The organism is Phenylobacterium sp. Root700 (assembly GCF_001429025.1).
Classification (GTDB): Bacteria; Pseudomonadota; Alphaproteobacteria; order Caulobacterales; family Caulobacteraceae; genus Phenylobacterium.
In genome coordinates this window covers 108,867-162,871 of record NZ_LMHT01000015.1, presented here as the reverse complement: position 1 = coordinate 162,871, position 54,005 = coordinate 108,867, and the positions used below count along the sequence as shown (strand labels likewise).

At 67.6% G+C, this 54,005-nt stretch carries 58 protein-coding genes (2 of these 58 cut by a window edge); 24 read left to right on the top strand and 34 right to left on the bottom strand.

All coding sequences use genetic code 11. The annotated features are described in order from the left end of the window. Both ASE02_RS10370 and ASE02_RS10365 read left to right on the top strand, forming a co-directional pair. Positions 1–217: the final stretch of an inner membrane-spanning protein YciB gene (locus ASE02_RS10370; protein WP_056733849.1), read on the top strand. The gene continues 362 nt to the left of window position 1, outside the view; the window shows 217 of its 579 coding nt (coding positions 363–579); its start codon lies beyond the left edge, outside the window; it ends in the stop codon at positions 215–217. Between the two features lie 50 nt (positions 218–267). Then, entirely contained in the window at positions 268–939 is a 672-nt protein-coding gene (locus ASE02_RS10365) for an aquaporin (protein ID WP_255354037.1), read from the top strand. On the opposite strand, the gene ASE02_RS10360 is transcribed toward ASE02_RS10365, so the two are convergent. Both ASE02_RS10360 and ilvN read right to left on the bottom strand, forming a co-directional pair. Further along, the gene (locus ASE02_RS10360; RefSeq protein WP_235536664.1) at positions 936–1,811 is read right to left on the bottom strand and encodes a hypothetical protein; all 876 of its coding nucleotides are present in this window, start codon (positions 1,809–1,811) and stop codon (positions 936–938) included. The two genes, ASE02_RS10365 and ASE02_RS10360, sit on opposite strands and share 4 nt — an antisense overlap. Positions 1,812–1,822: 11 nt before the next feature. Then, a complete protein-coding gene (ilvN, locus tag ASE02_RS10355; RefSeq protein ID WP_056733845.1) occupies positions 1,823–2,371 on the bottom strand; it encodes an acetolactate synthase small subunit in 549 nt (182 codons plus the stop codon). A 204-nt stretch (positions 2,372–2,575) separates the two neighbouring features. Between ilvN and ASE02_RS10350 the strand changes: the two genes are divergently transcribed. Together ASE02_RS10350 and ASE02_RS10345 are read left to right on the top strand one after the other, a co-directional pair. After that, positions 2,576–2,935, top strand: a complete 360-nt coding sequence (locus ASE02_RS10350; RefSeq protein ID WP_056733843.1) for a nuclear transport factor 2 family protein — start codon at positions 2,576–2,578, stop codon at positions 2,933–2,935. 275 nt (positions 2,936–3,210) lie between these two features. Beyond that, on the top strand, positions 3,211–4,230 hold the full coding sequence (locus ASE02_RS10345; protein WP_056733841.1) for a hypothetical protein: 1,020 nt from the start codon (positions 3,211–3,213) through the stop codon (positions 4,228–4,230). Positions 4,231–4,251: 21 nt separating this feature from the next. Here ASE02_RS10345 and ASE02_RS10340 read toward each other — a convergent pair whose 3' ends face one another. Continuing rightward, positions 4,252–6,048 carry an acetolactate synthase 3 large subunit gene (locus ASE02_RS10340; protein ID WP_056733839.1) on the bottom strand — a complete coding sequence of 599 codons (1,797 nt, stop codon included), beginning with the start codon at positions 6,046–6,048 and terminating at the stop codon, positions 4,252–4,254. A 173-nt stretch (positions 6,049–6,221) separates the two neighbouring features. Further along, positions 6,222–7,151, bottom strand: a complete 930-nt coding sequence (miaA, locus tag ASE02_RS10335; protein WP_056733837.1) for a tRNA (adenosine(37)-N6)-dimethylallyltransferase MiaA — start codon at positions 7,149–7,151, stop codon at positions 6,222–6,224. On the opposite strand from miaA, the gene serB reads away from it, so the two are divergent. Both serB and ASE02_RS10325 read left to right on the top strand, forming a co-directional pair. Then, positions 7,150–8,043 carry a phosphoserine phosphatase SerB gene (gene serB / locus ASE02_RS10330; RefSeq protein ID WP_056734027.1) on the top strand — a complete coding sequence of 298 codons (894 nt, stop codon included), beginning with the start codon at positions 7,150–7,152 and terminating at the stop codon, positions 8,041–8,043. The genes miaA and serB overlap by 2 nt on opposite strands. A gap of 49 nt (positions 8,044–8,092) precedes the next feature. After that, complete coding sequence (locus ASE02_RS10325; RefSeq protein ID WP_056733834.1) at positions 8,093–8,758, top strand: HAD family phosphatase; 666 nt, start codon at positions 8,093–8,095, stop codon at positions 8,756–8,758. Here the strand turns inward: ASE02_RS10325 and ASE02_RS10320 are convergent. The 4 genes from ASE02_RS10320 to hflK all read right to left on the bottom strand — a co-directional run bounded on the left by ASE02_RS10320 (position 8,742) and on the right by hflK (position 12,238). Further along, entirely contained in the window at positions 8,742–9,536 is a 795-nt protein-coding gene (locus ASE02_RS10320; RefSeq protein WP_056733831.1) for a S1C family serine protease, read from the bottom strand. The genes ASE02_RS10325 and ASE02_RS10320 overlap by 17 nt on opposite strands. Positions 9,537–9,612: 76 nt before the next feature. Next, positions 9,613–10,119, bottom strand: a complete 507-nt coding sequence (locus ASE02_RS10315; RefSeq protein WP_056733829.1) for a GNAT family N-acetyltransferase — start codon at positions 10,117–10,119, stop codon at positions 9,613–9,615. 38 nt (positions 10,120–10,157) lie between these two features. Then, positions 10,158–11,048: a protease modulator HflC gene (gene hflC, locus ASE02_RS10310; protein ID WP_056733827.1), complete on the bottom strand. Its 891-nt coding sequence runs from the start codon at positions 11,046–11,048 to the stop codon at positions 10,158–10,160. Beyond that, entirely contained in the window at positions 11,045–12,238 is a 1,194-nt protein-coding gene (hflK, locus tag ASE02_RS10305; protein WP_056733824.1) for an FtsH protease activity modulator HflK, read from the bottom strand. The genes hflC and hflK overlap by 4 nt, the downstream gene beginning before the upstream one ends. Before the next feature lie 123 nt (positions 12,239–12,361). On the opposite strand from hflK, the gene ASE02_RS10300 reads away from it, so the two are divergent. Further along, positions 12,362–13,474, top strand: a complete 1,113-nt coding sequence (locus ASE02_RS10300; protein ID WP_056733822.1) for an Mrp/NBP35 family ATP-binding protein — start codon at positions 12,362–12,364, stop codon at positions 13,472–13,474. 136 nt (positions 13,475–13,610) lie between these two features. On the opposite strand, the gene ASE02_RS10295 is transcribed toward ASE02_RS10300, so the two are convergent. The 6 genes from ASE02_RS10295 to ASE02_RS10270 all read right to left on the bottom strand — a co-directional run bounded on the left by ASE02_RS10295 (position 13,611) and on the right by ASE02_RS10270 (position 20,684). Then, positions 13,611–15,023, bottom strand: a complete 1,413-nt coding sequence (locus ASE02_RS10295; RefSeq protein WP_056733821.1) for an MFS transporter — start codon at positions 15,021–15,023, stop codon at positions 13,611–13,613. 99 nt (positions 15,024–15,122) lie between these two features. Continuing rightward, positions 15,123–16,553, bottom strand: coding sequence for an MFS transporter (locus ASE02_RS10290; RefSeq protein ID WP_056733819.1), 1,431 nt, complete (start codon positions 16,551–16,553; stop codon positions 15,123–15,125). 167 nt (positions 16,554–16,720) lie between these two features. Next, positions 16,721–17,626 carry an SDR family NAD(P)-dependent oxidoreductase gene (locus ASE02_RS10285; protein WP_056733817.1) on the bottom strand — a complete coding sequence of 302 codons (906 nt, stop codon included), beginning with the start codon at positions 17,624–17,626 and terminating at the stop codon, positions 16,721–16,723. A 195-nt stretch (positions 17,627–17,821) separates the two neighbouring features. After that, positions 17,822–18,787 carry an HlyD family secretion protein gene (locus ASE02_RS10280; RefSeq protein WP_056733816.1) on the bottom strand — a complete coding sequence of 322 codons (966 nt, stop codon included), beginning with the start codon at positions 18,785–18,787 and terminating at the stop codon, positions 17,822–17,824. A gap of 2 nt (positions 18,788–18,789) precedes the next feature. Continuing rightward, the gene (locus ASE02_RS10275) at positions 18,790–19,545 is read right to left on the bottom strand and encodes an ABC transporter ATP-binding protein (RefSeq protein ID WP_056733814.1); all 756 of its coding nucleotides are present in this window, start codon (positions 19,543–19,545) and stop codon (positions 18,790–18,792) included. Continuing rightward, positions 19,542–20,684, bottom strand: coding sequence for an ABC transporter permease (locus ASE02_RS10270; protein ID WP_056733811.1), 1,143 nt, complete (start codon positions 20,682–20,684; stop codon positions 19,542–19,544). The genes ASE02_RS10275 and ASE02_RS10270 overlap by 4 nt, the downstream gene beginning before the upstream one ends. Positions 20,685–20,848: 164 nt before the next feature. Here ASE02_RS10270 and ASE02_RS10265 point away from each other — a divergent pair, with 164 nt between their 5' ends. Together ASE02_RS10265 and ASE02_RS10260 are read left to right on the top strand one after the other, a co-directional pair. Further along, on the top strand, positions 20,849–22,921 hold the full coding sequence (locus tag ASE02_RS10265) for a S46 family peptidase (RefSeq protein WP_056733809.1): 2,073 nt from the start codon (positions 20,849–20,851) through the stop codon (positions 22,919–22,921). A gap of 176 nt (positions 22,922–23,097) precedes the next feature. After that, entirely contained in the window at positions 23,098–23,418 is a 321-nt protein-coding gene (locus ASE02_RS10260) for a DUF6665 family protein (RefSeq protein WP_056733807.1), read from the top strand. Here the strand turns inward: ASE02_RS10260 and ASE02_RS10255 are convergent. Further along, positions 23,415–23,897, bottom strand: coding sequence for a MarR family winged helix-turn-helix transcriptional regulator (locus ASE02_RS10255; protein ID WP_056733805.1), 483 nt, complete (start codon positions 23,895–23,897; stop codon positions 23,415–23,417). The genes ASE02_RS10260 and ASE02_RS10255 overlap by 4 nt on opposite strands. Continuing rightward, positions 23,894–24,313, bottom strand: coding sequence for an organic hydroperoxide resistance protein (locus ASE02_RS10250; RefSeq protein WP_056733803.1), 420 nt, complete (start codon positions 24,311–24,313; stop codon positions 23,894–23,896). Before ASE02_RS10250 ends, ASE02_RS10255 begins: the two co-directional genes overlap by 4 nt. A gap of 164 nt (positions 24,314–24,477) precedes the next feature. On the opposite strand from ASE02_RS10250, the gene ASE02_RS10245 reads away from it, so the two are divergent. The 4 genes from ASE02_RS10245 to ASE02_RS10230 are packed head-to-tail and all read left to right on the top strand — an operon-like array spanning position 24,478 to position 28,607. Next, complete coding sequence (locus ASE02_RS10245; RefSeq protein ID WP_056733801.1) at positions 24,478–25,755, top strand: NupC/NupG family nucleoside CNT transporter; 1,278 nt, start codon at positions 24,478–24,480, stop codon at positions 25,753–25,755. A 36-nt stretch (positions 25,756–25,791) separates the two neighbouring features. Next, positions 25,792–26,409: a glutathione S-transferase family protein gene (locus tag ASE02_RS10240; protein ID WP_056733800.1), complete on the top strand. Its 618-nt coding sequence runs from the start codon at positions 25,792–25,794 to the stop codon at positions 26,407–26,409. Then, positions 26,406–26,867, top strand: coding sequence for a hypothetical protein (locus tag ASE02_RS10235; protein ID WP_056733798.1), 462 nt, complete (start codon positions 26,406–26,408; stop codon positions 26,865–26,867). The genes ASE02_RS10240 and ASE02_RS10235 overlap by 4 nt, the downstream gene beginning before the upstream one ends. An 18-nt stretch (positions 26,868–26,885) precedes the next feature. Next, positions 26,886–28,607 carry an amidohydrolase gene (locus ASE02_RS10230; RefSeq protein ID WP_082601989.1) on the top strand — a complete coding sequence of 574 codons (1,722 nt, stop codon included), beginning with the start codon at positions 26,886–26,888 and terminating at the stop codon, positions 28,605–28,607. Here the strand turns inward: ASE02_RS10230 and ASE02_RS10225 are convergent. From ASE02_RS10225 to ASE02_RS10210, 4 genes are read right to left on the bottom strand one after another with little or no spacing between them, the layout of a single operon-like run. Further along, a complete protein-coding gene (locus ASE02_RS10225; RefSeq protein ID WP_056733797.1) occupies positions 28,604–29,602 on the bottom strand; it encodes an LLM class flavin-dependent oxidoreductase in 999 nt (332 codons plus the stop codon). The genes ASE02_RS10230 and ASE02_RS10225 overlap by 4 nt on opposite strands. Beyond that, positions 29,599–30,060, bottom strand: a complete 462-nt coding sequence (locus ASE02_RS10220) for a GNAT family N-acetyltransferase (protein ID WP_056733795.1) — start codon at positions 30,058–30,060, stop codon at positions 29,599–29,601. The genes ASE02_RS10225 and ASE02_RS10220 overlap by 4 nt, the downstream gene beginning before the upstream one ends. After that, positions 30,061–30,309, bottom strand: coding sequence for a hypothetical protein (locus tag ASE02_RS10215; RefSeq protein ID WP_056733793.1), 249 nt, complete (start codon positions 30,307–30,309; stop codon positions 30,061–30,063). It abuts the gene before it with no gap. Then, complete coding sequence (locus ASE02_RS10210; protein WP_056733792.1) at positions 30,306–30,773, bottom strand: PaaI family thioesterase; 468 nt, start codon at positions 30,771–30,773, stop codon at positions 30,306–30,308. The genes ASE02_RS10215 and ASE02_RS10210 overlap by 4 nt, the downstream gene beginning before the upstream one ends. A 182-nt stretch (positions 30,774–30,955) precedes the next feature. On the opposite strand from ASE02_RS10210, the gene pcaF reads away from it, so the two are divergent. The 7 genes from pcaF to ASE02_RS10175 all read left to right on the top strand — a co-directional run bounded on the left by pcaF (position 30,956) and on the right by ASE02_RS10175 (position 36,952). Further along, on the top strand, positions 30,956–32,164 hold the full coding sequence (pcaF, locus tag ASE02_RS10205) for a 3-oxoadipyl-CoA thiolase (protein WP_056733790.1): 1,209 nt from the start codon (positions 30,956–30,958) through the stop codon (positions 32,162–32,164). 1 nt (position 32,165) lies between these two features. After that, a complete protein-coding gene (locus ASE02_RS10200; RefSeq protein ID WP_056733789.1) occupies positions 32,166–32,723 on the top strand; it encodes a hypothetical protein in 558 nt (185 codons plus the stop codon). A 15-nt stretch (positions 32,724–32,738) separates the two neighbouring features. Further along, the gene (locus ASE02_RS10195; protein WP_056733788.1) at positions 32,739–33,887 is read left to right on the top strand and encodes an acyl-CoA dehydrogenase family protein; all 1,149 of its coding nucleotides are present in this window, start codon (positions 32,739–32,741) and stop codon (positions 33,885–33,887) included. Further along, entirely contained in the window at positions 33,887–34,168 is a 282-nt protein-coding gene (locus tag ASE02_RS10190) for a DUF3253 domain-containing protein (RefSeq protein ID WP_056733786.1), read from the top strand. Before ASE02_RS10195 ends, ASE02_RS10190 begins: the two co-directional genes overlap by 1 nt. 23 nt (positions 34,169–34,191) lie before the next feature. Next, the gene (locus ASE02_RS10185) at positions 34,192–34,779 is read left to right on the top strand and encodes a uracil-DNA glycosylase family protein (protein WP_056733784.1); all 588 of its coding nucleotides are present in this window, start codon (positions 34,192–34,194) and stop codon (positions 34,777–34,779) included. Next, entirely contained in the window at positions 34,776–35,813 is a 1,038-nt protein-coding gene (locus ASE02_RS10180) for an alpha/beta hydrolase (protein ID WP_082601988.1), read from the top strand. The genes ASE02_RS10185 and ASE02_RS10180 overlap by 4 nt, the downstream gene beginning before the upstream one ends. Before the next feature lie 62 nt (positions 35,814–35,875). Continuing rightward, entirely contained in the window at positions 35,876–36,952 is a 1,077-nt protein-coding gene (locus ASE02_RS10175; RefSeq protein WP_056733781.1) for a Glu/Leu/Phe/Val dehydrogenase dimerization domain-containing protein, read from the top strand. 67 nt (positions 36,953–37,019) lie between these two features. On the opposite strand, the gene ASE02_RS10170 is transcribed toward ASE02_RS10175, so the two are convergent. Both ASE02_RS10170 and ASE02_RS10165 read right to left on the bottom strand, forming a co-directional pair. Next, positions 37,020–37,484 carry a carboxymuconolactone decarboxylase family protein gene (locus tag ASE02_RS10170; RefSeq protein WP_056733779.1) on the bottom strand — a complete coding sequence of 155 codons (465 nt, stop codon included), beginning with the start codon at positions 37,482–37,484 and terminating at the stop codon, positions 37,020–37,022. Between the two features lie 82 nt (positions 37,485–37,566). Then, positions 37,567–37,782 (bottom strand): hypothetical protein, encoded by a 216-nt coding sequence (locus ASE02_RS10165; protein WP_056733777.1) that lies wholly within the window; start codon positions 37,780–37,782, stop codon positions 37,567–37,569. 109 nt (positions 37,783–37,891) lie between these two features. Here ASE02_RS10165 and ASE02_RS10160 point away from each other — a divergent pair, with 109 nt between their 5' ends. Continuing rightward, positions 37,892–39,181, top strand: coding sequence for a lanthionine synthetase LanC family protein (locus ASE02_RS10160; RefSeq protein ID WP_056733776.1), 1,290 nt, complete (start codon positions 37,892–37,894; stop codon positions 39,179–39,181). On the opposite strand, the gene ASE02_RS10155 is transcribed toward ASE02_RS10160, so the two are convergent. From ASE02_RS10155 to ASE02_RS10145, 3 genes are all read right to left on the bottom strand, one after another. Continuing rightward, positions 39,178–40,512 (bottom strand): MFS transporter, encoded by a 1,335-nt coding sequence (locus ASE02_RS10155; RefSeq protein ID WP_235536663.1) that lies wholly within the window; start codon positions 40,510–40,512, stop codon positions 39,178–39,180. The genes ASE02_RS10160 and ASE02_RS10155 overlap by 4 nt on opposite strands. Positions 40,513–40,697: 185 nt before the next feature. Then, entirely contained in the window at positions 40,698–42,965 is a 2,268-nt protein-coding gene (locus ASE02_RS10150) for a xanthine dehydrogenase family protein molybdopterin-binding subunit (protein WP_056733774.1), read from the bottom strand. Continuing rightward, positions 42,962–43,432, bottom strand: coding sequence for a (2Fe-2S)-binding protein (locus ASE02_RS10145; protein WP_056733771.1), 471 nt, complete (start codon positions 43,430–43,432; stop codon positions 42,962–42,964). The genes ASE02_RS10150 and ASE02_RS10145 overlap by 4 nt, the downstream gene beginning before the upstream one ends. A gap of 182 nt (positions 43,433–43,614) precedes the next feature. On the opposite strand from ASE02_RS10145, the gene ASE02_RS10140 reads away from it, so the two are divergent. Further along, entirely contained in the window at positions 43,615–44,097 is a 483-nt protein-coding gene (locus ASE02_RS10140; protein ID WP_056733769.1) for an SRPBCC family protein, read from the top strand. Positions 44,098–44,100: 3 nt separating this feature from the next. Here ASE02_RS10140 and ASE02_RS10135 read toward each other — a convergent pair whose 3' ends face one another. Then, a complete protein-coding gene (locus ASE02_RS10135; protein WP_156406005.1) occupies positions 44,101–44,559 on the bottom strand; it encodes a hypothetical protein in 459 nt (152 codons plus the stop codon). Between the two features lie 4 nt (positions 44,560–44,563). Further along, on the bottom strand, positions 44,564–45,295 hold the full coding sequence (locus tag ASE02_RS10130) for a hypothetical protein (RefSeq protein ID WP_056733765.1): 732 nt from the start codon (positions 45,293–45,295) through the stop codon (positions 44,564–44,566). A 112-nt stretch (positions 45,296–45,407) separates the two neighbouring features. Between ASE02_RS10130 and ASE02_RS10125 the strand changes: the two genes are divergently transcribed. Further along, positions 45,408–45,914 (top strand): DUF1993 family protein, encoded by a 507-nt coding sequence (locus ASE02_RS10125; protein WP_056733763.1) that lies wholly within the window; start codon positions 45,408–45,410, stop codon positions 45,912–45,914. Between the two features lie 165 nt (positions 45,915–46,079). Here ASE02_RS10125 and ASE02_RS10120 read toward each other — a convergent pair whose 3' ends face one another. The 5 genes from ASE02_RS10120 to ASE02_RS10100 all read right to left on the bottom strand — a co-directional run bounded on the left by ASE02_RS10120 (position 46,080) and on the right by ASE02_RS10100 (position 52,290). After that, a complete protein-coding gene (locus tag ASE02_RS10120; RefSeq protein WP_056733761.1) occupies positions 46,080–46,742 on the bottom strand; it encodes a TetR/AcrR family transcriptional regulator in 663 nt (220 codons plus the stop codon). 54 nt (positions 46,743–46,796) lie between these two features. Further along, positions 46,797–47,972, bottom strand: a complete 1,176-nt coding sequence (locus ASE02_RS10115) for a VWA domain-containing protein (protein ID WP_056733759.1) — start codon at positions 47,970–47,972, stop codon at positions 46,797–46,799. A gap of 108 nt (positions 47,973–48,080) precedes the next feature. After that, positions 48,081–48,437, bottom strand: coding sequence for a MerC domain-containing protein (locus ASE02_RS10110; protein ID WP_056733757.1), 357 nt, complete (start codon positions 48,435–48,437; stop codon positions 48,081–48,083). A 103-nt stretch (positions 48,438–48,540) separates the two neighbouring features. Continuing rightward, the gene (locus ASE02_RS10105) at positions 48,541–49,836 is read right to left on the bottom strand and encodes a hypothetical protein (RefSeq protein WP_056733756.1); all 1,296 of its coding nucleotides are present in this window, start codon (positions 49,834–49,836) and stop codon (positions 48,541–48,543) included. A gap of 30 nt (positions 49,837–49,866) precedes the next feature. After that, positions 49,867–52,290, bottom strand: a complete 2,424-nt coding sequence (locus ASE02_RS10100) for a TonB-dependent receptor (protein WP_200957655.1) — start codon at positions 52,288–52,290, stop codon at positions 49,867–49,869. A gap of 193 nt (positions 52,291–52,483) precedes the next feature. Between ASE02_RS10100 and ASE02_RS21975 the strand changes: the two genes are divergently transcribed. After that, on the top strand, positions 52,484–53,038 hold the full coding sequence (locus ASE02_RS21975; RefSeq protein WP_056733753.1) for a TetR/AcrR family transcriptional regulator: 555 nt from the start codon (positions 52,484–52,486) through the stop codon (positions 53,036–53,038). Here the strand turns inward: ASE02_RS21975 and ASE02_RS10090 are convergent. Further along, positions 53,035–53,529: a recombinase family protein gene (locus tag ASE02_RS10090; protein WP_056733752.1), complete on the bottom strand. Its 495-nt coding sequence runs from the start codon at positions 53,527–53,529 to the stop codon at positions 53,035–53,037. The two genes, ASE02_RS21975 and ASE02_RS10090, sit on opposite strands and share 4 nt — an antisense overlap. A 149-nt stretch (positions 53,530–53,678) precedes the next feature. Beyond that, a protein-coding gene (locus tag ASE02_RS10085) for a GNAT family N-acetyltransferase (protein WP_156406003.1) crosses the window boundary here: on the bottom strand, positions 53,679–54,005 show its 3' portion. It continues 213 nt past the right edge of the window; only the last 327 of its 540 coding nucleotides appear in the window; its start codon lies beyond the right edge, outside the window; it ends in the stop codon at positions 53,679–53,681.

Here is a 54,005-nt window from a genome sequence, read left to right as displayed (position 1 = left end):
CGTGGCCGCCGGCTATGTGTGGGCCGGGCTGATGTTCGTCAGCGCCGCGCTCAACCTGATCCTGGCCTTCAACGCCCAGCCGATGACCGTGGTCGCCGTCATGGCGATCTGGGCGCCCGCCTCCAAGATCGTGCTGTTCGCCTTGCAGTACATGACGTTCCGCCAGATCGCCCGGCGCGGAATCATCGCCGCCCAGGCCGAGCAAGCCGCAGCATAATGTTGATGATGAGCGTGCTAGTGGCTCACGCAACCATGAGTTAGCCTCGAATCAAACGGGAGGCTCTCATGCAGAAGTTCGTCGCGGAATTCATCGGTACGCTTACGCTTGTGCTCTTTGGTTGCGGCGCCGCCGTCTTGGGCGCCGACCATGTGGGTCAACTCGGCATCGCCCTGGCCTTCGGGTTCGCGATTGTCGCCATGGCCTACGGGATCGGTTCGATCTCCGGGTGCCACGTCAATCCGGCCGTCAGCCTGGCCGCCTTCATCGCCGGCCGGATGAGCGCCCGCGACATGGTCGTCTACTGGGTCGCCCAGTTCCTCGGTGCTCTGGCGGGGGCGGGCATCCTGGCCTCCATCGCCGGGGTGGCCAGCGGGCTTGGCCATAACGGCTGGGGACCTGGCTATCTCGGTGAGTTCTCGATGCAGGCGGCGCTGATCTTCGAGATCGTGATGACCGCGATCTTCGTCATCGTCATCCTGGGCTCGACCTCGTCGGAGGCTCCGGCCGGCTTCGCGGGCTTGGCCATCGGCATCACCCTGGCGGTGATCCACATCGTCGGCATCCAGGTGACCGGCGTGTCGGTGAACCCGGCGCGGAGCTTTGGCCCCGCGGTCCTGGTGGGCGGCCAAGCGTTGTCGCAGCTCTGGCTGTTCTTCGCCGCTCCCGCCATCGGCGCGGTGATCGGCGGCCTGCTCTATCGCTTCCGCGTCCTGCGCTAGGGCGTCGGGACGACCTCGGGCTCCTCGACCGTCGGCAGCGTGAACGTCGGGGGTTGAGGGCGCGAGTTGGGGGCGGGCTTCAAGCGTCCGCCCTCGGCGATCAAGGCTTCATAGGCGCCCCGCGCTGACGAGAAGTCGGCGCCGGTCGGATAGATCACATCGAAACGCGGCTCGTGGCCCAGCGCCGCGCTGAACGCGGCCTGCAGGACATCGGCCGCCTGGCCGATCTCGGCGCTGTCGCAGGCCCGCCGCACCGAACGTGACCGACCAGGAACCATCAGGGTCAGGTCGTAGGACGTTCCATTGACGCACAAGGCGTCCGCCGCGCCCGAACCGTCGTCGACCCTGACCTCGCGCGGCGCGTCCCAGAGCGGAGATTCGCGCAGCGCCAGGAACTGGGCGGCCGAACCCGCTGGCAATTCGGCGTCGAACCCGACCCGCCTGGCGATGCCGGGTTCGCAGCAGCCGAGCCCGGCCCGGCCCTGGACGAAGGCCTTGCCGTCGCGTCGCACGATCACACGGATCAGGGTCTGGCGGGCGGAGGAGGAGGGGCGGACCGCCACCTCCAGGATCATCTCGCCATTGCGCAGGATCTGGCTTTGCAGCGGCGGCAGCGCCCAGAGGCGGTAGAGCAGGGGATCGTAGCCGTTGTCGATGGCCGCCGGGCGTTCGTTCCGGCCGAGCCTGCGCCCGGCCAAGGGATCGGCGGACTCCGGCGGCCTCGGCCACTGGTCGTCCCACCAGGTCTTGGGATCCGGCGGCGGCCAAGGCCATTCATCGGCGGCGGGCGCGGGGACGGGCGGCGGCGTCTGGGCCAGCGCCGGCGCGGCGAGGCAGAGCAGGCTCAAGATGGTCGCAGCTAAGCGGACCAATCTGGCCCTCCCTACATGGCGTCGGCGCCCCTGGTGATGGAAAGCACGCCGGTTCGGGAGAGTTCCACCAGGCCGAGCGGTCGCATCAGATCCACGAACTTGTCGATCTTGGTCGAGGCGCCGGTCATCTCGAAGACGAAGCTCTCGATGGTGGTGTCGACCACCTTGGCGCGGAAGATGTCGGCGATGCGCAGGGCCTCGACGCGGTCGGCCCCAGTCCCCTTGACCTTCACCAGGGCGAGCTCGCGCTCCAGGCCGTTGGGATCGCGGGTCACGTCCTGGACGTGGCGGGTGGCGACCATCTTCTCGAGCTGGGCTTCGATCTGTTCCAGCACGTGCGGCGCGCCGCGAGTGACGATGGTGACGCGGCTGGTGTGGGCCCGGCGATCGGTCTCGGCGACGGTCAGGCTCTCGATGTTGTAGCCGCGGGCCGCGAACAGCCCGACCAGCCGGTGCAGCACGCCCGGTTCGTTGTCCACCAGGATCGCGAAGGTGGCGAGGTTCTCGACCTCCTCGGTGTGGCTGAGATCGTAGACGGAGGCGGGCTGGGCGTCGGACATGCGTAGCTCTCTAAACGTCGGTCGCTGACGACGTCTCACATGCGTGGGCGGGGGGCAAGTCGCGACTGGATGCAAGCCCTGGCGCAAGCATGGCTGTGGAGAACAAATCATAAACAATTCACTTGCGCGGAACGCTGTTTGGTGGCGGAAATCGCCCGCCGGGCCGCTTGGCCCAGGCTGTCCCAACCCCCGGAGCTGACAGTCATGAGCACGCAAGACATCGCCAACGATCTGGTCGCCCTCTGCAAGGCGGGCAAGTTCGACGAGGCGGGTGAGAAGTACTGGGCCGACGACGTGCTGAGCGTCGAAGCCATGCCCGGCGACATGGCCGAAATGCGCGGCAAGGACGCCGCGCGCGGCAAAGGCGAATGGTGGGCCAACGCCCATGAGGTCCATGCCTCGGAGGTCGAGGGCCCCTACGTGAACGGCGACCAGTTCGTGGTCCGCTTCAAGATGGACCTGACCCAGAAGGAGAGCGGCGCCCGCATTCAGATGGACGAGGTCGGGGTCTACACCATCAAGGACGGCAAGATCGCCGAGGAGCGGTTCTTCTACGGCCAATAGTCAGGGACCCGCCGCGGCGCCGGCGTGGCGCCGCGGCAACAGGGTGGGCGCTGGGTGCGACAATTTGGCGCCCTGTGTCTTGCCATCCCCGCCCGGTTCGTGAGACACGGCCAGCCTTCGCAGAGGAGAGTTCGCCGAGTGACGATCACCAAGACCATAACGAGTTGGGGCCGCGTGTGCGGAACCGCTTGCGCGGGTCTCGGTCGAGATCGCGTCGCGCACTTCATCTAAATCGCGAGATGCTCGGAGAGCCTCGCGCGTCTCTGGGAGTTTCCATGTTTCACCGGGCCTTGAGCGCGGTCCCGGCTTCGGCGCGGGCCGAGCCGACGTCTCTGCTTATCCTCGTCGCGGGCGAATTCGCCCCGCGGGTCGCCAATCTGTGGGCGGCGCCTCACGCCGAGTTCCTGACCGCCGCAGCGGCGCGACGACACCTTCTCTGCCTGGCCTTCTCCTTGGGGAGGGCGGTCGAGGGGCTGGCGGAATCCATCCTGGACCGCCGGCTGCCGGCCGCGGTCGCCGTTGCGGTCGGCGAGGCGCCGGCGGGATTGTCGCGCGCCATCGGCCGGATGGGTGATCTGGCCTGGACCGCCGGGGCCTACCGACAATTGCTCGCCCTGCTGGCCGACCCCAAGGCCGCCAAGGTGCTGCGGCACGCCGAGCTGATCGAACAGGCGACGATCCAGCGGCTGGCGGCGCTGCCGGCGCCGATGTCGGGCGCCATCGGCCTGGCCGCGCAGTTGGATCCCCGTCAGGCCGGTCTGCTGCATGAGGCCTATGAGGCCCTGACACTGCGGTCAGGACGCGCCAACGCCGACGCGATGGCCGAGGTCTGGGGGCGCTTGGAGACCCCGAAGGCCCTGTTCGACGCGGTGCGGAGCGACCTGCGCCCCGAACCGGCGACGCCGCCGCATCTGGGGGCGTTCCGCCTGCGCCCGCTGACCACCAAGGCCGAGTTCAGCGACGCGGCCAAACGCTATCGGAACTGCCTGGTGGATCAGACCGCCCATGCCGCGACGGGGTGGTCGGCCTATTACGAATGGACCGGGGCGCCGGGAGCCGTGGTCGAGATCACCCGCGACCACATCTATGGATGGCGGCTGGAGCAGGCGCGGATCGCCGGCAATGAGCCGGTGCCGGCCGATCTGCGCGAGGAGATCATCTCCGAGCTCTCGCTGATGGGCGTGCATGTGGGGCGCAGCGGCTGGGCGCTGGAGCGGGCGCTCGAAGGGGCCGAGCGGCGCTGGTCGGCGCAAAGCGTGGACGATGTCGTGGCCGAGGCGTTCGGCGCCGAGTGAGACTCGGCGCCGTGCGTGGCGTCAGACCAGCCGCTTGCCGGCGTCGTCGATGATCGTGCCGAGGTCGCGGGTGTCCTCGGCCATGATCATCTCGTTGTGGGCCTTGCCGGACGGGATCATCGGGAAGCAGTTCTCTTCCTTGGTGATCCGGCAATCGAACAGCACCGGTTTGCGCACGTCGATCATCTCGCGGATCTTGTCGTCCAGTTCGTCGGGGGTTTCGGCGCGCAGGCCGACGCCGCCGAACGCCTCGGCCATCTTCACGAAGTCCGGCAGGCTGGACGAATAGGAGTGGCTGTAGCGCTCGCCGTGCAGCAGCTGCTGCCACTGGCGGACCATGCCCATCCACTCGTTGTTCAAGATGAAGATCTTGATCGGCAGGTCGTACTGAATGGCGGTCGACATCTCCTGCATCGTCATCTGCACGGAGGCGTCGCCGGCGATGTCGATGACCAGGGCGTCCGGGTGAGCCATCTGCACGCCGACCGCGGCCGGCAGGCCATAGCCCATAGTGCCGAGGCCGCCCGAGGTCATCCAGTGGTTGGGCTGCTCGAAGTGATAGTACTGCGCGGCCCACATCTGGTGCTGGCCGACCTCGGTGGTGATGAAGGTCTCGCGGTGCTTGGTCAGCTCGTACAGGCGCTCGATGGCGTACTGCGGCTTGATCAGCTTGGTGTCGGGCCGATAGCGGAACGATTGGCGCGCGCGCCAGGCTTCGATCTGCCGCCACCACTCGTCCATCGCCGCCTTGTCGGTGGCCAGGTTCCGCTGCTTCCAGACCGCGATCATGTCCTCCAGCACGCTGCCGGCGTCGCCGACGATGCCGATGTCGGCGCGGACGTTCTTGCTGATCGACGAGGCGTCGATGTCGATGTGGATCTTCTTCGAGCCGGGCGCGAAGGCGTCCAGGCGGCCGGTCACCCGGTCGTCGAACCGCGCGCCGACCGCGATCATCACGTCGCAGTCGTGCATGGCGTTGTTGGCTTCGAAGCTGCCGTGCATGCCCAGCATGCCCAGCCACGCCGGATCAGACGCCGGGAAGGCGCCCAGGCCCATCAGGGTCGAGGTGACCGGCGCGCCGGTCAGCTTGGCGAACTCGCGCAGCAGCTCGGAGGCGCGGGGGCCGGCGTTGATGACGCCGCCGCCGGTGTAGAGGATCGGGCGGCGCGCGCCGGCGATCAGCGCCACGGCCTCGGCGATCTTGGCCGAGTCGCCCTTGGTGCGCGGGTTGTAGTTGTGGGCGTGGACGACTTCCTTGGGGCCCTGATAGGCGCCCTTGGAGAACTGCACGTCCTTGGGAATGTCGATGACCACCGGGCCGGGGCGGCCCGAGGTGGCGATGTGGAACGCCTCGTGGATGATCCGCGGCAGGTCGGCCACGTCCTTGACCAGGTAGTTATGCTTGGTGATCGGCCGGGTGATGCCGATGGTGTCGCATTCCTGGAAGGCGTCGGTGCCGATCAGGTGGGTGGCGACCTGGCCGGTGAAGACGATCATCGGGATCGAGTCCATCAGGGCGTCGACAATGCCGGTGATGGCGTTGGTCGCGCCGGGACCCGAGGTCACCAGGACGACGCCCGGCTTGCCGGTCGAGCGGGCGTAGCCCTCGGCCGCGTGGGTCGCGCCCTGTTCGTGGCGGACCAGCACGTGCTGCAGCCGCGCCTCTTCGAACAAGGCGTCATAGATCGGCAGGACCGCCCCGCCGGGATAGCCGAAAAGCACCTCGACGCCCTGGTCGATAAGGGCGCGGACCACGATCTCGGCGCCGGTCAGGGTCTCGGTCGTGGTGGGGGCTTCGATGGTCTGGTGGGCGGTCATTTCGGGCGGCCTTGGTTTTCGGCAATAAAAAAGGCCCTCAATGGGGCCTGTGGCAAGCGACCTTTAACGGGCTGACGACGAGGTCAGTCCGCGAGAGGTCGCCCAGAGAGTACAAGAAGCTCACGCACGAGCGTTCTCCAAATGAAGTCAGCAACGCTCATGACATGCCCCGATCAGCCCGTCAAGGCGGGGGGCAGAGCAAGAAACTGCCTCCATTGGCTTTCATGGTCGACGGCGTCCAGTCGCGGCCAATCGGTCATCTGTCCCCGCAGCCAGGTCGATTGCCGCTTGGCGTAGCGGCGGGTCTCGCGCTGGGCGGCCTCCAAGGCCTCGGCCAGGGTGGCCTCGCCCTGAAGATAGGCGGCCAGCTCGCGGTAACCGACCGCCTTCATGGCCGGCAAGGCCGGGTCGAGCCCCCGCGCGGCCAAGGCGGAGACCTCGTCCAGCGCCCCCTGATCGACCATGGCTTCAAGCCGGGCGTCGCAGCGGTCGTAGAGCGCCTGGCGGGGCGGCTCTAGGGCCACGGCGGTCCAGCCGCCGGCTGGCAGGGCCGGATCGGTGCGCGCCTGCCAATCGCTGAGCGAGGTTCCGGTGGCGGCATAGACCTCCCAGGCCCGTGACAGCCGCTGGCGGTCGGCGGGCGAGATGCGGCCCTCGGCGGCGGGATCGACTTCAGCCAACCGGTCGCGGAAGGCGGCCTCGCCCATGGCGTCGAAATCGGCGGCGGAGGCCTCGCGGACCTCGGCGGGCGTCTGGGGCACGTCGGCCAGGCCGTGGGTGAGGGCGCGGAAATAGAGGCCGGTGCCGCCGACCACGATCGCCGGGCGTCCGCGCGCCGCGATCTCGTTCAGCACCGCCGTCGCCGCGCGCTGCCAGCGCCCCACCGACCAGCCGTCGGCGGCGTCGACCGTTCCGAACAGGTGATGAGGGACCAGGGCCTCTTCCTGTACCGGCGGGCGGGCGGTCAACAGGCGCAGGTCGGCATAGAGTTGCAGGGCGTCGCCGTTGACGATCTCGGCGCCGATTTCCTGGGCCAGCCGCAGGGCCAGCGCCGACTTGCCGCTTGCCGTCGGCCCGGCGATCAGCCAGATGCGGGGCTCCATGCAGATCGCTCTTACCCTTGTTGGTCCCGATTCAGACGCGGCTCTACAGGCCGTCGCCCTTGTAACGCCAGCGCTCGCAGGCGTGCATGCCCGCGTCAAGGAGCCCCGCACCCTTGGCGACGGCGCCGTCGAACTACTGGTGGAGGCCGAGGCCATCGGCCCGGTCCGCGCCGCGGCCGAAGCCGCGCTGGCCCAGCAACCGATCGATATCTGCGCCCAGCCCTGGAACGGCCGGAAGAAGCGGCTGCTGATCGCCGACATGGACTCCACCATCATTGGCTGTGAGTGCATCGACGAACTGGCCGATTTCGCCGGTGTGAAGGAGCAGGTCTCGGCGATCACCGAGCGCGCGATGCAGGGCGAGTTGGATTTCGAGGAGGCCCTGCGCGAGCGCGTGGCGATGCTCAAGGGCCTGCCGCTGAGCGCGCTTCAGCAGGCCTATGACGAGCGTGTCCGGCTCAATCCCGGCGCGCGGACCTTGGTGCGGACGATGGCGCAGAACGGCGCGCGCTGCGCCCTGGTCTCCGGCGGCTTCACCTTCTTCACCAGCCGGGTGGCCAAGGCCGCCGGCTTCCATCTCGACCGCGCCAACACCCTGCACGACGACGGCCAGGGCCTGACCGGCACGGTTGGAGATCCGATCCTGGGGCGTGAGGCCAAGCTCGCCTCGCTGAAGGAACTGGCGCAGACGGCCGGCATCGAACTGGCGCAGACCCTGGCGGTCGGCGACGGCGCCAACGACCTTGGCATGATCGAGGCGGCCGGCCTGGGCGTAGCCTATCGCGCCAAGCCGATCGTGGCGGCCCAGGCCGACGCCAAGGTGGACCACGCCTCGCTCACCGCGCTGCTGTACTTCCAGGGCTACCGGGCCGCCGAGTTCGTAACCGACTGAAGCTCGGTTTGATTTCCTGTCGCGGGCCAAGGTCGCTAGAGAGCGCGCCATGAGTTTGCCCCGCACGCCCCTCGCCGTCGTCTTCGACATGGACGGACTGCTCTGCGACACCGAGGTGGTCTACCGCGACGCCATGATCGCCGTGGCCGCCGAGAACGGCCACGACATGCCGCTCTCCCTGTTCCAGAGCATGATCGGACTGCCGGGACCGGCCGGCGACCAGAAGGTGCTGGACCACTACGGCCCCGACTTCCCGGTCGAGGACTTCAAGAACCGGGTGATGGCGCATGTCGACATCATCTGCGCAGCCGGGGTGGCCCTGAAGGCCGGGGTCATCGAACTGCTCGATCACCTAGACGAGCAGCGCCTGCCGCGCGCCATCGCCACCTCGTCCAGCCACCGGGCGGTCCAGTCCCACCTTGGCCACAGCGGTATCATCCCGCGTTTCAACACCGTCGTGGCGCGCGGCGACTACGTGCTGGGCAAGCCCAACCCCGATCCGTTCCTGACCGCCGCCGCGCGTCTCGGCGTGGCGCCGCAGGACTGCCTGGCCTTGGAGGACAGCCACAACGGCGTCCGCGCGGCCTCGTCGGCCGGGATGATGACCATCATGGTGCCCGATCTGCTCGACCCGACGCAGGAGATGGAAGACCTCTGCGTGCGCATCGCCCGCGACCTGCATGAGGTCGAGGCGCTGATCAGGGCCTCGCGCTAGGCGCAGGCCGCCCAGGCGCCGCGGACGGCTGGTTCCGGTACTGGTCGACCACGTCCTTCACGAGGTTGGACGGGATCGCGAAGGCCAGGCCTGCGCCGGGTTCGCCGCGGGACTCACGGGCGCTGGCCATGCCGATCACCTGGCCCGCGGCGTTCAGCAGCGGCCCGCCGGAGCCGCCCGCCGTCAGCGGGGCGTCGGTCTGGATATAGGCGGTCACCGGGCCGCTCAGCGCGCCGTTGGCGAAGCGGTTGCTGCTGGAGTCGCCGATCTGGCGGTTGATCGCCGAGACGATGCCCGAGGTCGCCGTGCCGACTAGGCCGTAGGGCGCGCCTATCAACACCACCGGCTGCCCGGCCTTGACCTGATTGCTGTCGGCCAGGACGAGCGGCGAAAGCGGCTTGCCCGGCGTGGTGCTGTAGACGGCCACGTCGGCGGTCTCGTCGGCGCCGATCAGTTCGGCCCGCGCCACGCTGCCGTCGGCGAAGACGACGCTCACCACCGGCAGGCCGCGAGTCACGTGGTCGGCGGTGACCACCAGTCCGTCAGAGGACACCACAAAGCCTGAGCCCATCGGCAGGGTCTCGCCGCGCGGGCCGCCGGACACCGTAATCATCACGGTTCCCTGCTGGCCCTTTTCAACCGCTCCGACGAAGCCTTCGCCGCCGCCGCGCGCACGTGGAGCCTCGTCTGATCCGCGGCTCAGCCCTACGCCGACCAGCAGCAATATGATCAGGATGACGACGCCTGCCGCGCCATAGAGAAGTTGTTGGGTGCGCAAGACGGACTCCGGACGAAAAAAGCTCACGCCCCAAAGCGATCAAGGTCGAGCTTGGTTCCACCGGTCAGGTGCGGCGTTAGAGCGCGATCCAATAGTGCAGGGCGGTTTCGCCGGGTCGCCAGATGTGCGGGATCGAGGCGGTGTGCTGGCCGCCGTTCTTTTCGATCACCCGGATGGAGGCGGGATTGAGCGCGTTCACCGTCAGCAACACCCGCTGGAGCGGGAGATTGGCGCGGATGTAGTCCAGGCCCTGCGCCAGCATGGCGCTGGCGTAGCCGTGGCCACGGGCGCCGGGGCGGACCGCATAGCCCACGTGCCCGCCGACCTTCTCGAGGTTTTCGTTGAGATGGTGGCGGATGTAGAGGGCGCCGAGGAAGGTCGCGCCATCGATGTACCAGAGGGTGGTCGAGGGGACCGCCGCGCCCTGCGATCCGTCCGGGAGCGTCAGGCTGGCCGGAGGATCGAGCAGGTTGTCGATGAAGCCCGCGGGATCAGCCGCGACTTCGGCGATCGATTCCGGCGTTTCAGCCCGCAGGGTGTCGCGGGAATAGCCCTCGCGCAGCGCCTCCAGGAACGAAGGCATATGCGCGAGGTCTGGTCGTACGAGCTGCGGCCCCATGCCTAGCGAGCGTTCGGGCCGCGATCGAAGTATTTGAAGAACTCGCTGTCGGGCGAGAGCACCATGGTCGTGTCGCCTTGGCCGAGCGAGGCCTCATAGGCCTGCATCGAGCGGTAGAAGGCGGCGAACGCAGGGTCCTTGCCGAAGCTCTGGGCGAACAACCGGGTGCGTTGGGCGTCGCCCTCGCCTCGGGTGGTCTCGGCTTCCTGGCGGGCGGTGGCCAGGGTGATGGCCACTTCCTTGTCAGCCGACGCGATGATCTCGCGCTTTTCCTGCTCGCCTTGGGCGCGCAGCTCGGCGGCGGCCTGCTGGCGGCTGGTCTGCATCCGGCGATAGACCGACTCCTGGTTCTGGGTCGGCAGATCGGCGCGCTTGATCCGCACGTCGATGATGTCGATGCCCAGGCGCGAGGAGCGGGCGCGAGCGGCCACGTCGGCCTTGGTCTTGATCATCAGCTCGCCGCGGCGGCCGGAGACGATCTCGTCCTTGGTCGCCGAACCCAGGATCTGACGCAGCGAGGAGTTCACCAGCCGTTCGATACGGTCGCTGGCGGTCTGCTCGTCGCGCAGGGTGCGGTAGTACTGCAGCGGGTCGGAGATCCGGTAACGGACGAAGGCGTCGACCACCAGGCGCTCCTGGTCGGCGGCGATGACTTCTTCCTGCGCGGCCTCGAGGGCGAGGCTGCGCTTGTCGAACATGACCACGTTCTCGACGAACGGGACCTTGAGCTTCAGGCCTGGATCGGGATCGCCCGGGGCGTTGATGACGCGCACGGGCTCACCCAGGCGCACGATCACCGCCTGCTTGCGTTGGTCGACGATGAAGAAGGTCTGAGACAGGACGATCAATACGCCAGCGGCGATGACCCCCAGGACGGTCCAGTTGCGGTTCATCGGGTGGCTCCCGGGTTGGGAGCCGGCGATGGGCCGGCTTCGGGTTGCGGCTCGGCGCGGACGGCGGCGCCGGTGCGCGGACGGAAGACGTCAGGCGGCAGGATGATCGGGGCGCTGGCGCCCTTGCCGTCGATGACCACCTTGTTCGAGTTCTGGAGCACGCGTTGCATGGTCTCGATGTAGAGCCGCTCTTTGGTCACGCCTGGGGCGCGGCGGTACTCGTTGTAGATCTGGTCGAAGCGCGACACGTCGCCGGTGGCTTCGCGCACGGACTGCTCGCGATAGCCCTGAGCCGACTGGATCAGTTTGGCCGCGTCGCCCTTGGCTTCGTTGATCACCCGGTTGCGATAGGTGTTCGCCTCGTTGGCGGCGCTTTCCTTGTCCTGCTGGGCGGTGGCGACGTCGCGGAAGGCCGCGACGACCTCCTTCGGCGGATTGACGTTGCGGATCTGGACCTCGACCACGATCACGCCCGCGCCCCAGGAATCCAGGGTGCGTTGCATCAGTTCGGCGGTCTGGTTCTGCACCTGGCCCCGGCCGCGGGTCAGCACGTCCTCAAGCTGGGTGCGTCCGATGACCTCGCGCATCGCGCTCTCGGCGACGGCGCGCACGGCCTGGTCGGGATCACGAAGGGTGAAGACGTACTTGCTCGCGTCGGCGACGCGCCAGGTCACGCTGAAGTCCAGGTCGACGATATTGGCGCCCTGAGTCAGCATCAGGCTTTCTTCGGGGACGTCGCTCTCGCCGACGCCGCCGATGTCGATGCGGTTCAGGCTGGTCACCGGGACCTTGACGACCTGCTCCAGCGGGCCGGGCAGGTGATAGCGGATGCCAGGACCTTCCGAGCGCGAATAGGCGCCGAAGGTGGTCACCACGGCCTGCTCGTTCGGCTGCACGATGTAGACGCCGGACAGCGCCCAGAGACCGAAGCCGACACCGGCCACCGCGGCGATCGCGCCGGGACGGATGCCGTCGCCGCCGGGGCCGCCGAAGAAGTCGCGGATCTGTTGCTGGAGGCGTTCGAAGGCCGCGTTCAGCTCCGGACCGTCGGGACGGCGCGGGCCACGGGGGCCGTTACCGCCGCCACCGCCGCCCGTGGGGCGGCGCGGAGGGGGCTTCTTGTCGCCGTTCCCGTCGTTGGGCGGAGGAGCGCCCCAAGGACCGGGGTTCGCATTGTCATTCCAAGGCATGGTCGCGTCGTCTTGCTTTCGTCTCGGCGCGGCCGCGTCGTTCGGCCCGTGCCTGGGCTTGTAAACCGGCGCTGTGAGCCGGATATGTGGCCCCACACCGGTTAAAGCAAGACAAAGGGCCAGATGGATCCGACAATCCCCGACCGAAATACCGTTCTCGCGGCCCTTGACGGGGTTCTGGACCCGAAGACCGGCAAGGGATTGGCGGCGGCGGGCCTGGTCCGTGGTCTGACGATCGGCCCTGGCCGCGCCGGTTTCATGCTCGAAGTGCCAGGTTCGGAGACCGCGCTTTACGCCCCGGTGCGTGATGCGGCCCAGGCGGCGCTGTCAGCCGTGGCGGGCGTCGCCAAGGCTCAGGTGGTGCTGACCGCCGAACATGAGGCCCCGCCGCCGGCCGAGGGCGTCACCCGCGTCCGCAAGGGCGCGCGGGTGGCCCAGGACCCCCAGGCCGCTCCGGTCCCGCCGGCCGACGCCGCGCGTCCGGCCCATGTCCGCCGCGTCATCGCGGTGGCCAGCGGCAAGGGCGGGGTGGGGAAATCCACCGTCTCGGTCAATCTGGCGACGGCGTTCGCGCAGCTCGGCCTGCGGGTCGGACTGTTGGACGCCGACGTCTATGGCCCCTCGGCGCCGCGCATGTTGGGGCTCGACGGGCAACCGGCCTTTGTCGACGGCAAGCTCCAGCCGCTGGAGGCCTGGGGCCTGAAGGTCATGTCGATCGGCTTCCTGGTTGACGAGGGCGCGCCGATGATCTGGCGTGGGCCGATGGCCTCCTCGGCGGTGCGTCAGATGATGAACGACGTCGCCTGGGGCTCTGAGGCCGAGCCGCTGGACCTGCTGGTGGTCGACCTGCCGCCGGGCACCGGCGACATCCAGCTGACCCTGATCCAGAAAATGAAGATCGACGGAGTGGTGATCGTCTCCACGCCGCAGGAGATCGCGCTGATCGACGCCCGCCGCGCGGCCTCGATGTTCCAGAAGACCGCGACCCCGATCCTGGGCGTGATCGAGAATATGGCGTTCTTCACCGATCCGGCCACCGGCGCCCCGATCCCGATCTTCGGGACCGGCGGGGCCCGGCTGGAAGCCGAACGCCTGGGCGTGCCGCTGCTGGCCGAGGTGCCGCTGGAGATAGTCCTGCGCGAGGCCTGCGACGCCGGACGACCGCTGGTCGTCACGGCGCCCGATAGCCCCGCCGCCAAGGCCTTCGCCGCGGCGGCCAAGGCGCTGATGATCTAGAGCGCGCTGATGCTCCCCCGCTGGGGGAGCTCCCGGCCCCTTCGGCTGGGTGAGGGGGACTTTGACTCCTGCTGCAGAGCCCCCTCCGCCCCCTACGCGCGTCACCTCCCCCAGCTGGGGGAGGATCTAGGGCGGCCTATCTCGGCATGTCGGTCGCCAGGCCGACGCCGCTCACCACGCCCAGCAGGCCGGTCTCGGCGGCGAGCGCGTCACGCTCATCGAGTTGGCGGCGGACCTCGGCGTGGCGGGTGGCGTCCAGCTTCCAGCCGATGAAGGCCGCACCGCCGAAGAACACGAAAACGACCGGCGCGAAGACGTAGCAGAGCTCCAGGCCGTGGATGGCGGCGGGGGTGTTCACCGCGCCCTCGGCGGCGTTGTAGCCGACCAGGTCAAGGACCATGAAACTGACGCCGACCGTGATGGCGGTGCCGATCTTCTGGGTGGTGGTGACCAGGGCGTAGAGCAGGCCGACCCGTTCCTTGCCGGTCTCCAGCCGCACCTCGTCGGCGACGTCGGCGACCATCGCCCGCACGATCAGGATGAAGGCCGAGGAGACGAAGCCCACCGACATCATGCCGGGAATGGCCAAGGCCATGGTCGCCGGCGGGATCAGCATCAGGGCCGACTGGGTCGCGGCATAGGCCACGGCCGAGACCATCAGCGCCCGGTGCTTGCCGATCTTCTGCGCCAGCCATCCCCAGAACATCGAGCCGAGCAGACCCGCGGCGATGAAGAAGACCAGCAGCACGCCGGTCTGCTGGGTCGAGTAGCCCCGCGCGTCGTGGAAGAAGAACAGGTAGAGCGCCGCCGTGGTGCCGGGGCCGAGCGCCATGAACAGGTCGGCGAAGATCAGCCGGGCCATCTCCGGCCGGCGGACCAGGTCCCAGTAGTCGGCCAGGGTCACCTTTTCCTTGGCGGTGTCGGGGTTGATGCGCTCGGGCGTCACGAAGGTGCACAGCGCCACCGTCAGCGGCAGCAGGATGATGCAGAACCAGCCCATGGCGTGCACGCCGCCTGCGCCGGCGGCCTTGGGGCCGAGCGCCAACGGCAGCAGCAGGATCAGCACCGCGCCGATCACGCCGACCGCCTGGATGACGCCGTAGACCCGCGAGCGGTCATGATAGTCGGTGGCCAGCGATGCGCCCCATGCCGCCTGGGCGAGGGTCAGGATCGAGACCCCGACATAGAGCACCAGCAGCCAGCCGATCAGATAGGCCTCGGTGATCCCCGGCTTGGCCATGAACAGCATGTAGCAGGCGGCCATGGCGATGGGCGCGCCGAGGATCAACCAGGGCCGGTAGCGGCCGAGCCGTGAGCGGGTCCGGTCCATCGCCATCCCCAGCATGGGGTCCAGCGCCATGTCGAGCAGCCGCACGATGGTGAAGGCCCCGCCGACGACGGCAAGGGACAACCCCAGTTGGGCGGCGAAGAAGCGGGGAAGATAGACCGCCATCACCAGTCCGATGGCGGCGATGGGAAGCGCCGTCGACGCAAAGGACATGACGACGGGCAGGGGCAGCCTCTGGCTGCTGGTGGCGGTATGCGCCATGTACGCCTCAAATGTCTGGCCCCCGGGAAAAATGTTCCGGGCTGCTTGGAAAAATGAAGGCCCGGGACGAGGTCCCGGGCCGGTATCCAGTCTTGAGTACTATCTGCTCGCTTGGGGTGGGACCGCAATGGCTGGTTCGCCGGAAACCACTTCAATGATCGGCGCCTCGTCATAGAGGGCGTCGCGTTCGTCGAGCTGCCGGCGGATATCGGCGTGCCGCTCAGCGCCCAGCTTGTAGCCAAACATGCAGGCCCCGCCGAGCATGACGAAGGCCACAGGACCGATCAGATAGGCGAGCTCGAGGTTGTGGATCGCCTCGGGCGTATTGGCCACGCCCTCCTTGGCGATGTAGCCGACCTTCGACAGCACGAAGAAGGTCAGGCCGATCGAGAAGGCGCCGGCGATCTTGGTGGTCATCACGGTCAGGGCGTAGAGCAGGCCCGCGCGCTCGCGGCCCTGTTCCAGGCGCACCTCGTCGGCGACGTCGGCGGTCATGGCGCGGGTCAGGACGTTGAAGCCCGCGGCCAGGAAACCGGCCATGAACATCGGGATGGCGCCGATCAGCATGTTGCCCTTGGGGATCGCCATCAGCGAGACCAGCACCAGCGAGTAGCCGGTGGTCGCCACGATCACCGCGCGGTGCTTGGAGATCTTGGTCGCCAGGCGCCCCATCAGCGGCGCGCCGACGAAGCCGGCCAGGATGTAGATCGCCAGCAGGATGCTGGCCTGGCCGGTGGTGAAGCCACGGCTGTCAGTGAAGAAGAACAGGTAGAGCGCGCTCATCCAGCCCGGGCCGAGGGAGAGGCAGAGGTCGGCGAGCAGGATGCGGGCGAAGGAGGGGCGTGCGATCAGCGCCCAATAGTCCCGCATGCGGAACTGGTGGCCGGCCACTTCGGGCGCGATTTTCTCGGGCGTGCGCCAGACGACCAGCGCCACGGCGATTGGGGTCAGGGCGAAAATGAACCAGCCCATGGTGGCGACGTTGCCGGCGTCGGATGCGCCGCGAGCCTCGTTGATGATCGGGATCGCCAGCGCGGCGGCCGCGCCGATCACGCCAATGGCGGTCATGATCCCAAACAGCCGGGAGCGGTCGTCGTAGTGCGGCGCGAGCGTCGCGGCCCAGGCCACGTGGGAGAGGGTGAGGATCGAGTTGCCCAGATACATGATCAGCAACCAGACGATCAGATAGGTCCGGCCAACCCCCTCGGGCGGCATGAACAGAAAGAAGATTCCCGCCATCAGGATCGGTGCGCCCACGATCGTCCAGATCCGGTAGCGGCCCCAATTGGTCCGGGTCTTGTCCATCGACCAGCCCAGCAGGCCGTCGATCGGAATGTCGATCATGCGGACGAAGAAGAACGCCGCGCCGATCAAGGCGAGGTCGATGCCCAGGTGGCTGGCGTAGTGGCGAGGCAGGTAGACCGAAATCGCGATGGCGACCGCCGAGATCGGAAGACTCGTGGCGGCGAAGGCGAATGCGGTGGAAAGGGGCAGGGCTCGGGCGCGCGCAGCGGGCGGGGCCTGGGTCAAGGTTGCGATTCTCCCATGATCGATCCGAGCCTCTGGGCGGGCCGGTCTCGGTCTCAGGTTACGCGCGATAACCTAGGTGGCGGCAAGTGAATTCGTCGCAACGAAAACGGGCGGCCGCTCCCTTGAGGAACGACCGCCCGCCAACTTGCACGTCCTGGGTGTGAGGCTTAGCCGCCCTGCAGCTTACGGAAGAACTTTCCGCTCTGCTCACCGCCGTTGACATAGGCCTGCTGGCCGTCCGGGGCGGAGATCTTGGCCCAGTTGTCGCGGACTTCCTCGACCGACAGGCCGCCCTCGCCGAGGTAGACGCCCTCGGTTTCGTAGATGCGCGACAGGGCGAAGGCGCCGGCGCCGGCGGTCAGGATCGCGCCGGTCGGGGCTTCTTCAGAGGCCAGGTAGACGACGCCGGGGGTGACATATTCCGGCTTCAGCTTTTCCAGCACTTCGGCGGGCATCAGGTTCTCGGTCATCCGGGTCGCGGCCACCGGGCTGATGGCGTTGATGTGGATGTTGTTCTTCTGGCCTTCGAGCTTGATGGTGTTCATGAAGCCGATGATGCCGAGCTTGGCCGCGCCGTAGTTCGACTGGCCGAAGTTGCCGTAGAGGCCCGATGACGAGGTCGTCACGACGATGCGGCCGTAGTTCTGCTCGCGCATGATTTCCCAGACGGCCTTCACGGGCTTCACGGTGCCCATGAGGTGGACGTTCAGGACCAGCTCGAAGTCGGCCAACTCCATCTTGGAGAAGGACTTGTCGCGCAGGATGCCGGCGTTGGCGATCAGGATGTCGATGCGGCCCCAGGTGTCCATGGCCTGCTTGATCATCAGGGCCACGCCCGCGTCGTCGGTGACCGACGAGCCGTTGGAGATGGCTTCGCCGCCGGCCGCCTTGATCTCGGCGACGACCGCGTCGGCCGCGGTCGAGGAGCCGCCCGAACCATCGACCGAACCGCCGAGGTCGTTGACCACGACCTTGGCGCCGCGACGGGCCAGCTCAAGGGCGTGCTGTCGGCCAAGACCGCCGCCAGCGCCGGTGACGATCGCGACTTTGCCGTCGAAGCGGATGTCCGCCATGAGAAGTCTCCCATCAAACAGGGGTTTGAATTTCGCGCGGTTTGTGCGGCGCGGGAGAGGTGACGTCAAGCGGGGTTCAAGTCCCCCTCAGTCGGCTTCGCCGCCAGCTCCCCCAGCGGGGGAGCATCGAAGACCTGTAGATCCTCCCCCGCTGGGGGAGGTGGATCGCTGCGAAGCGGCGAGACGGAGGGGGATTTACCGTGCCGCCAGGGTCTGCACGCCGCCGCGCATGAACTTCACCAGCACGCGCTGGCCGATCAGGAACGGGGCGGTGTCGGCGCTGACCACCACCTCGACGACGCGGTCGTCGGTGCGTTCGGTGGGGTCGTCCGATTGCAGCTTGCGAGCGCCGAACACCGCGGCGCGGCGCATCACCTTGCCGTTGTAGATCTTGGTCGGGTCGGACTCGGGGGCGATCTGCACGGTCTGGCCAATGGCCACGTGGGGCAGGGAGCCCTCGGCGATCTCGGCGCGGACGATACGCGGGGCGGTCGGCTCCAGATCGAACATGTTGGAGACGTTCAGGGTCGAAGCGCCGGAGCCGGGATTGGCATAGCGCCGAGCGATCCGGCCGTCCGAGGGCGCGCGGATGATCGTCAGTTCGAGGTTGTAGCGGGCCTCCTCCAGGGCGGCCTGGGCGGTGGCGATGCTGGCGCGCTGGGCCTGCAGGTTGGCCTGGGCCTCGCGGATCTTGTCGGCGGCCTGGTCGACCTTCTGGGCGGCGACGAAGTTGGTGGAGACCAGGTCCAGAAGCCGCTGGTGCTCGCGCTGGGCGGTGGAGAGCTGAACCTGCAGTAGGGCGATCTGCGCCTTGGCCTGGTCGACGGCGGCGGCGGCGCGGGCGGCCGACAGCTTGGGCTCGTCATCTTCCTGGCGGGCCAGGATCTGGCCCTTCACCACCTTGTCGCCTTCCTGGACATAGACCTCGCGCACGATCCCGGCCCGGCGGGCGGCGACCTGGATCATGCCGCCCTCGACATCGGCCTTGCCGTTGGCGATGGCCACGAACGGGCTCTTGGGCGCGGCGGCCGCGGCGATCTTGGCCTCCTCGGCTTTCTTGGCCTTGGCCTGGCTGGCCATCGCGAAGGCGCCGCCGCCCAACACCACGAGGGCCGCGGCGGTGGCGATCTTGATGCGGTGGGATTTGATGAACTCGAACATCTCTAGGCTCCGATGAGCTCGTGTTGTTTGCCGGCCGCCGGGACATGCGCGGTGGTCGCGCGCCGGTCGTCCAGGATGCGGCCGTCTTCGATGTGGATGATGCGGTCGGCATAGGCTTCCAGCCGCGGGTCGTGGGTCACGCAGACCACGGCCGCCCCATGTTCCTTGGCCGCCCGTTGCAGAAGCCGGATGACGATCTGGCCGTTCTCGCCGTCCAGGGCGCTGGTCGGCTCGTCGGCGAACAGCAGGCGCGGCTCCTTGGCCAGTGCCCGGGCGATGGCCACCCGCTGCTTCTCGCCGCCGGAAAGCTCGGCCGGGCGTTGGCCCAGCCGCGCGCCCAGGCCGACCTCGGTCAGGGCGTGAGCGGCGCGGTCCCTGGCCTCGCTGGGGCTGAAGCCTTTGTACTTCAGGATCGTCGTCACCTGTTGCAGGGCGCTCAGCGCGCCGAACAGGTTGAAGCCCTGGAAGATGAAGCCGCAGTGATCCAGGCGGAACTTGTCGATCTTGCCGGGGCGCTGGCTCCAGAGGTCCTCGCCCAGCGCCGTAACCTGGCCCTCGTCGGGTTTCAGCAGGCCCGAGAGCGAGGCGATCAGGGTCGACTTGCCCGAGCCTGACGGCCCCATGACCATGGTCATCTCGCCGTGGCGGCAGTCGAGGTCGACGGACTTCAGCACCTCGATGTGGGTGCGGCCGGTCTTGAAGCGTTTGACCAGGCCCACGCCCTGCAGGGCGATGGGGGTGATGACTTGGCTATTCATCGCAGCAGGTCCGCCGGTTGGCTCTTTTTCAGGATGCCCAGCGCCATCAGGCCCGAGGCCAGCGAGATCGCCATCAGCAGGACGCCGACGGCCACGACCCAGGTGAAGGGGAAGCCCATGGGCAGGCCGCCGCTCTTGGCCAGCAGCGAGACCAGGAAGGTGAAGAGCGCGGTGGCGCCAAGGCCGACGACGCCGACCCAGAAGGACAGCTCCAGCACGATCAGGCGCAGCGAGCCCATCGAGACGCCCAAGGCGCGCAGCGAGGCGAACTCCTTGATGTTGGCGAGGATCGCGCCGCGCAGGGTCTGGGAGGTGATGCCGACCCCGATCAGGAAGCCGAGGAACACCGAGAAGCCCAGGAAGATGCCGATGATCTGTTCCTTCATCAGCGCGCCTTCATTGGCCTTGGCCAGTTCCTGGCGGGTCCAGGCGCGATAGGCGCCCTTGGCCTGCGCGTTGAGCTGGTCGCGGACGGCCTCGGCCTGGGCCGGGTTCTTCACGCGGACCATCAGCGGACCGGTCTTCTCGCCCTTCTCGGCCATGCCGAGCCGGCGCAGCGTGTCGCGGGAGACGACGATCGAGGCCTGGTTGATGTCGGGATAGCCGTCGAGCAGGGCGCGGATGCGCACGGTCTTGCCGTTCACCGTGGCGCTGTCGCCCAGCTTCACGCCCAGCCGGCCCATGGCCGAGCGGTCGATGACGATGGCGTTGGGCTCCATCAGCGCCAGGCGCACGCGCTCGGGATAGTCGACCGGCAGGGTGAGAGCGCCCGGCTCGGTGTCGACCATGTTCACCTGCACGAAGGTGGTGACCTGCTTCTGGCCTTCCTCGGGTTGGTTGGTCCAGCGTCCGCCGCCGCCGTCGAAGCTGGCGACCTCGGCGACGTTGGGGTTCAGGTAGAGCTGAGGGCCGATGCGGCGAGGCAGGCTGGAGGGGCCGGAATTGATCAGGCTCTCCGACTTGGCGGGCATGATCATCAGGTCGGCGCGCGAGCGGTCGATCGTGGCGGTCGCCGCCTGGATCATGCCGGTGAACATGCCCACCTGGGCCAGGATCAGCAGGCCGGAGAAGGCGAGCGCGATCACCGCCGCGAGGTAGCGGCGCCATTCGTAGATCAGGGTCGCTAGAGCCAGTGACATGGGGCCCTCCTCAGCCGAACCATGTGATCTGGCCGGCGCTGGAACCTAGTTAAATCGAGGTAAGGCGGCAGGCGCGCGCCCTGGTCACGCTCATTCCCAAGCGTTACTGAGTTACATCCTGCGAGCCGCCCCGCGGGCGCTCGCGCTCATCAGGTTGCTGACGAATGACCCCATTGAAGTTCGGCGCGGGCTTTTGCCTTGCCGCCGCGTTCGCGATTTCCGCCGGGCCCGTTTTCGCCGACGAAGGCATGTGGACCTACGACAATTTCCCCACCGCCAAGGTCAACGCCGAGTACGGCCTGAAGCTGGATCAGAAGTGGCTGGACCGGGTGCAGGGCGCCTCGGTGCGGCTGACCACCGGCTGCTCGGCCTCGCTGGTGTCGAAGTCGGGCCTGGTGTTCACCAATCACCACTGCGTGGTCGAGTGCGTCCAGGACATATCCTCGGACAAGACCGACTTCGTGAAGGACGGTTTCGCCGCCGCCACCCGCGAGGAGGAGAAGAAATGTCCCGGCATGCAGGCCGAGATCCTCGCCTCGATCACCGACTTGACCAAGCAGATCCAGGGCGCCACCGCCGGCAAGACCGGGCAGGATTTCGTCAAGGCGCGTGACGCCGCCATGGCCAGCGCCGAGCAGGCCGGCTGCGCCGACGACCCGCTGGTCCGTTGCCAGGTGATCAGCCTCTACCGGGGCGGACAGTTCAAGCTCTACAAGTACCGCAAATACGCCGACGTCCGGCTGGTCTTCGCGCCGGAGTTCGCGACGGCCTTCTTCGGCGGCGACCCGGACAATTTCAACTTCCCGCGCTTCAATCTCGATGTCGGCTTTATCCGCCTCTACGAGAACGGCAAGCCCGCGGTCACGCCCCAGCACCTGACCTGGGTGTCGCGCGCGCCGAAGGAAGGCGAGGCGACCTTCGTCTCCGGTAACCCCGGCTCGACCAACCGCCTGATGACCATCGCCCAGCTCGAAACCCTGCGCGACTTGACCATCCCGGTAGGCCAACTCCAGCGCTCGGAAATTCGCGGCCGGCTGGCGCGGTTCTCCGAGGAATCGCCTGAGCACAAGCGCATCGCCACCGACCCGCTGTTCGGCGTCGAGAACTCGTTCAAGGTCTTCTACGGCCAGCAGTTCGCGCTGAACGACAAGGCCTTCATGGACGCCAAGCGCGCCCAGGAAACCGAGCTGAAATCCAAGATCGCCGCTGACCCGAAACTGGCCGCCGAGATCGGCGATCCGTGGGGTGAGATCGCCAAGGCCCAGAGCGCCTACGCCAACAACTACCTGCGCTATCGCCAGATCGAAGGCGGCGCGGCCTATTCCAACCTCTACGACTACGCCGAGACCCTGGTCCGCGCGGCGCAGGAACGCGCCAAGCCGACCGCTGATCGCCTGCCGGAATACGCCGACGCCCGCCTGCCGCTGGTGCAGAAGCAATTGCTGGACGCCAAGCCGGTCGATGCGGCGCTGGAGGAGGTCTATCTCGGCTTCTGGCTGTCGAAGACCCGCGAATACCTCACCACCGACGACGCGGCGGTGAAGGCCCTGCTCGGCAAGGAAAGCCCCGAGGGCTTGGCCAAGCGCAGCGTCGCGGGCTCCAAGCTGGGCGATCCGGCGGTGCGCAAGGCGCTGTGGGATGGCGGGCTAGCCGCCATCCAAGCCTCGGACGATCCGATGATCCAGTTGGTCCTGCGCAACGATCCGGCGGCGCGCGCCGTGCGCAAGGCCTGGGAGACCGAGGTCTCCGCGCCGACCGACCGCGCCGCCGAGCGCGTCGCCCGGGCCAAGTTCGCCGCCTATGGCGACGCGGCCTATCCCGACGCCACCTTCAGCCTGCGGCTCTCCTACGGGAAGGTCGCCGGCTGGACCTATCGCGGGACCACCATCCCGGCGACGACCAACTTCGCCGGCCTCTATGAGCGCGCCACCGGCGCCGAGCCTTACGAGCTAGCGCCCCGTTGGGTCGCGGCCAAGGGCAAGGTGAACCCGGACACGGTCTATAACTTCGTCACCACCAACGACATCATCGGCGGCAATTCGGGCTCGCCGGTGGTCAACGCCAAGGGCGAAGTCCTGGGCGCGGCCTTCGACGGCAACATCCACTCGCTGGGCGGCGCCTTCGGCTATGACGGATCGATTAACCGCACGGTGGTCGTGGCCACCTCGGCGGCGACCGAGGCGCTGTCGAAGGTCTATGGCCAGACTGCGTTGGTGAAGGAACTGACGGGGAAGTAGCCCCAACACTATTCGTCATCCCCGGCTGGAGCGAAGCGGAAGGCCGGGGATCCATAGACACGATGCTCTTAGGGGAACCTCGGAGGCTATGGATGGCCGGGACAAGCCCGGCCATGACGAGCGGGGGAGGGGGCTGGCCCGCTTGCGTCGGGAACCGGCCGCGGCATACTCGCCCCATGTCCAGCCTCCGCATGCCCCAGGGCCATCGGTCGCCGTTCCAGACCGGCGCCAGCGTCCTCGATCTCGAGATCCAGCAGGAACGTAGCGCGGCGCTCGGCGCGGCGGGTCAGCGCATCGAAAAGGCCCTGGCCGCGCTGCGCGAATTCGACGCCTCGGGCGCCGATCTGGCCCTGCGCCCGCCGATCCTGAAAGAGGCGGCGACGGCGGTCTGGTACTATTTCATTCAGCGTGAAGCCTGCGGCGTCCGCGATCAGCGGCCGGCCATCGCGCACTATGCGATCCCGCGCGAAGTGCTGATGCGGCTGGGCGCGAGTTAGTCCGCCGCTTTCATCTTCCGCGCCAGGTCCTGCAACGTGGTTCGCAGGTCGGCGATCTCGTCGAGCGGCAACTGAAGCTGGCAGGCCAGGGCCACCGGCACTTCGGCGGCTTTCTCGCGCAAGGCCTCGCCGGCTTGCGTCAGGGCGATCTGCACGCGCCGCTCGTCCTGGACGTCGCGGGTGCGGGTGACGAACCCGGCGCTCTCCAGCCGTTTCAGCAACGGGGTCAGGGTGCCGGAATCGAGTTCCAGCGCCTGGCCCAGCGCTTTGACCGTGCGCGGCGCCTGCTCCCACAGCGCCAGCATGACCAGGTACTGCGGATAGGTGAGGCCCAGCGGCTCCAGCAGCGGGCGGTAGGCGCGGGTCACCAGCCCGCTCGCGGCATAGAGCGCGAAGCAGAGCTGGTTATCGAGGCGCAGACGATCACCGACCGTGGGAACGGCCGGCGACTGAGTCTTGGTTTTGGTCTTCGTGATCATCCTGCCCGTACGGATATCGCAACATCGACATTGCCGCGAATGGCGTTCGAGTAGGGGCAGACCTGGTGGGCGGCGGCGACCAGAGCCTCGGCCGCGGCTTGGTCCAGGCCTTGGGTCTCGGCGTCCAGCGCCACGCCCAGCTTGAAACCGCCCTCGGCGCGAGGGTGAAGTTCGACGGTGGCGGTGACGGCCGCGCCCGTCAGCGGGATCTTCTGCTGGCCGGCGATGTAGCGGACCGCGTTCTCGAAACAGGCGGCGTAGCCGGCGGCGAACAGCTGCTCAGGGTTGGTGCCGCCGCCCTTGCCGCCCATCTCGCGGGGCAGGGCGAGGTCGAGGCTGAGCAGGCCGTCCTGGGTTTCGACATGGCCGGCGCGGCCGCCGACGGCGCGGGCTTGGGTGGCGTAGAGAGCGGTCATTTAATTTTCTCCAATTCAATTGTGCACAATTAAATAGGCCGATCCTCATGTCCGTCAAGGGCATGAAGTCGGCGCGGCGCCGCGTCGGCTTGCGCTGGACTAGGCGTCCGTAGTCAATTGCGGCGGAATAAGGCTGCGCGAGTCCCGTGCGGCAGGGGCCATTCATGTTTCGTCCTGAGAACGCCCAGAGCCTTGTCGGCCTGGCTTTCGTGATCGCCGTCTGTTGGGCGCTCTCCGAAAACAGAAGGGTGTTTCCCTGGCGGCTGGTGCTGGGCTCGCTCGCCGTCCAGATCGGCCTGATCCTGCTGCTGTTCGGCCTGCCGGGCGCGCAGGGCGTGATCGAGACCATCAATCGCGGCGTCGACGGCCTGGCGGCCGCGACCGCCACCGGCACCCAGTTCGTGTTCGGCTACATGGCCGGCGGCGCCCAGCCCTATCAGGTGACCAATTCCGGGGCGTTGTTCGTCTTCGCCTTCCAGGTGCTGCCGCTGATTCTGGTGATCTCGGCGCTCTCGGCCCTGCTTTGGCACTGGGGGATCCTGAAGTGGATCATCCGGGGGTTCGGCCTGCTGTTTCAAAAGACCATGGGCCTGGGCGGCGCCTCGGCCCTGGCGGTGGCGGTGAACATCTTCCTGGGGATGATCGAGAGCCCGATCGTCATCCGCGCCTATCTGGATAAGCTGACCCGCTCGGAGCTGTTCCTTATGATCGTGGTCGGCCTGGCCACCGTGGCCGGCTCGACCATGGTCGCCTACGCCACGATCCTGAAGGCGGTGCTGCCCAACGCCGCGGCCCACGTGCTGGTGGCCTCGATCATCTCGGCCCCGGCCGGGGTACTGCTGGCGCGGATCATGGTGCCTGAGAAGGAAGGGCAGGGCGGCCTCTACGCCGACTACGGCTCGCTGCTGAAGTACGACAGCGCCATCGACGCCATCAGCAAGGGCACGATGGACGGCCTGACGGTGGTGCTGAACATCTCGGCCATCCTGATCGTCTTCGTGGCCTTCGTGGCCATCGGCAACGGCCTGCTGTCGGTGTTCCCGCCGGTCTATGGCGAGCCGCTGACCATCGAGCGCATGCTGAGCGTGGTCTTCGCGCCGCTCGCCTGGGCCATGGGCATCCATTGGAACGAGGCGCTCAAGGCCGGCCACATGCTGGGCGTGAAGCTGATGCTCACCGAGTTCATCGCCTTCATCCAACTGGGCGCGGTGCCTGCCGCCGAGATGAGCGAGCGCACCCGGATGATCCTGACCTACGCGCTATGCGGCTTCGCTAACGTCGGGTCAGTCGGGATAACCGTGTCGGGGATCGGCGTGCTGATGCCTGAGCGGCGCGGCGAGATCATCGGTATGGTGTGGAAGGCGCTGATCGCCGGCTTCCTGGCCACCTGCATGACCGCGGCGCTGGTCGGGGCCATGCCGCACGAACTGTTCGGGCAATAGTATCAGAACGGCGGCCGCGGCCGCCCGGAGGTAGGCATGAAGCTCTACGATACGTCCCTGGCGCCCAATCCGCGCCGCGTCCGCTGGTTCATGGCCGAGAAGGGCATCGAGGACGTCGAGATCGTCTCGTTGAACCTGATCCAGGGCGCCCACAAGCAGCCGGAGTACCTGGCCAAGGCCGGGCTGCCCAACGTGCCGGCCCTGGAGATGGACGACGGGACCACCATCACCGAATCCATCGCCATCTGCCGCTATCTGGAGGCGCGCTACCCCGAGCCCAACCTCTTCGGGCGCACCCCGGAAGAGACCGCGGTCATCGAGATGTGGACGCGCCGGGCCGAGATGATGGTCGCCACCCCGTTCATGCTGGGGGTGCGCCATACCCACCCGGCGCTAGCGGCGCTGGAGACCCAGAACCCCGCCATCGCCGAGTACAACAAGGAGGCGGGCCTGCGCGCCTTGAAGGTGCTGGATCGCCGGCTGGCCGAAGCCGAGTGGCTGGCCGCGGGCCGCCTGACCATCGCCGATATCGTCGGGTTCATCGGCCTGGACTTCACGCGGATGATCAAGCTGGCCATTCCCGAAGACCTGAAGAACGTCCACCGCTGGGCCCAGGCCATGCGCGAGCGGCCGGCGGCCAAGGCGGCGATGTGAAACTTGCTGCGCTCGTTCTCGCCGCCGTCCTGGCGCCGGCCGCCGCCTTCGCCGCCGACCTGACCATCGTGTCGCCGGACGGCGCGGCCAAGCTGCTGACTGGGGCTGATCTGACCTCCCTGCCCAGGGCGTCGGTGCAGGTCGGCGCCAAGACCTACGAAGGCCCGATCCTGTCCTACGTCCTGCGCGCCGGCGGCATGCCGGTGGGCGCGAAACTGCATGGCGACCCGCTGCGGGCCTATGTCGTCGTTTCGGGAGCCGATGGGTTCAAGGCGGTCTATTCGCTGGCCGAACTGGATCGCGATTTCCATTCCGACACCGTGATCCTCGCCGACCATGTCGACGGCGCCGTGCTGCCGGCCAAGGAAACGCCCTGGCGCATCGCCTCGTCAGGGGACAAAAAGGCTTGGCGCAGCGTTTACGGGGTCACCCGTATCGAGGCCAGGATCGTCCCCTGAGGCCGTAAGGAACCCGCCATGATCGCCTCTATCGTTGCTGCATTCGCGGGCCTCGCCGCGCTGGCGCCCGCCGCGCTTCCGGCCGACACCGTCTATGTCCATGGCGTGGTGATCACGGTGGACGACGCCCATCCCAAGGCGCAGGCGGTCGCGGTTCGGGACGGCAAGATCCTCGCCGTCGGGTCCGACGCGCAGATCAAGGCCCTGAAAGGCCCGGCGACCCGCGTGGTCGACCTGGCCGGCAAGACCATGGTTCCGGGCTTCGTCGACGGTCACAGCCATATCGCCGATGCGGTGATGGGCTGGAACCTGGCCGATCTGTCCCCGCCGCCGGTCGGCACGGTGCATGACATCGCCGGGCTGCAGGCCGCGATGCGCGCAGCCTTGGCCAAGCCGGGCGACGGCCTGCTGCTGGGCACGGGCTACGACGACTCGCTGCTGGTCGAGCGTCGCCATCCCACCGGCGCTGAGCTCGACGCGGTCTCCGCGACCCGGTCGGTCTGCGTCTTCCACGTCTCGGGGCACCTGGCGGTCTGCAACAGTCCGGCGATGAAGCAGCTGGGCTTCGTCAAGGGCGCGCCGAACCCGCCTGGCGGGGTGATCGCGCGGGACGCGGCCGGCGAGCCGACGGGCCTACTGGAGGAACAGGCGGTGTTCGCGGTGTTCAGCGCCATGACGCCGACGACGCCGGAGGCCGCCGCCAAGAGCTTGGACGAGATCCAGACCTTCTACGCCAGCCTTGGCTACACCACCGCCCAGGACGGCCAGACGGCCAGCCCGGCCACCCTCGAGCTACTGCTCAAGGCCCAGGCCGACAAGCGGTTGAAGATCGATATCGCGGCCTATCCGAAGTGGACCCTGGTCGAGAAGATGGTCGCCAGCCGCGGCATCAAGATCGGCGGTCCCTATGAGAACCGTCTGAAGTTCGCCGGGGTGAAGATCACCGAGGACGGCTCGCCGCAGGGCAAGACCGCCTATCTCGACAAGCCCTACTTCCATCCGCCCCACGGCGCGGCGGCTGACTATCGCGGCTATCCGATCATGCCGCAGGCCGAGCTGGACGGCTGGTACGACAAGTTCGCAGGCCTCGGCTGGCAGGTGCAGACCCACTGCAACGGCGACGCCTGCATCGACATGCTGATCAAGGCGGTCGAGAAGGCCGAGGCGGCCCATCCCGGCTTTGCGGCGACGCGGCCGGTGGTGATCCACTCGCAGGTGACCCGCCCCGATCAACTGGCGGCCTACAAGCGTCTGGGGCTGTTCCCGTCCTTCTTCGCCGAGCACACCTTCTATTGGGGCGACTGGCACCGGGACGAGACCCTGGGCGCCGATCGCGCCGCCTTCATCAGTCCGACCGCGGCGGCCCTGAAGGCGGGGCTCCATTTCAGCCTGCACACCGACGCCCCGGTGGTGCCGCCCGCGCCGATGCACGTCCTGTGGAGCGCGGTGAACCGCACGACCCGCAGCGGTCAGGTTCTCGGCGCCGATCAGCGGATCTCGCCGATGGACGCCCTGCGCGCGGTGACCATCTGGCCCGCCTGGCAGCATTTCGACGAGGCGAGCCGTGGTTCGATCACGGTCGGCAAGAAGGCTGATCTCGTGGTGCTGGGCGCCAATCCGCTGAGCATCGATCCGGCCAAGATCAAGGACATCGCCGTGATCACCACGATCAAGGACGGCCAGGCGATCTATGAGGCCGGCAAGACCGTGGTGGCGCGAAAGGCCTTCGCCCAGCCCTAGGCGCCCTTGATCAGCTCCAGCGAGCGGATCCGGGTTTCCAAGGTCGGGCCGACCGCCATGACGAAGAGTTCGTCCGCGCCGGTGGCGCGGGCCTTCTCGTCCAGCCGCGCCTTGACGCTGGCCGGGTCGCCGACGATGGCGCGCGCCATGACCCCGGCCATGCGCGGATCGCCGGCGCGCTCGGCGAGATATTCCTGCGCTTCGGGGATCGAGCGGAACCGACGCCGCTCACCGTCCAGCGTCGCCAGGTTTCCGGCACGCATCGGCGCGGCCAGTCGTTCGGCCTCCTGCGCGGTCTCGGCGGCCAGGGCGATGGTCGCCACCCCGGCCGACGGCTTGTCACGGAACACCGAGGGTTCGAAGGCCTGGCGATAGGCCGCCACCGACGGCCCGCCCTCGGCGCGGGCGATGAACTCGGCGAACACCATGCCGACCCCGGCGCCGCCCGCGAACTGCGCGCTCTCCGGCGATGAGCACAGCATGAAGAGATCGGGGTGCGAGGGCCCCGCCGGATTGGCGTGGATGTCGTGGGCCGGATGGGCGGCGGTGATCGGCTCGGTCCCGGAGGCGTCCAGCAGCCAGGCGTTCAGCAGCGCGAAATAGTGCGGGAAGGCGTCCGACATGGCCGAACGCAGGGCCGCGCCGGTGCGGCCGTCAGTCCCAAGCGCTCGCCCGACGCCAAGGTCGATCCGGCCGGGGGCCAAGGCCTCCAGCTCCATGAACACCTCGGCCACCTTCAGGGGGCTGTAGTTCACCAGCATGACCCCGCCCGAGCCCAGGCGGATGGTGCTGGTCACCTGGGTCAGGGCCGCGATCAGGATTTCCGGCGCCGGCGAGGACAGGGTGCCGACATTGTGGTGCTCGGCCACCCAGAAGCGGTGATAGCCCAGCCGCTCGGCGGCCTTGGCGACCTCGATGGTGTCGCGCACGCCTTGCGCCTGGGTGCCGTCGCCGCTGACCGGCGACAGGTCGAGGGCCGAGAGGATGTAGCTCATGGGTGGTGTCTTCTCGGCAGGGCGGCCCAGGCCGCGCGGGTCAGGATCATGCCTTCGCCAGGCGGCGCGCCGCCGCCCGGGACGAAGCCTTCACGCTGATAGACGTGGCGGGCGCGGTGGTTCTCGGTGACGACGTGCAGGTCCAGCGCCTGCGCCTGGCTGGTCTCGAACAGCCAGGCGGCCAGGTCGCGCAGCAGGGCCGCTCCGGCGCCCTGACCGGGCGCGGCCACGGCGATCCGGCGCAATCTGACGGTCGGCTCGCGAAATTTCTGCAGGATCGTGAAGCCTACGAGACCGCCGCTCGCCCGGTGGCCCAGATAGCGGGCGTCGGGCGAACTCATCTCGGCGGCGTGGGCCTCCGCCGTCCAACTGTGGATGAAGGCGTCATAGCCGGGCAGACGCTCGATGCGCATGACCTCGGCGATGTCGCTCTTCGTCAGCGGGACGAGACCCGGCACCTACTTCTTCCGCACTTCCCGCCAGATCTTGCGGGCGCCGAAGGCGGTCAGCAGACCCGCGAACAGGCAGAGCACGATCTCCATCGACAGGTCGAAGATCTGCGTCGACGCGGTCGAGCCGCGCGACCGGCTCATGGCCAGGAACAGGATGATGTCCATCGCCATGAACAGAAAGACGGGCCCAGCGAACAGCACCAGGGCTGCGCCTGGGGCGATCTGCTTCAGGCTGTCGGTGTCCAGCTTTCTCATGACGCGTCCCTCGGGCGGGTCTTCTTGATGACGGCGGAGAAGTTCATCACCGGCTCGTCGCCGGTGGTGATCAGGCCGCGCACGAAGACCATGCTGCGGCCGGCCTTGACCACCTCGCCGCGGCATTCGACCAGCGAACCTTCCGCCACCGCGCCGACGAACTCGCCGTTGAAGGTGGCGGTGACGCTGCGGCTGTCTTGCAGGACGTCGCGCGCGATCACGAACAGGCAGTAGTCGGCGAAGGTCATGATCGCGCCGCCGTGCATGAAGCCGCCGCCGTTCATGTGGTGCTTCTGCGCGCGCATGGCGCAGACCGGGCGGCCGGCGTCGTCCAGCTTGAAATAGAAGGGCCCGGCGTGGTCCTCGAACGGGTCGCTGTTGTAGAGGGTCCAGCCCGCCCACTCGCCGTCCTTGACGATCTCGTGCTTCCAACCGCCGACCGTCTGTTCCTCGCCGCCGTCCATTCGCTCTCCCCTGACCCCCGTAAGGGTTTGCTCGCCGCGCGCTCAAACTCTAGTTTGCCGGCCTTATCACCACAGCGACCTAGACCATTTTCCGACGAAGTGGGCGCCGGTTCGTCGAAGAAAATGGTCCAATCAAAGAATCTTGAGCCGGCAAGGCCGGTTCGGAGCCGTAGGAAACCAGCATGCAAGGCCGGACTGTCTATCTGTGCGGAGGGCTCCGCAGCCCCATCGGCCGCTACGCCGGCGCGCTTTCCAAGGTCCGGGCCGACGATCTGGCCGCCCATCCGCTGAAGGCCCTCATGGCCGCCTATCCCAAGCTCGACTGGGAACGGGTGGACGAGGTGATCTATGGCTGCGTGAACCAGGCCGGTGAAGACAACCGCAACGTGGCGCGCATGGCGCTGCTGCTGGCGGGCATGCCGTCCAGCGTTCCGGGCATCACGGTGAACCGCCTCTGCGCCTCGGGCCTGGACGCGGTGATCGCCGGCGCGCGGGCCATCGCCTCGGGCGACGCCGACCTGATCGTGGCCGGCGGCGTGGAGAGCATGAGCCGCTCGCCCTTCGTCATGGCCAAGCCGGACACCGCCTTCTCGCGCAGCCCGGAGATCTACGACACCACCATCGGCTGGCGGTTCGTGAACCCGGCGATGAAGAAGGCCTATGGCGTCGACGCCATGCCTGAGACCGCCGAGAACGTGGCCGACGACTATCAGATCAACCGCGAAGACCAGGACGCCTTCGCCCAGCGCAGCCAGGCCCGCGTCGGCGCGGCCCGCGCCAAGGGATTCTTCGACGGCGAGATCGCGCCCCTCACCATCAAGGACCGCAAGGGCGACATCGTCGTCGCCCAGGACGAGCATCCGCGCCCCGACACCACGCTGGAGGCCCTGCAAGGCCTGAAGCCGATTGTCCGCGAGGGCGGCACGGTCACGGCGGGCAACGCGTCTGGCGTCAATGACGGCGCCGCGGCCCTGCTGCTGGCCTCGGCCGAGATGGTTCAGAAGCTGGGCCTCGAACCGCTGGCCCGTATCGAGGGCGGCGCGTCCGGCGGCGTCGCGCCGCGGATCATGGGCGTGGGGCCCATTCCGGCGGTGGAAAAGCTGACGGCGCGCCTGGGGATCACCGCGCGCGACTTCGACGTCATCGAGCTGAACGAAGCCTTCGCCGCCCAGGCCCTGGCCTGCACCCGCGCCTGGGGCCTGGCTGACGACGCCGCCCATGTGAACGCCCACGGCGGCGCCATCGCCATCGGCCACCCGCTGGGCGCTTCCGGCGCCCGCCTGGCGCTCACCGCCGCCCGCACCCTGCACCAGGGCGGCGGCGAGCGAGCCTTGGCGACCATGTGCGTCGGGGTCGGGCAGGGCTCGGCGCTCGCCCTGGCCAAGGCCTGATATGCGCATCATCGTCATTGCAGCCCTCGCTGCGGCCCTGGCCTCGGCGGCCCACGCGGAAACCCCGGCCTCGGCTCCAGCAGGGGCCAAGCCGCCGAGCAACCTGATCGAGGCGCTTCAGGCCGCGGGCCTGGATCCCCGCACCAAGGTCGAGGGCGCGTCGGTCCAGGTCATGCAGGGCCAGCGGGCGATCTTCCACCTGGACGCGGCGGGCAAGCCGGTCATGAACGGGGTCGACGCCGGGCGCATCGGCCTGGCGACCGCCGACGGCAAGGGCGAGACCTATAAGGGGCCGGGCGCCGGCAAGCTCGCCTTCGCGCTGGATTCCTCGCCCGAGAAGCGCCAGTCGATCATGAAGGTCTGGAACGGCCTGGCCCGTCCCGTCGCCTATGAGATCGAGATCACCGCCGTGCGCCAGGGCAAGCTGATGAAGCGGCTGGCCACGATCTGCACGGTTCCGGCCGGCGGCGCGACCCACGAGGCCTGGCCCGATCCGATCGTCAGCGTCACCCTTTCCAAGTTCGCCGAAACCCCGGCCGACAAATTCACCTGCCAATAGCCGAGACTTAAAGCCATGGCCCTCGACCTCGAAACCCGCGAGCAGCTGATCGACACGGTCCGCCGGTTCGTCACCGAACGTCTGCGTCCGTTGGAGGCCAAGGTCTCCGAGGACGACGCGATCCCGGCCGAGGTGATCGAGGAGATGAAGGCCCTCGGGCTGTTCGGCCTGTCGATCCCCGAGGAATACGGCGGGCTCGACCTGTCGATGGAGGACGAGTGCCTGGTGGGCGTGGAGCTGGGCCGCACCAGCCCGGCCTTCCGCTCGGCCTTCGGCACCAATGTCGGCATCGGCAGCCAGGGGCTGGTGATGTTCGGCACCGACGCCCAGAAGGCCAAGTACCTGCCGGGCGTCGCCTCGGGCGAGATCATCACCTCCTTCGCCCTGACCGAGCCGGAGGCCGGCTCCGACAGCGCCGCCGTCCAGACCAGCGCGGTTCGTGACGGAGATTTCTATGTCCTGAACGGCACCAAGCGCTTCATCACCAACGCCAACAAGGCCGACCTATTCACGGTCATGGCTCGCAGCGACGCGTCCAAGCCGGGCGGCGGCGGGGTCAGCGCCTTCCTGGTCGAGCGGAACCTGCCTGGCCTGTCGGTCGGCAAGCCCGAGAAGAAGATGGGCCAGCAGGGCGCGCACATCTGCGACGTGATCTTCGACAATGTCCGGGTGCCGGTCGAAAACCGCCTGGGCAATGAGGGCGAGGGCTTCAAGGTCGCCATGCAGGTGCTCGATCGCGGCCGCCTGCACATCTCGGCGATCTGCATCGGCGTGGCCGAGCGGCTGCTGGCCGACTGCGTGGCCTACGCCTCCGAGCGCAAGCAGTTCGGCCAGGCGATTTCGAACTTCCAGCTGATCCAGGGGATGATCGCCGACAGCAAGACCGAGGCCTTGGTCGCCAAGGCCATGACCATGGAGAGCGCCCGCAAGCGTGACGCCGGCCACAGCGTGACCTTGGAGGCCGCGGCCTCCAAGTACTTCGCCTCCGAGATGGTCGGCCGGGTCGCCGACCGGGCGGTGCAGATCTTCGGCGGCGCGGGCTATGTCGCCGACCACGGTATCGAGCGGTTCTATCGAGACGTACGCATCTTCCGGATCTATGAGGGCACCAGTCAGATCCAGCAGGTGGTCATCGCCCGCGAAACCATGAAACGAGGCGGCTGATGAGCGTCGATATGGAAGCCGTGATCCTAGAGGTCCTGGGCAAGCTCCCGGCCGGGAAATCGGCTTCGTCCGAAGAAGTGGCGCGCGCCGCCGATCCCGACGGCTGGCGGCGCCTGACCGGCCACGTGCGGGCGACCGCTCGCGGCCTGGCCCGTCAGGGCAAGATCGTCATCACCCGGCACGGCAAGCCCGCAGATCCGGAGAAGTTCAAGGGCGTCTATCGCCTGCGGATGCCGCTCGAGGGCGAGAACATCGCGCCCTCGCCGGAGGTGGCGAGCTAGGACGCAGTCCCTATATCGGCGTGATGAGCCTGGAGGCCCTTCTCGCCGATATCTCCGCCTGCCGAGCCTGCGCGGGTGAACTGGCCCATGAGCCGCGTCCCGTGACCATGGTCAGTGCGCAGACCCGGCTGCTGATCTGCGGCCAGGCCCCCGGCCGGCGGGTGCATGAGAGCGGCCTGCCGTTCACCGATCCCTCCGGCGATCGCCTTCGCGCCTGGATGGGCGTCGACGCGCAGACCTTCTACGGCCGGCCCGAGATCGGGGTGGCGGCCATGGCGTTCTGCTTTCCTGGCACCAATCCCAAGGGGGGAGACTATCCGCCGCCACCGCGCTGCGCCGAACTCTGGCGCGCGCCGTTGCTGGCCCGGTTGCCGAAGGTGGAGCTGACCCTGCTGGTCGGCGGCTATGCGCAAAGCTGGGCGCTGGGCGATGCGATGGGCGGCAACATGACCGATACCGTTCGGGCCTGGCGCGACTATGCTCCGGCGGCGGTTCTGCCCATGCCGCACCCGTCATGGCGCAATACCGGCTGGTTGAAGCGCAACCCGTGGTTCGAGGAAGAGGTTACGCCTTATCTTCGTCAACGGGTCCTGGAGATCCTCGCGTCGTGAAACGTCTCGCCGCCATATCCGCCGCTATGATGCTCAGCGCCTGTACGCCGCTGATGATCCAGCAGGCCGGCGCTCCGCCCATGGGCTTTCAGGGGCCGCGCCTGGAGCGCGACGTCTTCGTCTCCTTCGACGGAACCCGGCTTGGCCTGAGCCGCTGGGAGGCGCAGGGCGAGCCCAAGGCGGTGGTCGTCGCCCTGCACGGGATGAACGACTACGCCAACGCTTTCCATCTGGCCGCGCCCTATTGGGCCCAGAACGGCGTGACCACCTACGCTTTCGACCAGCGGGGCTTCGGGCGCTCGCCCAATCGCGGCATCTGGGGCGGCGACGACCTGATGGTCGAGGACCTGCGCACCATCACCGCCGTGGTCCGAAACCAGCATCCCGGCGTGCCGGTGATCGTGGCCGGCGAGAGCATGGGCGGGGCGGTTGCCATCGAGGCCTTCGCCTCCGACCGTCCGCCCGCCGCCGACCGCTTGATCCTGATGGCGCCGGCCGTCTGGGGCTGGTCGAACCAACCGCTGCCGTACAAGACCATGCTGTGGCTGGCCGCCCGGTTCACGGCGGGCAAGGTCTATGAGCCGCCGCGCTGGCTGACCCGGCGCGTGAAGCCGACCGACAACCGCGACGAGCTGATCGCCATGGGCCGCGACCCGCTGATGGTCTGGGGCGCGCGCTCCGACACCCTCTACGGCCTGGTGGCGATGATGGAGCGGGCCTGGGGGGCGGCTGGAGGGATCAAGGTCCCGACCCTCTACATCTACGGCGCCAATGACGAAATCATCCCCGAGGAGCCGTCCTTCGAAGCCGCCGCGAAGCTGAAGGCCACGGACCGCTCGGCCTACTACGCCAAGGGCTGGCACTTGATGACCCGCGACCATCAGGGGCCGGTGGTCTGGGCCGATCTGCTGTCCTTCATTCGCGACCCACAGGCCCCGCTGCCATCGGGCGCGCCGACCATCCCCGGCTCGCCGACCTTGCCCAACGCGCTCATCGAAGCGGAGGGCCGGGTCAAGGCTCAAGCAGGCTTGTGAACCCGCTGGCAGGGGCGTAGAGGCAAGGGCAATCTCTTCCAATGTCTCGCGGCGAGTGCGGTATGACCTTGTTCGATTCCCCGGCTTTCGAAGGCCACGAAGGCGTCCATTCGTTCTTCGACGAGAAAACCGGCCTCAAGACAATCATCGCCGTGCACTCCACGGCGCGCGGCCCGGCCGCTGGGGGCTGCCGCATGTGGCCCTATGTCAGCGCCGACGCGGCGCTGGAGGACGCGCTGCGGCTCTCGCGCGCCATGTCCTACAAGAACGCCATGGCCGACCTGGAGCTGGGCGGCGGCAAGGCCGTGATCATCGGCGACAGCCGGACCATGAAAACTCCGGCCCTGTTCGAGGCGTTCGGCCGCGCGGTCGACACCCTGAGCGGCAGCTATTGGACAGCCGAGGACGTCGGGGTCTCGCCCGCCGACCTGATGAGCGCCCGCAAGCAGACCCGTTTCGTCGCCGGCCTCGAGGGCCATGCGGCCGCCTCCGGCGATCCCAGCCCGGTGACCGCCGAGGGCGTGTTCCGCGGCGTGCGGCTGGCGGTGCGGCGCGCCCTGAACCGCGACCTGGACGGGGTCACCGTGGCCATCCAGGGCGTCGGCCATGTCGGCGCCTACCTGGCCGAGAAGCTGCATGCGGCCGGCGCCAAGCTGATCATCACCGACGTCAATGAAGCGGCCCTGGCGCAGATCGCCGCCCGGACCGGCGCGCAGATCGTGGCGCCCGGCGCGATCTTCGATGTCGAGGCGGACGTCTTCGCGCCGTGCGCCCTGGGCGGGGCGATCAACGCCACGACCCTGCCGAAGCTAAGGGCCAAGGTCATCGCCGGCGGCGCCAACAACCAGCTCGCCGACCCTGAGATCGGCCGCCAGGTGTTCGAGCGCGGCATGCTCTACGCCCCCGACTACGTGATCAACGGCGGCGGCATCATCAATGTGGCCGGAGAAATCCGGGCGCTGGAGCGCGACGAAGCCTTCGACGCCGCTTGGGTGGCGGCCAAGCTCGACCGCCTGACCGCGACGCTGGAGGAGGTCCTCGACCGCGCGGTGGCCGAGGCCCGTCCGACCCACGAGGTCGCCAACGAAATGGCCAAGGCCCGGATTGATCAGGCCGAGGCCGAACGGCTCGCGGCCTAACCGGTTTCGTCATCCTCCGGATCAGCCTGCGGCTGACCGGAGGATGACGAGCGTGGAGATGCGGCCCTTAAGCCGCCTTCTCAGCCGACCACTTGCGCGGGTGCTGCGAGCGGAAGCCGACGGCCAGGCGGTTCCAGACATTGATCGCGCCGATCAGCATGGTCAGCTTCACGGCTTCGGCCTCGTCGAACTCTTCGCGCATCACGGCGTAGTCGGCGTCCGGCGCGCGGGTCTGGGCGATCAGGGTCAGGGACTCGGTCCAGGTCAGGGCCGCCTTCTCGCGCGGCGTGAACAGCGAGGATTCCCACCAGGCGGCCAGCAGGTGCAGGCGCTCTTCGCTCTCGCCCGACGCGCGCGCGTCGCGGGTGTGCATGTGCAGGCAGAAGGCGCAGCCGTTGATCTGCGAGGCGCGGGTCTTCACCAGTTCGATCAGGCTGTGCTCAAGGCCCGAGGAGACCACGGCAGTCTCGAGCGCGGTCATGGCCGCGATCATTTCAGGGGCGGCGGCGAAGGGGTTCAGGCGGGCAGACATGGGGGAGGTCCTTGTTGCGGCGTCGCCGACGTGCGGCTTTGACAACAGGACGGAGCAGCCGGCCCCGGTGTGACACCTGCGCTTAGAGAAAACGCGGCAGGACGTAGATCGCCATCAGCACCAGCGCCAGGATCAGCAGGATCGCGCCGGCATGTTTGCGCCCGCCCAGCACGGACCCGCCGGTCTTGGCGGCGCGCGCCGCCTTGGCCTGCGCGGCGCGGGCCGCGGCCTCGCGCGCCTGGATGGCCTTGCGGCGCTCGTTCAGGTCGACGACCTGGGGCTTTTCTTCGCGCTTCATAGTCATCGATCTAGCACGCCGTTGCGACCAGGCCACCCGTGGGGTGCGTTGACAGACAGTGTTCCTCAAGCCCACACCGAAGCCAACGATAAGAGTGGGAGGACGCCGGATGGGCGACTACATGCAGGCCGCGCTGGAAGCGGTGAACTTCATCGACGCCCAGCGGCTGGACGGCCGGGCCAAGTGGCGTTGCGCCGATGATGCGCCGGCCTCGAACTACGACCTTTATCGTGGGTCTTCAGGCATCATTCTGCTGCTGCTGGAACTTCACGCGGCGCATGGATCGGCCGAGGTGCTGGCCCAGGCGGTCGCCGCCGGCGAAGAGGTCGCCGCTCACCTGGCTCGCGTTGGTGATCTGCCGGTCAGCACCTGGCCGGGCTACGCCTTCGCCATGAGCGAGCTGGCCCGGGTGAGCGGCCGCGAGGATTTCCGCGCCCTGGCCGGGACCTGCCTGCAACGGATGCGCGATCAGGCCACGCCGCTGGGCGCCGGCATCGGCTGGATCGAGCCCGCGCCGTTCTCGGAAATCACCGGCTTCAAGGGCGAGCGCGAAATCTACGACCAGTCGGTCGGCGCGGCGGGCGCGGGCCTGGCCATGCTCTATGGCCATCGCAACGATCTGCACCCCGAGGCTCTGGGCTGGGCGGTGGCGGTCGGCGAGCGGCTGCTGGAGGTCGGCGAGGCCGATCCGGACGGCACGCGCTGGCGGCTGATGTCGGACATGCCGTTCGCGTTCACCGCCCCCAACTTCGCCCATGGCGGCGCGGGCGTCGGCTACTTCATGGCCGAGCTCTACAAGGCCACCGAGGACGAGCGCTATCTGACCGCGGCCAAGGAGGCGGCGCGCTACGTGCTCAGCCGCGCCACCTCGGTCGGCGACGGCCGGCTGGTCTGCCACACCGAAGAGGCGCGCAAGCCGATCTTCTATCTGGGCGCCTGCCATGGCCCGGCGGGCACCGGGCGGCTGTTCCTGGAACTCTACGCCATCACCGGCGAGGCCCAGTGGCTGGAGGAAGCCAAGGCCCTGACGCGCGGCCTGCTCAGCCTGGGCGCGCCGGAAACGCGCTCCAAGGGCTTGTGGAACAACCACGGCCAATGCTGCGGCGATGCGGGGGTCGGGGAGTATGCGCTGCTGATGGCGCGCCGCACCGGCGAGGAGGCCTATCTCGATCTGGCCCGCCGCTGCGCCAAGGTGATCGTGGCCGGCAGCACCCTGGACGGCGATCAGCGCCGCTGGATCCAGGCCGAGCATCGCGACCGTCCCGAGTTCGTGCAGGCCCAGACCGGCTACATGCAGGGCGCGGCCGGCATCGCCAGCTTCCTGGTCCATCTGGATACGGCCCTGGCCGGCCAGCCGGTGAAGATCGCGCTTCTCGACTGGCCGCAGGACGCCGGCTAGGCGAGACGGGCGGTCCTGGGTTCCTTGACCAGCGCGATCAGCACGACCAGGGCCGCCACCAGGAACGCGATGGAGATCGAGAACATCGGGCCGTAGCCGAGGGTCGAGGAGATCACGCCCCCCAGCAGCGGTCCGATGGAACCCATGATCCCCTCGGCCGTAGCCGAGAAGGCGATGCGCATCGGCATCTCGTCGCGCTCGCCGAACTCCAGGATCATGGTGCCCGCGCTCATCATGTAGCCCGACTGCGCCGCCCCCAGGCCGAAGAAGGCCATGAAGATCGGCATGAAGTCGTGGGCCCCCATCAGCAGAACGGTCGAACCGATCCAGAGCAGCAGCGACAGCAGCATGACCAACCGGAAGCCGGTCTTGTCGCCAAGATAGCCCCAGACCAGGTTCGAGATGGTGTCGGCCCCGAGGAACGCCAGCGAGAGTAGGCCGAGGTTCTTGCCGTTCAGCTCGATCGTCGACGAGGCGAACAGCACGTAGAACGGCACCGCCATGCGCGCGGTGATCGCCAGCATCTGCACGATCATGAAGTAGAGGAAGCCCTTCTCGGCCAGCAGGGCCGGGAAGTCCTTGAACCGGTCGATCAGCCGCGAGCGGGGCCGCACGGTCGGCGGTTCCGGCTCGATCATCAGCAGGCGCAGCGCCGTCAGGCCAAGACTGGTCAGGGCGAAGGCGAAGATGAAGGTGGTCGAGTAGCCGTTGCCGAACAGGTTCGCGTCGATGAAGTAGCGCCCGGCGAGATAGGCCAGGCCCGCCGCGATCAGGCCGCCGGTGGCGTTGCGCCAGGCCTGTAACCGCCCGCGCCGGCTGATCGGGATCACCTTGGCCAGCAGCATGGAGAACACCACCCGCTGGGTGCCCATGAACAGGCCGAACAGGAACATGAAGCCGATGATGGCGACCACCCGGCTCTGGCCCGACAGGAACCAGCCGGCCAGGGCCATGCCGATGATCTGCATCCGGGCCAGGCCGCCCATCCACAGGGCGGCGGGCATCACCTTGGTGCGGTGCTCGATCTGGTTGGCGCCGACGATGGGGCTGAGCACCCCGCCCAGTTGCTGCAGCGCCAGGCCCAGGCCGACGACAGTGTTCGAACCTGACAACATATGCAGATAGGCGGGCAGGAAGGTCGGGGCGTTGATCAGCCGGAAGCCGGTCATGCCCAGCATGCCGTGCAGATAGTGGCCGACATAATTGCGCTTCAGATTGTCCCAGACGAACTTTTCGTAGGCGGCTTCTTTTTCCGCCAGGCTGGGTTCGGTCGCGATAACGGCGCCAGGCGCGGCCTCAGCCACGCCCTCTTCTTCAAATTTTGATTCCAACAGCGTTCCGTCCGCGCGCGGATCGCAATGGGTCGCGCGGGCGACTCCCTAATTATAACGGCTTAAATCTAATACCGACCGTCGTAGCAGAGTCTTGGGAAGCGGGGGAAGGGCTTGGCGCGCAAAGGCTTGAGTACGCCGCGCCGCTACGCGAACCTGTCTCCTCGCCGCCACAGGCGGAGCGCTCAAGCCTTGGTCTTGAGCGCCGCGAGCACCGCGTCAGAGCGGATCGGCAGATGCCGAACCCGCGCGCCGCTGGCGTGGAAGATCGCGTTGCCGATAGCGGGGCCGACGACGGTGGTCGCCGGTTCGCCCAGGCCGACCGGAGCCTCCGTGCTCTCCACAAACTCGACCTCGATGTCCGGCACGTCGGCCATCCGCAGCGGGGTGTAGGAGTCTAGGTTGGTGTCCTGCACCTGGCCGCCCGAGAACTGCGTGCCTTCGAACAGCGCCAGGCTCATGCCCCACAGCGCCGCGCCTTCCATCTGGGCCAGGGCGCCGTCCGGCGAGACGATGGTGCCGGCGTCGACCACCAGGGTCAGCTTCTCGACTTTCACTGCGCCGGTGGCTGGATCGACATTGACCCTGGCCGCGCAGGCGATCCAGGTCGGCATGTCGCGCTCCTGGCCAAATGTGGTGGCCAGGCCCAGGCCGGTGTTTTTGGGCAGGACCCCGCCCCAGCCGACCTTCTTGGCCAGCCGGGCGAGCACCGCGGCCTGCCGCTTGGCGCCGCCGACGGCGTTGGGCGCGGAGCCGGCGTTGCGGCCGGCGGCGTCCAGCAGGGCCAGGCGGAAGGCCAGCGGATCCTTGCCGGCCGCCTGGGCCGCCTCGTCCATGAAGCTTTCGACCGCCCAGTTGGTCCAGCCAGGCCCGACCGAGCGTAGCCAGCCCGGCCGGAACGCCCGGTTGGCGAGGTCGTTGGGCACCGCGCGCACCCGCTGGGCGCCGACGCTGTACCAATGGTTGGCGCCGCTGATGGCGAAGGGGTCGTAGGCGACGTCGTTCGCGCCCTTGGGCATGAAGAACGGAGCCATCACCTGGGTCGGCCAGCCGGCCGCGGCGGCGTGGTCCATGGCGGTGACCTTGCCGCCCTCGCCAAACGCCATCTTCACGACCTGGACCGACGGCGAGCGGAACGAGTCGAACAAAGCGTCGTCGGCCCGGGTGCAGACCATCTTCACCGGCTTGCCGACAGCCTTGGCGGCCAGCGCGGCAGGCACCGCATAGTCGCCGTTCAGCCGCCGGCCGAAGCCGCCGCCCAGCATGTAGGACTTCAGGACGATCTTGTCCTCGGGCCGGCCCAGCGCCTTGGCCAGCCAGGGCAGCACCAGCGATTGCCACTGGTTGCCGGTGTGGATCTCCATCACCCCGTCCTTCTCGAAGGCCAGGGCGTTGACCGGCTCCATCTGGAAGTGAAGGGCGCTGGCGGTGGTGTAGGTGCGTTCCAGCTTCGATTTGGCGGCGGCGAAGGCGGCGTCGACGCCGGGATCCTCGACCACCAGCGCGCCGGCCTTCGGGTCGGCGATGAGTTCCGCCGAGCGTTTCTGAAGGTCGGCCTCGGAGGTCTTGGCGGTATCGCCCGCGCTCCAGTTCACTTTCACCAGATCGCAGGCGCTGCTCGCGGCCACGAAGCTGTCGGCGAACACCATGACCCAGCCGGGCACGGTGTCTGACGGATCGTCCAGGGCCAGGCTGCTGATGTAGCCGGGCACCGCCTTGGCGGCGGAGTCGTCGATGGAGACCACCTTCGACCCGTTGCGGGTCGGCGGAATCTTCGGCCGCGCGTAGACCATCCCCGGAACCTTGGCGTCGAGGCCATAGCGCGCCGTGCCGTTGACCTTGGCGGGGATGTCCAGCTGGTGCGAGGCCTTGCCGATCAGCCGTCGCTCCGTCGCGGGCTTGATCGGCAGCTTGCCGATCTCCTCGGCCGTGAAGGTTCGGCTCATATTCCCACGGGTGACGATGTCGCCGTAGGAGATCGACTTGCCGCCACCGCTGACCATGCTGCTGCGCGCGGTGCAGGCCTTGGGATCGACGCCCAGCAGCTTGGCGCCTTCCTCGATCAGGGTGATGCGGCCGGCCGCGCCGGCCTGGCTCATCAAGGGATAGCTCTGCCAGACCGACCAACTGCCGCCGGTGACCATCAGCCCCCACTTGGCGGCGGAATCGACGTGGTCGATCTTCACCTTCGACCAGTCGGCCTCAAGCTCGTCGGCGACGATGCGGGCGATGGCGGTGCCGACGTGTTGACCCATCTCGGCGCGGATGACGTTGACGGTCACCGTGCCGTCGCGGCCGATGCGATACCAGATGGTCGGCTCATAGCCCTCGGCGGCGGCTGCGCCGGTCGGGGCGGCGAGGCCCATCATGGCGCCGGCGGCGGCCACGGTGATCAGGAAGCCGCGTCGCGAGGTCTCCAGCGCGGGCGGGGGCGTAATCGGGATGGCGTTCATGCCTTGCTCCCTTGCGGGCCGGCGGCGGCGAGCTTGATCGCCTTCTTGATGCGGACATAGGCCATGCAGCGGCACAGATTGCCGTTCATGGTGTCGTTGATTTCGGCGTCGGTGGGGTGGGGCGTGGCCTTCAGCAGCGCCGCGGCCTGCATGATCTGGCCCGACTGGCAGTAGCCGCACTGCGGGGCCTGGGCCTCGATCCAGGCGGTCTGCAGGGGATGCGCGCCCTTGGGATCCAGGCCCTCGATGGTGGTGATCTTGGCCCCGGCGACGGTGCTCAGCGGCGTCACACAGGAACGCACCGCCTCGCCGTTCAGGTGCACGGTGCAGGCGCCGCACATGCCGATGCCGCAGCCGAACTTGGTGCCGGTCAACCCGACCTCGTCGCGGATGGCCCAGAGCAGGGGCGAGTCGTCTGGAGCTTTGAGCGTGACCTTGCGGCCGTTGATCTCGAACGTCGTCGTCATGCGGCCCTGGCCTCCAGACGGTTCAACTCTCCAGCCCAGCGGACGCCAACCTCGGCCGGGGCGCAACCTTTTTCCGTACGCTTGGCCAGCCTTGGGATGGATGCGAAAAACTTGGCCCCGCCTGTAGGATCGCGTCGGCCCGCTTCGTCCTTGCCATGAACCCCCTGCGATAGGAGATCGCCATGACGACGCCGCAAACGCTCCCCGCCGACGACCGCGACCTGGTGCTGACCCGTATCATCGACGTGCCGCGCGAGAAGCTGTTCCGCGCCTGGACCGAGGCCGATGTCCTGAAGCAGTGGTTCGCGCCCAAGCCGTTCACCACGCCGTTCGCCGAGCTGGACGTGCGTGCGGGCGGGAGCAACCGCATCACCATGCGCGATCCCGACGGGAACGATTACCCGAACGCCGGGGTCTATTTGGAGGTCGTCCCGAACGAGAAGCTGGTCTTCACCGACGCCTTCACCGAGGCCTGGGCCCCGTCGGCCAAGCCGTTCATGACCGTCGTCCTCACCTTCGAGGACCTGGGCGGCGGCGCCACCAAGTACGTCGCTCGCGCCCAACACTGGACGATCGAGGATCGCGAGACCCACGAGAAGATGGGCTTCATGGAAGGCTGGGGCCTCTGCACCGACCAACTCGCCGAGGTGGCCGGGAAACTCTGAGATCTAGACGGGGGCGACGGCGTTCATGAACGCCGCGCCCTCGGCCGTGTAGGCGCCGCTCGGCCCGATGGCCAGGTGCTGAAGAACGGCGGCGCGGAAGGCTTTCCCGATCCCCCGCTGCTTGTGATTGCAGTCCACATCGAGCGCCTTGGAGCGCATCGGCGGCCCGCCGCCGGTCGTGTAGAATTCCCAGGCGGCGTAGGGCCGTTGGTCGTGGAGGCATCGGGCGATCACAATACACCGATGATCGAAGCTGGCCTGTTGAGCGCGAAGATCGTCGGCGTCCGGCTGACGCAGGGTCGCGAGCAACTCCGCCGGGCCAAAGACCGCCTCGAATGTCCGGCCGGCCGCCGAGAACGTTCCCATCGAGCTGCCCACCGGCGCCGCGGCGATCGCGCAGAGGCCCGCGTGGGCGTGCATGTCGACAGGGTCGCGCCTTGGCAAGGTTGGTGCGTAGGTCACGCGATCAGGCCCACAGGTCCAGCTCGGCCGTCATTGTCTCCACCAGCTCCATGACCTGGGGCAGCGGAATGCAGCGGCCCAGCCGCTCGGCCTCGTGGGTGGCGACATAGATGCCGATCCACTGCAGCAGGGTGCGGTCGCCGCGTTCGGCGCGCAGGGCGACCGGTCCGCCGGAGCAGCCGGCGCCGCCGATGCCGTCGACATGGAAGGCGAACGGATTGAGCCGATAGTCGGTGGCCAGCGTAAATCCCCGCGCGATGGGCGCGCTGCGCAGGATCGCCGCGCCGCCGGGGAAGCCGTAGATCAGGCCCGCCGACCCCGCGGTCAGCGGCAGGCCTTGCGTCACCACGTCGTAGTCGCCCCAGGTCCCGGGCATGTTGATCGCGGGCGGACGCGAGGGCAGCCGTACCGGCACCCCGGCCACGTCGATGGAGGCGTTGTGGGTGTCCTGATGCCAGCGGAACAGCGGGGTGGTTCCGTCATAGAGCGGCACGCTGAAGCCCAGGGCCTCGCAGTCGAGATCGTGGCCGTAGGTTTCCGACCAGGTCGGCTCGGTCCCGCGGTTCTTGAAATAGAAGGTGTTGGGCCGCAGCAGGCAGTGCAGGGCGGTCAGCACGATGTAGCGGTCGCCTTCGACATGGTAGAGGAAGCCGGAGAACACCTGGTGCGGCTCCCCGCTCTTGAGGCGGGTGGCGAAGCGGGGCGTGGCGATGGCGAACGGGTCGATGAGATCCATTTGGCGAGGCTAAGGCCGGTCGCCGTCGTTCGTCGAGATAGGTTGATCGAGCAGCGTCGGCGCGAAGCCTGTAGAACCTGCCCGCGAGTCGTTTGGACCCGTTGGAGCACCCATGACCCTTTCCATGTACCAGGCCTCGGCCCCTGTCTTCATTCAAGGCCTGACGGGTCTGGGTGTCGTGATCGACAAGGCCGCGGCCCACGCCGCTGAGCGCAAGATCGACCCCGCCGCCCTGCTGCAGGCCCGGCTCTATCCCGACATGTTCCCGTTCACCCGCCAGGTGCAGATCGCCACCGACTTCGCCAAGGGCGCCATAGCGCGGCTGGCCGACGTGGAGTTCCCCACCTACGAGGACACCGAGGCGAGCTTCGAAGAGCTGAAGGCCCGGGTCGAGAAGACTATCGCCTTCATCCGCACGCTTGACGCGGCGCAGGTCGACGGTTCGGAAGATCGCGACATCGCCCTGGTCCGCCGTGGCGAGACCACCATCGTCAAGGGGCAGGCCTATCTGCTGGAGCAGGCCGCGCCGAACTTCTATTTCCACATCACCACGGCCTACGCGATCCTGCGCCACAACGGCGTCGAGGTCGGCAAGCGCAACTTCATGGGCGCGGCCTAGGCGTCCAGGAGCCGGGAGGAAGTTCTTCCCGGCCACCCACCTCGATCGTCATCACTGGGCTTGTCCCGGTGATCCATACACGCGGACCCATCCCGGAGGTGTCCCCGCGTGCAGTGTCTATGGATGGCCGACACAAGAGGTCGGTCATGACGAACTGAGAGGGAGCTAGGCCAGGAACCCGGCTTCGGCGAAGTCGAGCATCCGCTTCAGCAGGCCGTCGACGTCGCCCTCGCGGGTGGCGCCGTCCGACAGCACGTGCAGGCGGTCGAACTCGGCGAAGCGGTTGTTGTGGACCATGCCCAGGCAGAAGTGCAGCCGCCAATAGATGGTTTCGCGCGGCAGGTCGGGGCAGGCGCTGATCAGGGCGTCGGAGAACCGCGCCAGGTGGCTGACGTCGCTGGTCAGGGCCTCGCGCATCTCGGCGGTGCCCTCGCTGCGCGAGCGGATGATGAACTGGACCGAGATCCGCCGATCATTGTCGGGCGTGGCCCATTTCAGCGGCGGGGCGAACAGCGCCTCGAGGATGTCGCGCACCGGCGGCTTGCCGGCGTTGCGGTCGTTGGCCTCGTGCAGCATCCGGGCGCGTTCGCGGTTCAGCTCCGCCGTGCGCCGGCGGAAGATCTCGAACAGCAGGGCGTCCTTCGACCCAAAGTGGTAGTTCACCGAGGCGAGGTTCACGCCGGCGGCGGCGGTGATGTCGCGGACCGAGACGTTCTGGAAGCCGTGCAGCGCGAACAGGCGCTCGGCCGCGCAGAAGACCGCGGCCTTGGTGGCGGCCTCGTTGGCCTCTCCGGTATCGTTGACTGGGACGGTGTCCACTGGGCGAATCTCTCAGGTGTCACACCAGCTTAGCAGGTGTGACCTAAACCGCGATGCGGCGCGCTAGCGCGCCAACTCCCGCATCGCCTTGTCGAGGCCCTCGATGGTGAGCGGGAACATCCGATCGCCGACGAGTTGCTTCATGACTTCGATCGACGGGGTGTAGTCCCAATGCCGCTCGGCGGTGGGGTTCAGCCAGACCGTGTGCTCGTAGATCTGGGCCACGCGGTCCATCCAGATCGCGCCGGCCTCTTCGTTCCAGTGCTCCACCGAGCCGCCCGGATAGGTGATTTCGTAGGGGCTCATCGTGGCGTCGCCGACGAAGATCACTTTGTAATCGCTGGAATATTTGTGGAGGATGTCCCAGGTGTTCAGCTTCTCGGCGTGACGGCGCCGATTGTCCTTCCACACGCTCTCATAGAGGCAGTTGTGGAAGTAGTAGAATTCCATGTTCTTGAACTCGGTCCGCGCGGCCGAGAACAGCTCCTCACAGACCTTGATGTGGCTGTCCATCGAGCCGCCGATGTCGAAGAAGATCAGGACGCTGATCTTGTTGCGACGTTCCGGGCGCAGCTGGATATCCAGATAACCCTTCTCGGCGGTGCCCTTGATGGTGCCGTTCATGTCGAGTTCTTCGGCGGCGCCGTCGCGGACCCATTTGCGCAGCCGGCGCAGGGCGACCTTGATGTTGCGGGTGCCGAGCTCGACCGAGTCGTCGAGGTTCTTGTACTCGCGCTTGTCCCAGACCTTGATCGCCTTGCCATGGCGACCCTTGTCCTGGCCGATGCGCACGCCCTCGGGATGATAGCCGTTGGCGCCGAACGGCGAGGTGCCGCCAGTGCCGATCATCTTGTCGCCGCCCTCGTGGCGTTCCTTCTGTTCCTTCATGCGCTCGGCCAGCGCTTCCATCAGCTTGTCGAAGCCGCCCATGGCCTCAATCTGCGCCTTTTCTTCCTCGGTCAGGAACTTCTCGGAGATCTTCCGCAGCCATTCTTCCGGGATGTCGGCCGTGCCGACGCCCTCGACCTTGTCCAGGCCCTTGAAGACGTGGCTGAACACCTGGTCGAACTTGTCGAGGTTCTTCTCGTCCTTCACCAGCGCCGAGCGCGAGAGGTAGTAGAAGTCCTCGACCTTCCGATCGATCACCACCTTGTCGAGCGCCTCCATCAGCATGAGGTACTCTTTCAGCGACACCGGGACCTTGGCTTCGCGCAGCTCGGTGAAAAAGCGCATGAACATGGGCAGGCTTCCCAAATAGGGGGACGAACAGACGTTTGACTTCCGAAGATGAAGCCGCCGACCCTCGTTGTCCAGCGCGCCTTGTACGGACTATGGCCGGCAGGCGATCTAGTGCGCGTGCTGGCGCTTCCAGTTGACGATATGGGCCCCGGCCAACAGCAGGCTGCCGCCGACGGTCAGCGGAGTCTCCCAGGCGTGAAGCGGCCATAGCCCGAGGCCCATCAGGGTGAGACCGCTGAGCGCCAGCAGGATCACCGCCGGCGCCTGGCCTCGCCGCCAAAGGGCCAGGGCCGAGAGCGGCGCAGCCATGACGATGACCAGGACGTGGACCCACTCGGCCTCCGCCCAGGCCGCCAGGAGGGGGGAGAACGCGGCGACCAGGGGGAGGACCAGGCAGTGAGCCATGCAGAGGCCGGACAGGCTGATGGCGGAGGCGTCGAGCAGGGACGTGGAAGCGGTCTTCAAAAATCCCTCGCTCGGCTGGCCGTCATCGTCGCGGCTCGAGCGATGTAATATTATAACGTTTCAGTTTCAACCGGGGCGGCTGGATTTTTCACCCCGACGGTTCCTAGTGACGTGCGGGTTTTCCAAACCGCTGGCGAAAGTCCTTGATTTCTATGGAGAAGTCATCCCGGGCGAGGAACTCGCTGTCGGTCAGCTTGGGCTGCTCGCCGCCGCGATACCAGGCGGCGTATTGGGGCACGTCGCCGGAGAAGGCCTTGTAATAGGTCGAGTAGGTCCGCACCCGGATCGCAGGGGTCGCGCCGCTCATGTCGAAGGTCATGAAACGCATCCAGCCGTCGCCGATCCCCACCGGGTAGGCGGTCTTCACGCCAGCGGCGATCGCCGTCTGGCCGCGGTCTTGATAGTCGGCCAGCAATTGGTGGACCGCGAACCCGCCGGCGCCGGGGTCGGCGCGATAGGCTTGGCCATGCTGGTGGCCGTTGAGCACCAGGAAGATTTGATCGTGGCGGCTGAGAAGCTTCTTCCAGACAGCTTCAGGGTTGTTGTGCTCAGCGTGCACCATGGCCATGTCGACCATCGGATTGGGCGCGCGTTCGCCGTTGGTGTTCAGATGGTCGTGGATGCTGATGATGGTCGGCAGGCCGCGGTGGTCATTGATGACCTTGGCGACCCAGGCCAGCACGTCGTCGCTCGGCGCCATTTCCAGGCCGATGTGCAGGAATTTGTAGCCCCCGGCCGTGAAGATTTGGGCGCTGTCGGCGCCGCCATTGTACGAGGCGACGTACCAGGGCTTGTCCTTGAAGAAGGCCGTATCGGCCCCGAACACCTCGCGCCAGTTATCCAGCCCGCCGGGGTGCAGCATGCCGTAGGGACGGGGGTGATCGCCCGGGTTCATGAAGTCCTTGATCGGCAGGTGGCGCGAGTCCGTCCACATCGCGTCGTAGTCGTGATTGCCCGGGACGACCGAGAACGGTGTCTTGCCGGCGATGATGTCGAAGCCCTGCTTGGCCGTCGGCATCTCGACGGTTCTGGTCTTGTCGGTGGGTGCGAAGTGGGTGTCGAGGATCGGGTTAGCCCCGGCGCTGACCCCGAACTTGGCGTGGGCCTCGTCGAACTTCTTGGTCTGGTGCTGCCAGGTGTCGCCCAGCGAGGTGACGAAGGCGATATCGCCGCCGTTGGCCTTCAGGCGGCCTTCGATGTAGCGCATCTGTTGGAAGAACAGGTCGCGCGCGTCGAAGGGAAAGCCCTCGGCCGTCTGGTGGCTGTAGTCCACATAGTTCTGGGTGTCGGGGATCACCGCGAGCGTGAAGCTCTCGTCCCTGGACCAAGCCACGGCGGGCGCGGTCAGCGCCGCGGTGGCGGCGAGCGCCAGCACGAAGCGGCGGGTTTTGCCGATCATTGGAATCTCTCTGGTTGCAGGATGTAAGGGCTAGAACTCGAGGCCGAATTCGATTCCGAAGGTGCGCGGCGCGCCGGCGATCATGGTGGGCGTTCCGAAGTTCTCGCCCGAGTTGCCGGCGTCGAGCAGGTACTTCTCGTCGAGCAGGTTGTCGGCGAACAGCCGCGCGCTCCAGCCCGCCGCCTGATCGCGGATCCCCAAGTTGCCGCTGACGAAGATGTGGCCGTCGTCCATCTTCGGCGCGACGTTCTCGTTGTCGAAATAGACCTTCGACTGGTAGCGCACGCGTCCGGAGAAGAACGCCGAGAGGTTTCCGCTGATCGGCCGTTCCGCGTTCAGGCCGATGGCGGCCTGGTACTCCGGCGAAATGCGGAAGCGGTTGCCCGAGAAGTCGCCCTCCGACGACTTGAAGTCGTCGAACCCGCCGTCGAGATAGGAGAAGTTGGCGAACAGATCGACACCGTCGGTGATGAGATAGGCGCCTGCGAACTCGAACCCAGTCGCGCTGGCCGAACCGGCGTTGACCGACCGCTGGCCGAGGGTCGGGTTGCTGGGGTCGATGAGTTCGACGGTCTGGAAGTCTTTCCAGGTGTAGTGGAAGAGGGCCGTGTCGAAGCGGAAGTGGGCGTAGGCGCCCTTCAGTCCGACTTCGTAGTTCCAGAGTTGCTCGGGATCGACCGATGAGACGCCCCCCTTGCGGTCGGCCTCGAGGAAGCCGGAGCGCTGGCCTTTGGCGACGCCGACATAGGCGTGCAGACCGTTGCTCAGTTCGTATTGCACCGAGAACCGCGGCAGGACGCCGTCGAAGCTGTCGCTTCCGGACATGGCTCCGTTGGTCGCCGCGAACATCAGGTTCTTGGGCGCCGCCGCGTAGGCCCCCGGAAGCGCGGCTTGCAAGGCGCCGTAATAGGCGCTGAAGAGCGCATGGCTCGGATTGGTGGCGCTGAAGGTCGGATCAAGGGCCTTGAACTTGGCCGCCACCGCTGTGGAGACGCTGGAGTACACGCCGAGCTTGATCAGTCCGGCCTGTCCCACCGCCGGCTGATTGGAGATGAACCGTCGTTCGTTGCGCACGAAGCGAACGCCGCCATTCGCCTTGAGACGGTCGGTGAAATCATAGGTCACGTCGACGAAGGCCGAGATGTCGGTCTTGCGGCCGCCTTGCTCGCGATACTCCCGGCGATTGGGATCGAGCGTAATCCCCATCGACGGCGGGAGCACGAGTTGGTTGGGCTGGCCGTTGGGCAGCACGAAAACGCCGCTTGAGAGGATGCCGAAGATCGGTTCGCTGAAGGTCAGGCCGATGGTCTCATCCACCGTCTCGCGGATATAGCTGAGGCCGGCGAAGCCCTGCAGGCGCTCGCCTGCCGTGAAATTGACCCGCGCTTCCTGGTAGAGGCTCGAGGTCTTGTTGTTGATGTCGCTGTCGACGAACGCGACGAAACCGCCGTCCAAGTCGAAATATTGCTGGTAGTCATATTCCCGGTAGCCGGTGATCGAGCTGAAGCTCACCTTGTCGTTCAGTTCGGCCTCGATCAGCAGCGTGCCGCCGTAGACGTTTCGCGAGAACTTCGAGGGCTTTCGGGGAGCCTGATAGGTCTCCTTGAAGTAGTCGGCATGGCCGCCGCTCGGCGTCGGAATGGTCAGGCTGGTGAACTGCGTGCCGGTCGGATTGTCGTCCTGGAAGTAGCCGACCAGGGTGACGCTGAGCTGGTCGGTGGGTTCGTACTTGAACGAGCCGCGCGCGGCGGTGGTGTCCTGGCCCATGTAGTCGTCGGCGTCGCCGCCGGTCGCGGCTCTGTTCTTGATGTAGCCGGTGCGCTCTTCGTGGAAGCCGGCGATCCGGAACGCCGCGACGTCGGAGATCGGCACGTTCACAGCCCCCTCGATCCGGCGATAGTCCAGGTTTCCGACCGCGCCGTTGAGGTAGCCGGCAAACTCCATCTGCGGCTTGCGGGTGATCAGCGACAGGCCGCCGATCTGCGACGCGGTGCCAAACAGAGTGCCCTGGGGGCCGCGCACGATTTCAATGCGATCCATGTCGTAGATCGCCATCTGCGCGCCTTCCCGGCGGCTGATATCGACCCCGTCGAGATAGGTGGAGACCGCCGATTCCGAGCCCGCACCCGACTCGTCGGAAGTGATGCCCCGGATGCTGATGCTGGGCGCCGCCGGGCTCTGGTTCTTGTAGTTGGTGCTGGGCGCCAGACTGGCCACGTCCTCGATCGACCTCAGGCGCATGCGCTCCATGCTCTGGCCGCTAAAGGCCGAGATGGCGATCGGCACGTCTTCCAAGGCCTCGGCGCGCTTCTGGGCGGTGACGATCACCTCCTCCAGCGTGCCGGCCGGTTCAGCCTCTTCGGCCAAGGCCGGAGCGGCGATCAACAGCACCGAGGCGAGCGAGGCGAAATACGCGGCGCGGTTCGCCAATCGCCAACCGCGAACACGCGACATCGCCCGTGTGCGCTCAATAGATAGATCCGACATCATTGACGCCCCTTGCCAACTCAAATTACGTTCGGGCCGTGTAACGATAATGGATGATGGTTTTGCGACGGTGACATTCCGAGACCGCGACAATCCGCAAGCTGAGCCGCCGCCGTCCGCTTCGGCCAAGCGTGGCCGTGGCCGGCCTCGCGATGACTCGATGGAGCCCGCGATTCTGGCGGCCGGTTGGGAACTTCTGGCCGAGCGCGGCTATGCGGGAATGTCATTCGAAGAGCTGGCCGAACGCGCGGGGTGCAGCCGTCCGGCCCTCTATCGTCGCTTCGCCAATAAGCGCGAACTCGTCATCTGGATGCTGGACAACGCCAATCGCGACACCGACCCGCAGCTCTCGGCCAGGGTCGCGCCGCGTACGGTGCTGATTGAGAATCTCTGGGGCCTCGTGCGCCACCTCGACGGCCCCGCCGGGATCGCGACCCCCGAACTGGCTCAGGCCCGCCGCCGTGATCCGGAACTTTCCGCCGCGCTTGATGCGCTCTATCAGCGGGAGAGGCGGCCTTATGTCGTCGCGCTCGACGCAGCCTTCGCCGGCGCCCTGCCGGCGGCGGAGGTTTCAGCGTTCGTCGACAACATGATCGGCGCGGTGCTGTTTCGCGCCGGATCGCTGCGGCAGAAGATCTCGCGGCGGCAAGTTCAACAGCTGGTCGATCAAACGCTCGCTGCGGCGCACGCGATCGTTGACGGGATGCGAGCCTAGGCCGGCTGGGTCTTGAGCTTGCGCCAGACGGTCATGCGCGACACGCCCAGGCGCCGGGCGATCTCGACCGGGCCGACGCCGGCGGCCTGCAGGGCGCGGATGTCCTCAGTCGGCGCGCCCTTGCGGCGACGCGAGACCCACGGGGGTTCGACGGAGGCCACGGCTTCCAGCGCCGCGCGCAGCGCCCGGCCGCCTTCTCCCAGGGTGGAGAGCTCGGCCTGCGCGATGAACAGGCTCGCGCCCCGGGCTTCGAGCCGGTCCAGGAAGTCCAGGAGGTCTCGGGACGACGAGCCAAGGTGGACCAGGCGCGTGACGACCAATTGGTCGCCATCGCTGATGAAGTCCAAAATCGAGTTCAGGACCGCGGAGTCGTCGGACATCGGGCAGACGGGCTCTTCAGCCCGGACCACATGACATCCGATCGACTTCAAGGTCGCAGTGTCTTCCGCCGAACGCTCGTCGCGCAGGCGGACATATCCGATTTTCAGCATCCCACCCGTCGCCAGTAGCTACTGCGATGATTGTCACGGAACCTGACAAAACACAGCGCCAGCGTCAAAGTCCCGCTTGTTAATTCGTCGCAATATTTCTCTAATTTCCATTAGAGATTCAGGGAAACTGGAAAGACAGCGCCTAAAATTCACGCATCGGTGGAAATTCTTTGCGCAACACGTCGCAGGATGAACTCGTGGTCGGTGGTCGAGCCGACTCGGAAGCCGTATTCGCCGACCTTGGAAAAGCCCTGCCGAGCATAGAACCGCTGGGCGCCGAAGTTCTCGGACCACACCCCGATCCAGAGGTCGCGGGGGCCGTCGCGTTCCAGCCACTCCATTACCTCGGTGAACAAGCGGCGGCCCGTGCCGCCGTTCTGCCAGTCCTTCAGCAGATAGAGCCGTTTGAGTTCGCCGCAGGCCGGCGTGACCTCGTCATGGGGCAGGCCGCAGGGACCGGCGAGGGCGTAGCCGAC

What these genes read in the sequence shown, in the direction of transcription:
- ASE02_RS10285 (WP_056733817.1), bottom strand. Translation starts at nt 17,626, where the DNA reads ATGGCGGACATCCGCTTCGACGGCAAAGTCGCGATCGTCACCGGCGCT.
- ASE02_RS10225 (WP_056733797.1), bottom strand. Translation starts at nt 29,602, where the DNA reads ATGAGCTACATCCTCTCGGCCCTCGACCTGTCGCCGGTCAGCGGCGAC.
- ASE02_RS10165 (WP_056733777.1), bottom strand. Translation starts at nt 37,782, where the DNA reads ATGAAGCGCGAAGAAAAGCCCCAGGTCGTCGACCTGAACGAGCGCCGC.
- miaA (WP_056733837.1), bottom strand. Translation starts at nt 7,151, where the DNA reads ATGGAGCCCCGCATCTGGCTGATCGCCGGGCCGACGGCAAGCGGCAAG.
- ASE02_RS10190 (WP_056733786.1), top strand. Translation starts at nt 33,887, where the DNA reads ATGAGCGTCGATATGGAAGCCGTGATCCTAGAGGTCCTGGGCAAGCTC.
- ASE02_RS10300 (WP_056733822.1), top strand. Translation starts at nt 12,362, where the DNA reads ATGGATCCGACAATCCCCGACCGAAATACCGTTCTCGCGGCCCTTGAC.
- ASE02_RS10270 (WP_056733811.1), bottom strand. Translation starts at nt 20,684, where the DNA reads ATGTCACTGGCTCTAGCGACCCTGATCTACGAATGGCGCCGCTACCTC.
- ASE02_RS10125 (WP_056733763.1), top strand. Translation starts at nt 45,408, where the DNA reads ATGACCCTTTCCATGTACCAGGCCTCGGCCCCTGTCTTCATTCAAGGC.
- ASE02_RS21975 (WP_056733753.1), top strand. Translation starts at nt 52,484, where the DNA reads ATGGAGCCCGCGATTCTGGCGGCCGGTTGGGAACTTCTGGCCGAGCGC.
- ASE02_RS10315 (WP_056733829.1), bottom strand. Translation starts at nt 10,119, where the DNA reads ATGCCTTCGTTCCTGGAGGCGCTGCGCGAGGGCTATTCCCGCGACACC.
- ASE02_RS10265 (WP_056733809.1), top strand. Translation starts at nt 20,849, where the DNA reads ATGACCCCATTGAAGTTCGGCGCGGGCTTTTGCCTTGCCGCCGCGTTC.
- ASE02_RS10255 (WP_056733805.1), bottom strand. Translation starts at nt 23,897, where the DNA reads ATGATCACGAAGACCAAAACCAAGACTCAGTCGCCGGCCGTTCCCACG.
- ASE02_RS10245 (WP_056733801.1), top strand. Translation starts at nt 24,478, where the DNA reads ATGTTTCGTCCTGAGAACGCCCAGAGCCTTGTCGGCCTGGCTTTCGTG.
- ilvN (WP_056733845.1), bottom strand. Translation starts at nt 2,371, where the DNA reads ATGTCCGACGCCCAGCCCGCCTCCGTCTACGATCTCAGCCACACCGAG.
- ASE02_RS10160 (WP_056733776.1), top strand. Translation starts at nt 37,892, where the DNA reads ATGGGCGACTACATGCAGGCCGCGCTGGAAGCGGTGAACTTCATCGAC.
- ASE02_RS10140 (WP_056733769.1), top strand. Translation starts at nt 43,615, where the DNA reads ATGACGACGCCGCAAACGCTCCCCGCCGACGACCGCGACCTGGTGCTG.
- ASE02_RS10215 (WP_056733793.1), bottom strand. Translation starts at nt 30,309, where the DNA reads ATGAGAAAGCTGGACACCGACAGCCTGAAGCAGATCGCCCCAGGCGCA.
- ASE02_RS10105 (WP_056733756.1), bottom strand. Translation starts at nt 49,836, where the DNA reads ATGATCGGCAAAACCCGCCGCTTCGTGCTGGCGCTCGCCGCCACCGCG.
- ASE02_RS10170 (WP_056733779.1), bottom strand. Translation starts at nt 37,484, where the DNA reads ATGTCTGCCCGCCTGAACCCCTTCGCCGCCGCCCCTGAAATGATCGCG.
- ASE02_RS10295 (WP_056733821.1), bottom strand. Translation starts at nt 15,023, where the DNA reads ATGGCGCATACCGCCACCAGCAGCCAGAGGCTGCCCCTGCCCGTCGTC.
- ASE02_RS10130 (WP_056733765.1), bottom strand. Translation starts at nt 45,295, where the DNA reads ATGGATCTCATCGACCCGTTCGCCATCGCCACGCCCCGCTTCGCCACC.
- ASE02_RS10345 (WP_056733841.1), top strand. Translation starts at nt 3,211, where the DNA reads ATGTTTCACCGGGCCTTGAGCGCGGTCCCGGCTTCGGCGCGGGCCGAG.
- ASE02_RS10200 (WP_056733789.1), top strand. Translation starts at nt 32,166, where the DNA reads ATGCGCATCATCGTCATTGCAGCCCTCGCTGCGGCCCTGGCCTCGGCG.
- ASE02_RS10230 (WP_082601989.1), top strand. Translation starts at nt 26,886, where the DNA reads ATGATCGCCTCTATCGTTGCTGCATTCGCGGGCCTCGCCGCGCTGGCG.
- ASE02_RS10340 (WP_056733839.1), bottom strand. Translation starts at nt 6,048, where the DNA reads ATGACCGCCCACCAGACCATCGAAGCCCCCACCACGACCGAGACCCTG.
- ASE02_RS10195 (WP_056733788.1), top strand. Translation starts at nt 32,739, where the DNA reads ATGGCCCTCGACCTCGAAACCCGCGAGCAGCTGATCGACACGGTCCGC.
- ASE02_RS10100 (WP_200957655.1), bottom strand. Translation starts at nt 52,290, where the DNA reads ATGTCGCGTGTTCGCGGTTGGCGATTGGCGAACCGCGCCGCGTATTTC.
- ASE02_RS10250 (WP_056733803.1), bottom strand. Translation starts at nt 24,313, where the DNA reads ATGACCGCTCTCTACGCCACCCAAGCCCGCGCCGTCGGCGGCCGCGCC.
- ASE02_RS10145 (WP_056733771.1), bottom strand. Translation starts at nt 43,432, where the DNA reads ATGACGACGACGTTCGAGATCAACGGCCGCAAGGTCACGCTCAAAGCT.
- pcaF (WP_056733790.1), top strand. Translation starts at nt 30,956, where the DNA reads ATGCAAGGCCGGACTGTCTATCTGTGCGGAGGGCTCCGCAGCCCCATC.
- hflK (WP_056733824.1), bottom strand. Translation starts at nt 12,238, where the DNA reads ATGCCTTGGAATGACAATGCGAACCCCGGTCCTTGGGGCGCTCCTCCG.
- ASE02_RS10275 (WP_056733814.1), bottom strand. Translation starts at nt 19,545, where the DNA reads ATGAATAGCCAAGTCATCACCCCCATCGCCCTGCAGGGCGTGGGCCTG.
- ASE02_RS10210 (WP_056733792.1), bottom strand. Translation starts at nt 30,773, where the DNA reads ATGGACGGCGGCGAGGAACAGACGGTCGGCGGTTGGAAGCACGAGATC.
- ASE02_RS10175 (WP_056733781.1), top strand. Translation starts at nt 35,876, where the DNA reads ATGACCTTGTTCGATTCCCCGGCTTTCGAAGGCCACGAAGGCGTCCAT.
- ASE02_RS10115 (WP_056733759.1), bottom strand. Translation starts at nt 47,972, where the DNA reads ATGTTCATGCGCTTTTTCACCGAGCTGCGCGAAGCCAAGGTCCCGGTG.
- ASE02_RS10240 (WP_056733800.1), top strand. Translation starts at nt 25,792, where the DNA reads ATGAAGCTCTACGATACGTCCCTGGCGCCCAATCCGCGCCGCGTCCGC.
- ASE02_RS10185 (WP_056733784.1), top strand. Translation starts at nt 34,192, where the DNA reads ATGAGCCTGGAGGCCCTTCTCGCCGATATCTCCGCCTGCCGAGCCTGC.
- ASE02_RS10260 (WP_056733807.1), top strand. Translation starts at nt 23,098, where the DNA reads ATGTCCAGCCTCCGCATGCCCCAGGGCCATCGGTCGCCGTTCCAGACC.
- ASE02_RS10350 (WP_056733843.1), top strand. Translation starts at nt 2,576, where the DNA reads ATGAGCACGCAAGACATCGCCAACGATCTGGTCGCCCTCTGCAAGGCG.
- ASE02_RS10325 (WP_056733834.1), top strand. Translation starts at nt 8,093, where the DNA reads ATGAGTTTGCCCCGCACGCCCCTCGCCGTCGTCTTCGACATGGACGGA.
- ASE02_RS10150 (WP_056733774.1), bottom strand. Translation starts at nt 42,965, where the DNA reads ATGAACGCCATCCCGATTACGCCCCCGCCCGCGCTGGAGACCTCGCGA.
- ASE02_RS10280 (WP_056733816.1), bottom strand. Translation starts at nt 18,787, where the DNA reads ATGTTCGAGTTCATCAAATCCCACCGCATCAAGATCGCCACCGCCGCG.
- serB (WP_056734027.1), top strand. Translation starts at nt 7,150, where the DNA reads ATGCAGATCGCTCTTACCCTTGTTGGTCCCGATTCAGACGCGGCTCTA.
- hflC (WP_056733827.1), bottom strand. Translation starts at nt 11,048, where the DNA reads ATGAACCGCAACTGGACCGTCCTGGGGGTCATCGCCGCTGGCGTATTG.
- ASE02_RS10090 (WP_056733752.1), bottom strand. Translation starts at nt 53,529, where the DNA reads ATGCTGAAAATCGGATATGTCCGCCTGCGCGACGAGCGTTCGGCGGAA.